Here is a 55053-nt window from a genome sequence, read left to right on the forward strand (position 1 = left end):
GGCAAGCTCCATCCGTTTCTGGTCGATATAGGTCAGATCGTCGGCATGAACGGCCTCGCGCCCCGACAGCCCCACCTCATCGAGCAGTTCCGCCACCTGCGCCTCGGCTGCGCGGCCCCAGAGGGGCGCGGGACGATAGGCAAGGGCGATGGCGATATTCTGGGCCACGGTCAGCGAGGGCAGGACGCGCACAAGCTGAAAGGTGCGCGCGACGCCGCGCCGGGCGATCAGATGCGGCGGCAGGCCCGAGACCTCTTCACCCGCCAGCAAGATACGGCCTGCGGTGGGCGAGAGCGCCCCCGAGATCATGTTCAGCACGGTCGTCTTGCCCGACCCGTTCGGCCCGAGAAGGGCCACGATCTCGCCCTCTGCCATGGCGAAGCTGACATCGCGCACGGCGGTCAGCCCGCCGAACTGCTTGCGCAGACCGCCGATCTCAAGAAGGGCGGTCATGGCTGCACCTCGGGTTTGCCTCGCAGGCGGCGCGCGCCTGCGCCCAGATCCTCGATCAGCGCCAGCACGCCGCGCGGGACCACAAAGACGATGGCGATAAAGACCAGCCCCAGAATGATCGAGTAGTGATTGGGAAAGTTCGCGCTGAGCCATTCGAACAGCAAAAACAGCGGCACCGCGCCGAACAACGGCCCCCAAAGCCGGTTTGCGCCCCCAAGCAGCGCCATGACCACGGTCAGGAATGAGATCGTCGGATTGAACACGATGGCGGGTTCGACATAGGTCCAGCGCGGGGCCTGAATCGCGCCGACAAGAGTGATGATCGTCGCGCTGACGGCGAAGAGCATCAGCTTGAGCCGGGCGATATTGATGCTCATATGCGCGGCCACCACCTCATCATCGCCAATCACCTTCAGCGCCAGCCCAAGGCGCGAGCGCCCGATCCACCAGCCGATCGCGATGGTCAGGGCCGCCAGCCCCAGAAGCTGCCAATAGATCTGCGTGGCGCTGATCGGCAGGAAGATATAGCGGCCCAGCGTGCCGGTCACATTGACCTCATACCAGGTGACAAGCTGGCGGACCAGTTCGGCCAGGCCGAAGGTGAAGATGACGAAATAGATCCCCGCCAGTCGCAGCGTGGCAAGCCCCACGACAAGGGCCAGCATCAGCCCGATCAGACCCGCAACCGCCAGCACGGCGGGGTAAGGCAGGGTTTCGCTCAGCACCGCGACGGTATAGGCGCCGATCCCGAAAAACGCGACCGTCGCCAGCGAGATATAGCGCGTCGGCCCCGAAAACAGCGCCCATGCGCTGGCCAGCGTGACATAACCGGTCATGCCCAGCAGAAGGCCCACGCCATAAGCGCCAAGCTGCGTCGGCAACCATGCCAGCGCCGCCAGCGCGAGCGCGAAGAGGGTCAGCGCAATCACGGTCCTGTTCATCGCGCCACCGCCTTTCCGAAGAGCCCCGTCGGCTTCCAGAGCAGCACGATCAGGAAGATGAGATAGGTCGCCGCAAGGGTCAGGCCGGGGTCGAGATAGGTGGCGACCAGAACCTCGATGATGCCCAAAAGCAACCCCGCCGCCAGCGCCCCCATCAGGTTGCCAAGCCCGCCCATGATGACGATGACAAGCGCCTTCATCGTGAACACCACGCCCATCGAGGCGTTGAAGGTCTGATACATCGAGATCATCACCCCGCCCGCCGCCGCCATCGCGGTGCCAAGCGCGAAGGCAAAGCGGGCGGTGCGCTGCACGTCGATGCCGACCAGAGGGGCGGCGTCGGGGGCGACCGCAATCGCGCGGATCGTCGTCCCCCAGCGGGTCCGCGTCAGCAGCAAAAACAGCGTGCCGCCGACCAGAACCGCCAGCGCGAAGGCCACAAGCCGGTTCGCCGCGATGGTCACGCCCAGCACCGGCACTCCGAAATTGAGGTAGTTATAACTGGTATAGTTTGATCCAAAGACCACCAGCATCACGCCTTGCAGCACAAATAACAGCCCGAAGGTCGCAAGGATCGAGTCGACCTCCAGCGTGCCGGTCCGGGCCGAACGCCGCACCAGAGGCTGCATCATCAACCCGTAGATCGCATATCCGGCGGCAAAGGCGGCAGGCAGCACGATGACCATGCCCAAAAGCGGGTTGATCCCCGCGCCCGAGAACAGCAGGAACGCGCCGAACGCCGCGAAGATGATGATCTCGCCATAAGCAAGGTTCATGATCCGCGAGATCCCGTATTGCAGGGTCAGCCCCATCGCAAGCAGCGCATATGAGCCGCCCAGAACAAGCCCGGACAAAAGCGCGGTGGTCAGCATTTTCGGTCTTACCTCATCAAGGTTGCAGGGATGGGCCGCCGGTCGCCCCGGCAGCCCGCGCCTGCTCAGTTGCCGGACCAGTCGGGTTTCGGCAGCCGGATCTGCGTTTCCCCCGCGCCATCGGCGGTCTGGACCGCGACGAACACGCCGTCCTGCCACTGTCCGGTCCATGGCAGGTTGCGCAACTGGTTATCCTCCAGCGCGGTTTCGCCAAGGATCGTGGTGAATGTGCCACCTGCCAGCTCTGCCGCGACCGCCTCGCGGTCCAGCCCGACCCGCGCCACCGCCTGTTCCAGCATTTGCAGCCCCGCATAGGTCATCTGCGAGGCCCAGGAATCGGGCGCCTGCCCCGTAAATGCCTCATGCCGCGCGCGGTAATCCATCAGCGCCTCATTCGAGGGGTCGATACCGCCAAGGCTCAGGATGCCCTCGGCATTGGCTCCATTCGCGGCCAGATAGGTCGGGAAAGGCGTGCCGACGCCCAGATAAAGCGCGGGCGGATTGAAGGATGCGACCTGCGCCTGCTGGGTCAGCGCAAAGGTATCGGGCGGATAGGAAAAGGCCACGAAACTATCCGCACCCGAGGATTGCGCCTCGTTAATCATCGGCGAGAAATCGGTCGTGCCGGGCGGATAGGTGCGGTCCATCACAATATTCAGCCCCGCCGCCGCAAAGCTGGTCCGCGCGGCATTCACAAGGTCGATCCCGAACCCGTCGGCGACCGAGATCACCGCCACATCGCCATTGATCTGGCCCACCTCGCGCGCCTGCCCCAGAACCTCGGCCAGCGCACCCGCATAATCAGCCCCGCCACCCAGCAGCCAGAAGCTGCGCGGCCAGCGGGCGGCAAATTCGGGCGCGCGGTCGGTCACGGCAGCCGAGGCGATCTGCGGATAGCCAAAGCGGTCAAACAGCGGCGCGGCGGCCAGATTGAACCCGGTGCCCCAGGGCGACAGCACGAAATCCACCTCATCCTGGGTCATCAGCCGCTCGACCGCGCGGACCACCTCTTCGGCGGAAGACCGGTCGTCATATTCGATCACCTCGATGGGCCGCCGCGTGCCATCGGGCAGTTCAAGCCCGCCCGCCTCGTTCACCTCATGGACCCAAAAGCGGTAATTCGGGATCGTGGTGATCCCCGCCCCGCCCGCATTCGCGCCGCTGATCGAGACGGCATAGCCGATCTTCACCGAATCGCGACCCTCGGCGGCCAAGGGCGCCGCGATGCCAAGCGCAAGGCAGGTCGATGCCGCCACCAGTTTCAGGGCGGCCCTGCGTTCAATCCGTGTCATCTTGTCCTCCTCCTGTGGTCTTCCCGAGGGAAGCAACCGGCAAGAGGTCTCCCATCCGCTTGGCCGGTTCAGCAAGGCTAGCGCAGAAGCTGTTCGATAAAGAATGGACGATTTCGGGGTATAATGGTATTTTTCCGGTGAGCGGGGGAACAATGACGAACAACGCACGGACCATCCGTCTGGCTCAGGAAATCGAGGCGATGCGCCTGCCCACCAGTCTTCAACGGCAGGACTGGAGCCTTGACGGGCAGCGCCATCGGCTTTTCCTGTTGCTGGCCGGTGGTGGCTCGGTCGAGATAGGCGGTGAGACAACCGGACTGCGTGCGCCCGCACTGAACTGGGTTCCGGCACCGCAACCGGCGCGGCTGCACCTCGCGGCAGGTGCGCGGGGTGCGCATCTGGCGATTGGTGATGCGGCGCTCGGTCAGTTGCGCCTACCGGGCCATATCGTTGAGCATCTCGACCTGCTGCGCCGCGCACCGCGGCTTGGCATCACCGCCTCGCCCGCCGACCTTGCCCGCCTGTCCGAACTGATCGGCAGTATCAGCGACGAGGCCGCCGGTCAGGCCGCCGAGGCCGAGGATGTCCTGCATCACGCGCTCGCGATCCTGCTGATCCTGCTGTCGCGCCTGACCGGCACCGCCAGCGCCCTGCCTCATTCGGGGCCGCGTATTCTGGTGGACAGTTTTATTAATCTGGTCGAGCAGCATATGCGCAGTCACTGGCGGCTTCAGGATTATGCCGCGCGCCTTAGCGTCACCCCCGACCGGCTGTCCGGCGCAGTCCTGCGCGTGACGGGCCGCACGCCGCTATCGCTGATCCATGCCAGACTTCATGCCGAGGCGCGGCAGATGCTGGAAAGCTCGGGCTTGCAGATCGCCCAGATCGCCCTGCATCTCGGCTTTGACGATCCGGCCTATTTCTCTCGCTTTTTCAAACGGGTCGGCGGAAAATCCCCCCGCCGCCACCGCGCCGACGCATTGCGCCAGCGCAACAGCACCGGCGGCTCTTTCGCCGCCTGGCCATGATGCGTCACATCGTTGACGGCAAGAACAGCGCCAGAGCCGGGATCAGGCAGACCAGCAGCAACCGGATAAGGTCCGAGACCACAAAGCGTGACGAAGAGTACCATCGTCGCGCGTGAGTTTCGGAGTCGCTTGCGCTGATGCGGGAAGAGGCAAGATATTCCTTATGCCCATACAGAAATCCGGGATTATACATGGAAACAAAGCAATATTTACTTTGGAGATCTTGTTGAGAGCATGGTGTCGGCGGTGCTATCTGTCAAAGGTTTCTGTAAATCACAAAACGAAAACACCCATAGCATAGGCGAAACGCGACCTCACATCAGCATACTGGAATGTGTAAGTAAATGCCTGAGAAAAGGCAGGTTCGTCGCTGTGTTGTCGTATGAATAGCAAAACCACCGAAGGCGGGGTTAATGCGCCTCGGCCCAGTTTGCGCCCTGACCGGCATCCACCTCCAGCGGCACCGATAGTTTGACGGCGGGCTCGGCGGCGGCTTCCATGACCTGACGGGCGGCGGCAATCAGGGCTTCGGTGGCGTCCTCGGCCACCTCGAACACCAGTTCGTCATGGACCTGCAACAGCATATTTGCGGGCAGGTCGCGGATGGCGGCGGGGATGCGCAGCATGGCGCGACGGATGATGTCGGCGGCGGCCCCCTGAATGGGGGCGTTGATGGCCGCGCGTTGGGCGCCACCTGCCGCCGGGCCTTTGCTCTCGATGCCGGGCGTGTGGATCTTGCGGCCAAACAGGGTGCGCACAAAGCCGTCGCGTTTCGCATCCGCGATGGTGCGGTCCATATAGGCGCGGATTTCCGGGAAACGCTGGAAGTAAGTGTCGATAAACGCCTGCGCCTCGCCGCGCGGAATGCGCAGGTTGCGGGCAAGGCCAAAGCCTGAAATGCCATAGATCACGCCGAAATTGATCGCCTTGGCGCGGCGGCGGATCATCGGGTCCATGCCTTCGACCGGGACGCCGAACATCTGGCTGGCGGTCAGGGCGTGAATGTCGATCCCGTCGCGGAACGCTTGTTTCAGCGCCGGAACATCCGCGACATGGGCCAGAATCCGCAACTCGATCTGGCTATAGTCGAGGCTGACCAGCCGCATCCCCGGCCCGGCGATAAAGGCTTCGCGGATACGGCGGCCTTCTTCGCTGCGCACCGGAATGTTTTGCAGGTTCGGCTCGGTCGAGGCCAACCGCCCGGTCTGCGCTCCGGCGATGGCGTAGCTGGTATGCACGCGCCCGGTTTCCGGGTTGCGATAGGTTGGCAGCGCGTCGGTATAGGTTGATTTCAGCTTGGACAGCGCCCGCCAGTCCAGCACGCGGGCGGGCAGGTCGTGGCCCTCGGCCGCAAGGTCTTCCAGCACATCGGCGCTGGTGGAATAGGCACCGGTCTTGCCCTGCTTGCCGCCCGACAACCCCATCCGCTCGAACAGGATTTCGCCAAGCTGCTTGGGGCTGCCGACGTTGAACGGTTCTCCGGCAAGAGCGTGGATTTCGGCCTCCAGCCCCGCCATTTTCTGCGCAAAGGCGTTGGACATGCGCGATAGCGCGTCCGGGTCGATGCGGATGCCGGCCATTTCCATATCGGCCAGCACCGGGATCAGCGGGCGGTCCAGCGTTTCGTAAACCGTGGTCACGGCATCGCGCGACAGGCGCGGGCGCAGGGTTTGCCACAGGCGCCATGTGACCTCGGCATCTTCGGCGGCATAGGGGGCGGCCTTGTCGATCGGCACGCGGTCAAAGGTAATCTGCGATTTTCCGCTGCCGATCAGATCCTTGATCGGGATGCAGATGTGGTTCAGGTAGCGGTCGGCCAGCTCATCCATACCATGGTTGTGCAGCCCGGCGTTCAGCGCATAGGACAACAGCAACGTATCCTCGACCGGGGTCATGCGGATGCCGTGGCGGGCGAGGATTTTCCAGTCATACTTGGCGTTTTGCAGCACTTTCAGCGTGGCCGCATCTTCCAGAACGGGCTTTAGCATGGCCAGCGCGGTGTCGCGGTCCATCTGGTCGGGGGCAAGGCTGGTGCCGCCGAACAGCCCTTCGCCCTCGCCGGTGACATGGCCCAGCGGGATATAGGCGGCGCGGTTCGGGCCAAGCGCCAGCGAGATTCCGACCAGTTCGGCCTGCATTTCGTCGAGGCTGGTGGTTTCGGTATCGATGGCGACAGCGCCCTCCTCGCGGATGGCGGCGATCCATGTCGTCAGCGTGTCCGCGTCGCGGATCACGGTTGCGGTGGTCAGGTCAATGGCAGGCCAGTCGGGACCCGTCGCTGGGGCGGTCGCCGGGCCAGTCGCCTGCGCTGCGGTGGGCTTGGGTTCGGGCAGCTCGGGCAGGTCGCGGTCAAACTTTTCCGCCACGCGGCGGGTGAGGGTGCGGAACTCCATCTGGTTCAGGAAGTCCAGCAAGATGGCGGGATCAGGTTCGCGCACCTCAAGGTCGTTCAGGGTGAAATCCAGCGGGGTGTCGCAGTCAAGTTGCACCAGACGGCGGGAAATGCGGATCAGCTCGGCATTGTCGATCAGGGTCTGGCGGCGCTTGGGCTGTTTGATCTGGTCCGCATTGGCCAGCAGGTTTTCGATGTCGCCATATTCCTCGATCAGCAGGGCGGCGGTTTTGATGCCGATGCCGGGCGCGCCGGGGACGTTATCGACCGAATCGCCGGCCAGCGCCTGAATATCCACCACCTTATCGGGACCAAGGCCGAACTTGTCGCGGACCTCATCGGGGCCGATGCGCAGGTTCTTGATCGGGTCCAGCATATCGACGCCATCCCCGACAAGCTGCATCAGATCCTTGTCGCTGCTGATGATGGTGGCGGTGCCGCCTGCGTCACGCGCCCGGCAGGCCAGTGTGGCCATGACGTCATCGGCCTCATAATCCTCAACCTCAAGGCAGGCGATGTTGAAGGCGCGGGTGGCATCGCGGGTCAGCGGGAATTGCGGGCGCAGATCCTCGGGCGGTTCGGGGCGGTTGGCTTTGTAAAGGTCATAGATCTGGTTACGAAAGGTCTTGCTGGAATAGTCGAACACCACCGCCGCATGGGTGGGCGCGTCGGAACCTTTTGCGTCCTCGATATATTTCCACAGCATGTTGCAAAAGCCTGCGACCGCGCCCACCGGCAGCCCGTCAGATTTGCGCGTCAGCGGCGGCAGCGCGTGATACGCCCGGAAAATAAAGGCCGAGCCGTCGATCAGGTGCAGGTGATGGCCTTTGCCGAATGTCATATGCGGTCCTTTCGGCAGCGGGTAAGGGGGCGCTGCCCCCTCGGGCTGACGCCCTCACCCCCGGGATATTTAGGTGAAGAAGAATTAGTGGGCGTCGTGCGCGTGGGTGCGGTCGATTTCAAAGCGTTTGCCGCAATAACCACATTCGGTCACGCCGGTATCATGCGGGATCGCCAGCCAGACGCGGGGGTGGCCAAGGCCGCGGGCCTCATCGCCCTCGCAGGCGACCTTCCATGTGGTGACGACTTCGGTTTCCGGGGCGGTGGTCATGGGCGTCTCTTGTTCTGGCGGGCGAAGCCCTGTTTAAGTCGGGGTCATTCTAGCGATCATCGCCCCGGCGGCAAGACAGCAGGAGAGGATAACCATGGCGGATGCGATCACCATTGAAGGTTTGCGCAAGGTTTATGCCGCCAGTGGCAGCGCCGCGCCGAAGGAGGCGCTGAAGGGGCTGGATCTGTCGATCCCGGCGGGCAGTATCTTTGGGCTTCTGGGGCCGAACGGGGCGGGGAAATCCACCACGATCAACATTCTGGCCGGGCTGGTGCGCAAGACGGCGGGGCGGGTGGTCATCTGGGGCTTCGATCAGGATGTGAACCCGCGCCAGTCCCGTGCCGCCATCGGGGTGATGCCGCAAGAGCTGAATATCGACCCGTTTTTTACGCCTCGGGCCAGTCTGGAAGTTCAGGCGGGGCTGTATGGCGTGCCGAAATCCGAACGCTGGACGGATGAGTTGCTGGCGTTGGTCGGGCTGACCGAGCAGGCGGAAAGCTATGCCCGCAACCTGTCGGGCGGGATGAAGCGGCGGCTGCTGCTGGCCAAGGCGCTGGTGCATCGGCCGCAAATCCTGGTGCTGGACGAGCCGACGGCCGGGGTGGATATAGGTTTGCGCGATATGTTGTGGCAGAATGTGCGCCGCCTGAACGAACAGGGCATGACCATCATCCTGACCACGCATTATCTGGAAGAAGCGCAGGAGATGTGCGACCGCATCGCCATCATCAACCACGGCGAGCTGGTGGTTTGTGAGGATACCACGACGCTGCTGGCCCGCACGGATCGCCGGACGTTGCTGGTCGATCCCGGTGGGCCGGTGGGGGCGCTGGAGCTGCCCGATGGGGTCAGCCTTGACCGGCGGGCGGATGGGCGGCTGGCGTTTTCCTATGCACCATCGGTTCTGCGGGCGGATGTGGTGCTGGATATGCTGCGGGCCGCCGGGCTGCCGATCACCGATATTGCAACCGAGCAGCCCGACCTTGAGGATGTCTTTGTCGAAATGACCCGCTGAGGCCCGGTCAAGGGCGCATCAGTCGCGGAAGTGGCGGCTTTCCTTGATCTGGTCCCATGCCCAGACGACTTCGGACAGGCGGTCCTCGTCGGAACGGTCGCCGCCGTTCATATCCGGGTGCAGCACCTTGACCAGCGCCTTGTATTGGGTGCGGATTTCGGCGCGGGTCCAGGTGTCGCGGGCCTCAAGGATTTCCAGTGCCTTGCGCTCGGTCGGGGGCAGCTTGCGGACCGGACCGGCACGGTGGGCCGGGTTGGTGCCGTTTTCGCCAAGGATTTCCAGCGGATCGGCTACACCATGCCGCGCCCACGCCTGTTCGCGGGCGGATTTCGAAAACGGCTTGGTCGGGCGTTCCCAGACGGTTGCATTGTCCAGAAACTCTTGGAACTCGGCCTCGGACTGGCCCTGAAAATAGTTCCAGTTCAGGTTATATTCGCGGACGTGATCCTTGCAGAACCAGTAATATTCATCCAGCGCCTTGGGGGATTTGGGCGCACGATACTGGCCCGGCAGGTCGCAACCCGCCTTGTCGCAGCGCCGGGTCGAGGTCTCGAACGCGCCGGACATGCCGCGACGGCCCTTGTTGCGGCGCTTTTTGTCCTTGGCCGCAGAAATGTCAAAGTTAAACGGATCGTTCGTCATGCGCTTGTCCCTTTCCGTTTCGGGACGGGCAGTCTAGGCTATTCGCAGATGGATCGTAAGGGGGTGCGGCGAATGATTGCCGATGAAATGCGCGAAAAACTGGCGGGGTTGCACGCCACGCAACTGGACATCATCGACGAAAGCGAGAACCATCGCGGCCATGCTGGCTGGCGTGAGGGCGGGCAGACGCATTTTCGCATCATTGCGCGCTCGGATGCCTTTGACGGCTTGTCGCGGGTGGCGCGTCACCGGCTGATTCACGGGCTGCTGGGGGATCTGGTGACGCGGATTCACGCGCTGGCGCTGGATCTGGATGTGCCGGACTGATCTGCTGTTAGCGCACCCAGACTTGCCCGGTCGCGGGGGTGGGCCTAGAACCTTGCACAACGCGCAAATTCAAGGATTGATCCCATGACCGCCGACTTTAACGACCGTATGTTGTCTTTGGGCCTTGCCCGTGTGTCCGAGGCGGCGGCTCATGCCTCGGCCCGGCTGATCGGACGCGGCGATGAAAAGGCCGCCGATCAGGCTGCCGTGAACGCCATGCGGGACCAGTTGAACATGCTGGACATCAAGGGCGTGGTCGTCATCGGTGAGGGCGAACGTGACGAGGCCCCGATGCTATTCATCGGTGAGGAAGTCGGTTCGGGCAGCGGTCCCGAAGTGGATATTGCGCTGGACCCGCTGGAAGGCACCACCCTGACCGCCAAGGATATGCCCAATGCGCTGACCGTAATTGCCATGGCCCCGCGCGGCACCCTGCTGCACGCGCCTGATGTCTATATGGACAAACTGGCAATCGGGCCGGGCTATGCCAAGGACGTGGTGTCGCTGGACATGACCCCGACCGAGCGGGTTCATGCGCTGGCAAAGGCGCAAGGCGTGACGCCGCATGATATTACCGTTTGTATCCTTGAGCGCCCCCGGCATGAGGACATGATTGCCGAAGTCCGCGCCACGGGGGCTGCAATCCGGCTGATTACCGACGGCGATGTGGCGGGCGTGATGCATGTGGCCGAGCCGGAGCAGACCGGGATTGATATGTATATGGGGTCTGGTGGCGCACCCGAGGGGGTGCTGGCGGCCTCGGCGCTGAAATGCATGGGTGGGCAGATGTGGGGCCGCCTGTTGTTCCGCAATGATGATGAACGCGGGCGGGCGCATAAGGCCGGGATCACCGATCTGGACCGCATCTATTCGCGTGATGAGATGGTGACGGCGGATGTGATCTTTTCAGCCACCGGCGTGACGAATGGTTCCATCGTGCGCGGGCTGAAGCGCGAGCCGCATTTCATCGAGACCGAAACGATCCTGATGCGCTCGAAAACGGGTTCGGTGCGGCGCATGATTTATCGCAACCCGATCCGTTAAGGTTAATCCGTCAGGGTCAATGCGGGGCGCTGCCCCGCGCCCCGGGATATTTAAGTGAAGAAGAAATGGGCGTGGTCGGGTTGGCTGCGCCCTGTTTCATTCAGATGCCGTCACCGACGAAGGCTTTTTCGACGACGAATTCTTTGGGGTCGCTGTTAGCCCCTTCGCGCAGGCCGAAACTTTCCAGAACGGCTTTCACATCGACGTTGAAATCAAGGCTGCCGCAGACCATTGCCCGGTCGGTTTCGGGGTTCAGCGGTGCCAGCCCGAGGTCGGTGAATACCTTGCCGGATTTCAGGTTGTCGGTGATCCGGCCCTGCTGGTGGAAGTCGTCACGGGTGGTGGTCGGGTAATAGATCAGCCGGTTGGCGAAATCCTCACCGAACATCTCCAGCAGCAGCGGGTCGTTATGAAGCCCCTCGACCAGTTGGCGACCATATTCCAGTTCAGAGGATTCGCGGCAGGTGTGCATCATAATGATGCGGTCATATCGCTCATAACATTCCGGGTCGCGCATCAGGCTGGCAAAGGGTGCAATCCCGGTGCCGGTGGCCAGAAACCACAGGTTCTTGCCCGGCAGCAGCGCGTCCAGCACCAGCGTACCAACCGGTTTCGGGCGCAGGATGATCTGATCGCCGGGCTGGATATGTTGCAGCCGCGAGGTCAGCGGCCCATCCGGCACCTTGATCGAATAGAACTCCAGCTCCTCGTCCCAGTTGGGGCTGGCGATGGAATAGGCCCGCAGGATCGGTTTGCCATTGTCGCCGGGCAGGCCGATCATCACGAACTCGCCCGAGCGGAAGCGCAGGCTGTCCGGGCGCGTCACCCGGAACGAGAACAGCCGGTCGGTCCAATGCGTGACGGCGGTTACGGTTTGTGCGTCGGGCATGGTCTTGGTGGGTTTGGTTGCGGTGTCGGTCACGGCAATGTCCAGTGTCATGGCAAGTCCTGCATCTTTTACGGCAAAGCCGTCGCGGGCGCAAAGGCCACGCGACGTTTGCGGCGTCATAACGCGGGGGCGGGGGATATGGCAGGGCCGTGCGACGGTTTGGAAAACTATCCTGCCAGGGGCGGGTTGCGGCGAATACGGGTTTTCTCGCAAGCCCTGTCCAGAGAACGGGTGCGGTGCTAGGCTGACCCCAAAACAGGAGGTTTCGATGAGCGACACGGTAATATGGCACAATCCGAAATGTGGCACCTCGCGCAATGTTCTGGCGATGATCCGCAATGCCGGGGTCGAGCTGGTGATTCGGGATTATCAGAAAGATGCGCCGGATGAGGCCGAATTGCGGGCTGCAATGGCGGCGGCGAAGCTGACCCCGCATCAGCTTGTCCGGCGCAAGGGGACGCCCTTTGCCGAACTGGGGCTGAGCGACGCGACCCCGGACGATGATCTGGTCGCCGCTATGCTGGCGCATCCGATCCTGATTGAGCGGCCTTTGGTCTTTACCCCGAAAGGTGCCGCGTTGTGTCGTCCGTCCGAGGCGGTGCTGGACCTGCTGCCGCAGCAGCAAGGGGCGTTCAGCAAAGAGGATGGCGAGCCGGTCGTCGATGCACAGGGCAACCGGGTGCGCTGATGCCGTTGCGTGACCTGCCCGACCCGGATTTCCTTCCGGCGCTGGACCGCGCCCGTCTGCGGCTTGATCTGGCGGATCAGCTTGGCCCGCAGGACCGGCCACCGCGGTTTCTGGTGCTTTATGGCTCGCTGCGGGACCGATCCTATTCCCGGCTGGTGGCGGAAGAAGCCGCCCGGCTGCTGCATCTGTTCGGGGGCGAGGTGCGGATGTTCGACCCGTCGGGCCTGCCTTTCCCCGATGGCCACCCCGAGGATCACCCCGAGGTTCAGGAATTGCGCGATCTGGCGATCTGGTCCGATGGCATGGTCTGGTCCAGCCCCGAAACCCATGGCCAGATGTCGGGGCTGCTGAAAACGCAGATCGACCATATCCCCCTGGAGATCGGGGCCGTGCATCCGACGCAGGGACGCACGCTGGCGGTGATGCAGGTCTCGGGCGGGTCGCAAAGTTTCAATGCGGTGAATGCGATGCGAATCCTTGGCCGCTGGCTGCGGATGCTGACGATCCCGAATCAGGTCTCGGTGCCGCGCACCTGGCAAGAGTTCGACGAGACCGGGCGGATGCGGGCCTCGGGCTATTACGACCGGATCGTGGATGTGATGGAGGAACTTTACCGCACCACCGTCCTGACCCGCCCGCACCGCGACCGGCTGGTGGATCGCTATTCGGAAAGGCTGCCGAATGGCGATGTTTGACGCGGGCCGGATGATCCCGGTGGGGGATGCCGCGCTGTTCGTGGCGCAGGCGGGCAACCCCGCCGGTCCGCCGGTAGTGCTGCTGCATGGCGGGCTCGGTAGCCGGGCCGATTTCGCGCGACTGGCTGCCGGGTTGCAGGATTTCCGCCTGATCGCCATTGACAGCCGGGGGCATGGGCGGTCGGATTTGGGCGCCGCGCAGATGAGCTATCGCCAGATGGCCGAGGATGTGGCCACGGTTCTGGAACGGCTGGACCTGACCGGGGCCGGGCTGATCGGCCATAGCGATGGCGGGATTGTGGCGCTGTGGCTGGCCTCTGGCTTGACCCGGCCTGCTTTTGTTGTGACGGCCGGGGCGCAGGCCAGCCTGCCCGCCGATCATCCGGCCCGTGCGATTTATGCGGATGTTACGGCGGAAGGCTGGTGTGAGATGTTTCCCGCGGAGGTCGCGGCCTATGAGGCAGAAAACCCCGCGCCGGATTTTGCGCGGCTGTTTGCGGCCACCCGAACAATGTGGCTTGGCGGCAGTTATCCGGGCGCGGCGGTGGGGCGGATCACTTGCCCGCTGCTGGTGCTGCATGGGGACGAGGACTTTCTGATCCCCCGCGCCGATGCGGTTGCGCTGGCCGGGCAGGTGCTGGGGGCGCGGCTGTTCGTGCTGCCCTTTGCCGGCCATACGCTTTTGCAGGATTGCCCCGCCGATGTTCTGCCCAGTTTGCGCCGGTTCATGGCGGAGGCCGCAAAATAAAACCCCCGCCGAAGGGGCGGAGGCTTTGGAACCAATCGGTTCGCTTCGTCTTACAGAGCGCCTTCGCGCTGTGCCTTTTTACGGGCCAGCTTGCGGGCGCGGCGCACGGCCTCGGCCTTTTCACGGGCCTTCTTGACGGACGGTTTCTCGAAATGCTGCTTCAGCTTCATTTCACGGAACACGCCTTCGCGCTGAAGTTTTTTCTTCAGGGCGCGCAACGCCTGTTCGACGTTATTGTCGCGAACGTTCACCTGCATGTGGTTGTCACCACCTTCCTAAGTTAGAGTTGCAGTTGGTTGCAGGAAGCGTTCCTATAGCGGCCAGTAAGGTGTTTGTCCAGACCAGAAGGGGGTCCGAAATGACCACGGAACAGGAAAAACTGCTGAAAGCGGCGCTGGTTCATGTGCCTTTCGATGGAATGAACGATGCCGCGCTGCGGGCGGGTGCGCGGGATCTGAACCTGTCAGAGCAAGCGATTCGCGTGCATTTTCCGCGTGGCGGGGCCGATCTGGCTGCGGCCTATCATCGGCGGGCGGATGCCGCGCTGCGGGTGGCGCTGGCGGCGAACCCGCCACAGGGGCGGTTCCGCGACAAGGTGGCCGATGCTGTCTGGCAGCGGCTGGCCCTGGTCCAGCCCGAGCTGGTTCGTGCCGGGGCGGCCACGCTGTCTTTGCCGCAGCACCAGCCGCTGGCCGCGAAGCTGGTATGGGAGACGGCGGATGCGATCTGGTCGGGGCTTGGTGATACCTCGGACGATGTGAACTGGTATAGCAAGCGCGCCACGCTGTCGGCGGTGATTGGCTCGGCGGTGCTGTATTGGCTGGGCGATGATAGCGAGGGCCACCGCGACACCCGCGCCTTCATCGACCGCCGCATCGACGGGGTGATGCAGTTTGAAAAACTGAAAGCCAGCGCACGCAAATTGCCCGGCATGGCGGTTCTGGCCGATCTGGCGACCGGCTGGATCAAGGCCCCGCTGGACCGTGTGGCACCGGGGAAAGGGGGTGACGCATGACCCCGCCGCCCGAGATGCGCGCCATCGAGATCACCGCCCCCGGAGGCCCTGACGCGCTGCGTTTGACCCATATCCCTACGCCTGCGCCGGGGCAGGGGGAAATCCTGATCCGGTTGGCCTATGCCGGGGTGAACCGCCCCGATGTGCTGCAACGCATGGGTGCTTATGCGCCGCCGCCAGACGCCAACCCGCGTCCGGGGCTGGAGGGTGCGGGCGAGGTTGCGGCCATCGGGCCGGGGGTGACGCAATGGGCGGTGGGCGATCGGGTGTGCGCGTTGCTGCCCGGTGGCGGTTACGCCGAATATGTGACCTGTGCGGCCAGCCATGCCCTGCCGGTTCCCGAGGGCATGACCCTGCGCGAAGCCGCTGGTCTGTGTGAGACTGCCTTTACCGTCTGGTCGAACATGGTCCAGCGCGGCGGGCTGCGGGCGGGGGAGCGGTTTTTGGTCCATGGTGGCACCTCGGGCATCGGCACCATGGCCATTCAGATCGCCCGTGCCCTTGGCGCCCGCGTCTGGGCCAGTGCCGGATCGGATGCGAAATGCGCCGCCATTACCGCGCTTGGCGCGACGGCGATCAATTATCGCAGCCAGGCGTTCGAGGATGTTTTGCAAGCTGAAGGCGGTGCGGACCTGATCCTTGATATGGTCGGCGGCGATTATATCAAGCGCAACCTCAAAGCGTTGGCCGAGGATGGGCGGCTGGTGTTCATCGCCTTTCTTGGCGGGCCAAAGGCGGAAATCAACTGGGCGCCAATCATGGCCCGCCGACTGACTGTCACCGGCAGCACCCTGCGTCCGCAAAGCCTGCTGGCCAAGGCGCGCATTGCTGATGCCTTGCGCGAAAATCTGTGGCCGCTGATTGCGGCGGGCAAGGTGCGTGTGCTGATCGACAGCGAATTTGCGCTGGAACAGGCGGCAGACGCGCATCGCCATATGGAAAACGGCAGTCATATCGGCAAGATCCTGCTGAAAATCGCATGAAACGCGGCATAGTTTTCGCATTGGTCATTGGTGTCGGCGTGGCGCTTGGCTGGTTCAGCCGTGCGGCGCTGGAACCTTCGCGCCCGCAAGCCATGATAGCGATGTTCCGCGAATACTGCCTGCCGTTGCGACAGGAGCAGCAGGTTAACCCGACCGGGCTGGAGGAGCTGACTCTGGCCCCCGCAGAACGCTATTGGATGGATGCAAAACGCGGCTTTGTGCTGAGCATTGATCAGCAGCATTGCGATATTACCGACCTGCTTACACCTTTGCCACAAGCTGACCTGCCGGAGTTGAACGCCAGCATTGATGCCATGATTGCGCAAGATTTTCCTGAACTGTATCAGGCTGATACAGATGCGATGTGGCATCTGTTCAGGCTTTGGGAAAGCCATAGGCCACCCGCCCCGAACCGCTGGGGGATTTCACTGATCCGCTGGAGTGCGGACCCTTTGCCAAACGGCGGTTCCACCACGACATTATCCCTGTTTCGCCCTTCATCCTGATCTTTGTCCATGTTGCACCGTCGGATGCCTCCGGCGGGGATATTTAGGGACAAAAGATAACCAGAAGCACACACGCCCGCCGCAGCACCCGTCCGGGCGGGGTGTGGCATCTTCTGTCACGGCCATCGGCGTTCCCGCCTGTTCCGCGACTCATCCATAGCGCAGCAATCCCTAAGATCAGGTTAACGCGCGCATCTTTTGTCAAAAAATATCCCCGCCGGAGGCAGCCGAGGGGTCAGTAAGGGCTGCCTTAGCGGATTTTTTCCATCAGCACCGAGCGGCGTGAGCAATCGCGGCGGGTGTCCGGGGCGCAGTCACGAGGGGTCAGGTCTTTGTTCAGGCAGATGCGGATTTCCTGTAAATCCTCGGCGCGGCAGGTCACGGTAATGCCGTCGCGGGTCATGTCAGGGTTGGCCTCGATAAAGGCGTCCTCAATCACGCTGGGCGGCACGCGCACGTCGCGGGAGAGGGTGCGGAAAACCTGCGGGATGGTGACGGCAGCCAAAGCATCCCGTGTCGCCTGATAATAGCGCCCTGCCGACAGTCCGGTGCAGCGGCCATGCTTCTGCCACTGATACCAGGCCAGCCCGCCGGAGCCCATGATGTCACCCATCGCCTGACTTTCCCGGCGCGAGGGGTCGCGTTCGGGCGTGGTGCAATTCTGCGGCCAGCCGCGTTCATGTTGCGGCCAAAGCCCATGCACGACAAAGCCCGTTTTGCGCCCGATCTGGCATTGCTCGGCCCTGCGGGCGTCGCCGGTGGCGCTGCACCATGCGGGCGACCATGACAGGGCCAGAACATAATAGTCAAAGTCGCCAGCACGATCCTGCGCCACCGCTGCCAAGGGAAACAGCGTGGCGAAAAAAGCCGATTTCCACCAGTGAATGAGTTTCGTAATTTTCGCGCGCACGAGTGCCTTACGGATCTTCGGCCCAAACCTTATAGTCAAATAATGCACCATCTTTCCGCGCATAGTCAACTTGTTCGCGGATGTAGGCTGCGGATCGGATGGGGTCGAAATGGTGCATCCAATGTTCGGTGTCGCCCTTAAATGGTTGTGGAGTCACACCGTAGCCATGATTAGGACGCACCTTTCCGCCTTTTGCACGCATAACTTCCATTCTGGAAACGCCAAAACCACGTCTGGCCATAAACTCGTTGAATTCCAGCAATTCAGCCTCGGAAATCCACTCGGTTCCTGCGCCGGTTTGGGCTTGTTCCAGCAGTTTTTCGAATCTTTCGCTCATGGTGTCTCCAAGGGTTTTATGATTGCGTCAGGGTCATTCTCGTCATGTTTGAGGGACAAGTTTCGATTGCTTGTGGCAAATATATTTCCGTCTTCGTCTATTTTCACCCAATGTCCATCATGTCCGGTCAATAATTTAATATCCTGACCCTTCAGACGACCGCGCCCCAAAATAAAACCGCTCAGATCAAGCCGTGGGTTCGCAATGATATCATCAATCTGCTCGGGTGTATGCCCCTTGAGGGTGATGTAATCCAGACCGCCGCCTTTCTTACCATGCTCCTGAATGATGTTGCCCGCGGGGGTGGTGTAGCTTTCCGGGCGGGCGGCGACGATGTTCGGGCCTGCGTTTTCCGGGATCGGGGTCGAGATGATCTGCGGCAGGTCGATCAGCGGGGCGGGCTGGCCGGTGTGGTTGGGCAGGGCAGGGGGAGCTATGGTGAAGCCTTCCTGAAAGGTTTCGGCCTGCGCGGCGGTAAAGCCGGGCAATTCCCCCAGTGCCTTTTCCCAATCGGTCAGTTCCGGGAAGATCTCGGTCCAGCCTTGTGACCAGCCGTCGGGGTTGGGGGTCAGGCGGTTTTCCGCCAGCGCCGCCAGGGCTTGCGCCCGGATCGCGGCAAGGGTCCGCATCTGGTCCTGATTGGCGGGGTTGCGGGTGGCCTCAAAGGTGGCGGGGTGGGCCAATTCATAAAGCGCATGGGCTTCGGCCGCGATTTGGGCATCCGGGCCGCGTCCTTTTGCGACGCCGGGCAGCATCCCTGTCGAGGCCCATTCCATCGTCGCCTCGTAAGCATCTGCGGCAAGCAGACCTTCGGGGGCCGTCAGGTCGAATCCCATCTTTGCCGCCGCAGCGGTGATCCGATCCTCACGCGCGGTTTCGACATGGCGTTCGGCCACGTTGCGCAGGGTTTCGGCCAAGGCCCCCAGGCCGCCACCTCTGGCGGCACCGCGAATCAGCGCCTCGGGCGGCAGGATGTCGAAAACGGTCGGCTGGCCGGGCAGGGTCGTGGCCTGCGCCAGCCGCAGGGGCGCAGCCTGCCATTGCGGATGCTGTCTGGCGAGGTGGCCTTCGGCGGCCAGTCCAGCCTGACGGGCGGTGAAATCTGCAATGCGATCAGGGACAAGCGTATCGCCCGGCCTTGAGGACAGCGCCGTTCGGGCCTGATCGGAAAGACCGCTGCGGAGCGGAAGCCCCCCTTGGTCCATGCGGTCAGATGTGCCGTTGACGTTCGGGTTATACATGTCAATCCCCATGCGGCCTTTGCCTGAGCTTGGTGGATTTGTGTGACGATTATGCAAATGCGCGCCGGGGCTTGTCCTGCTATGGCATTGCGTCGGGCGGCTGCAAATGTCACAAACCCGCGATGAATATTAAGCTGAAAGCCCTGTCTGTTCACCTTTTGACTGCCACCGGCGCGGTTTTGTCGATGCTGGCCATGCTGGCGGCGGCAGATCAGAAATGGGACCAGATGTTCTGGTGGCTGGTTGTGGCGCTGCTGGTGGATGGGATCGACGGCCCGCTGGCGCGTCGCTATGAGGTCAAGCGCAACTGGCCGACCTATGACGGCGTGTTGATGGACCTGATTATCGACTATCTGACCTATGTGTTCATTCCGGCCTATGCGCTGTTCAAATCGGGGCTGTTGCCGGGCTGGACGGGCTGGATCGCGATTATCGCCATCACCTATGGCAGCGTTGTGTATTTCGTCGATACGCGCATGAAAACACGGGATAATTCCTTTTCCGGCTTTCCGGCCTGCTGGAATATGGTTGTTCTGGTGCTGTTTGCCGCCAAGCCGGATTTCTGGATCACGCTGATTGTCGTGGTGGCGCTGGCGGTGGCGATGTTTACCAACCTGCGCTTTATCCATCCGGTGCGGACCGAGCGGTGGCGGCTGGTCTCATTGCCGGTGGCGCTGGCTTGGGTCGGCTTTGCGGTATGGGCAATTCTGGTCGATTTTCACCCGCAAAGCTGGGCGCAATGGGGGTTGATTGCGACTTCGCTGTGGCTGCTCTTGGCGGGGATCGCGCAGCAAATGACGGAACGTCCTGCGAAACAGGCTTGATTCGCGCGGGCTGCATGGCCATCTTCCCCCTCGCATTCAGCAGGGGGGATATGATGGGATGCGCAAGTTTCTGACGACCGTGGCGGTGTTGCTGGCCGCGCCCGCATGGGCCGCGCCGGATGCGGTGACGCTGGGCATGGTGCTGGAGCCGCCGAACCTTGATCCGACCGCAGGCGCTGCCGCCGCGATTGATGAAATCACCTATGCCAACATCTTTCAGGGCCTGACCCGGTTCGGCCCGGATGGCAGCATTTTGCCCGATCTGGCTCGGTCCTGGGATGTGCAGGATGATGGTCGGACCTATCTGTTCCACCTGCAAAACGGGGTAAAGTTCCACGATGGCGCGGATTTTGATGCCTCGGACGTGGTATTCAGCCTTGACCGGGCGCGGGCCGATGACAGCGTGAATGCGCAAAAGGCGCTGTTCGCCGGGATCGAGACGGTCGAGGCCGTTGACCCGCAAACCGTGCGCGTCACTCTGACGGCACCGGATGGGGGGTTTCCGTTCAAGATGGCGTGGGGCGATGCGGTGATCGTCGATCCGGCCAGTGCGGCAAATAACGCCACCTACCCTATTGGCACCGGCCCGTTCCGCTTTGACCAGTGGCGGCAGGGGGATCGTGTGGATCTGTCGGCTTTTGACGGCTATTGGGGCGAAAAGCCCCGGCTGGCGCGGGCGACGTTTCGGTTCATCAGCGATCCGACGGCCGCCTTTGCGGCAATGATGGCCGGGGATGTGGACGCTTTTCCGTTGTATCCGGCGCCTGAAACGCTGGCGCAACTGGGTGCTGATCCGCGCTTCAAGGTGATGACCGGCACGACCGAGGGCGAAACCATTATCGCCATGAACAATGCCCGCCCGCCGCTGGATGATGTTCGCGTGCGGCAGGCGATTGCCCATGCGATCAACCGTCAGGATATTATCGACGGTGCGATGTTTGGCTATGGCACACCGATTGGCACGCATTTCGCGCCGCATCACCCGGATTATGTCGATCTGACGGCGCAATCTGCTTATGACCCCGATCTGTCGCGTAAATTGTTGGCCGAGGCGGGCGTCAGCGACCTGACCCTGCGGCTGGCGCTGCCGCCGACGCCTTATGCCCGGCGTGGCGGCGAGATTGTGGCAGAGCAGCTTCGCGCGGTCGGGATCAAGACGCAGATCACCAATATGGAATGGGCGCAATGGCTGGATCAGGTGCATAAGAATGCCGATTATGACCTGTCGATCATCAGCCATGTCGAGCCGCTGGACATCGGGATTTACGGGCGCGACGGCTATTATTTCAACTATGACAGCGCGGGCTTCCGTGACCTGATGGCGCGGCTGGACCGGGCGATTGATCCGACTGAGCGGTCTGATCTGTTGCGGCAGGCTCAGAAGATGCTGGCGGATGATTACGTCAACGTGTTTCTGTTTCAGCTTGCCAAGACCGGGGTGGCCGATGCGCGGCTGGAAGGTTTGTGGGAGAATGCGCCGACGCCCGCGAATGATCTGTCGGCGGTCTCTTGGCGCGACTGACGCCTGTTAACGGATGATTCATGCCCTGCTGCTATGAAAGGGGCAGGGCATGATTCGGTTCGGATAAACAGGGGGATCAGTTGCGCAGAACGATACAGCGGGCGCCGATATTTTGCAGGCGCGCACAGAAACGCGCGGCCTCGGCGCGGGATTGATAGCCGACTTGCGCCGTGTAAAGCATCCGGGGATTGCCGGCGATCTTGCGGCGGACATAGGCGACCTGCTGACCATCCAGAGCCGGGCGGATGCGGCTGGCCATGCGCTGCGCCCCGGCACGGGTGGGGTGCGATGCGATGATGACCCCCCAAGGGCTGGCGCGACGCTCGGTCTTGAACTCGCGCAGGGTGCGGTTCCCGGCCAGTTTCACGCAGGCATCATGGAAGGGCAGGTCAGGGTCCAGCACCAGATTCAGCTTGTCCGGGCCGGGCGGGTTGTCGCGCCATGCCCAGGCATTATGGCCGGTGATGGCCTCGACATAATCCTGCGTTTCATAGGGCAGAACCTGACTGCCGCCCTGAAAGCGTGCGGCGCGGTTCTCTCCACCGTTATAGGCGACGGCGGCAAGGCCGATATTACCGAAACCGTCGGTCAGCGATTTCAGATAGCGGGCCGAGGTCAGAATCGCCTTGGCAGGGTTGAACGGGTCGTCCAGCCCGACGATCTTGGCGGTTTCCGGCATGAATTGCGCGATACCCTGCGCACCTGCCGGGCTGATAGCGCCGGGTTCGAACAGCGATTCCTTCCACAGCAGCCGGGCGAGGAAGTTCGGGTCCAGCCCGTTTTCGGTCGAGGCCCGCTCGATCACGCGGCAGACATCGGGGACATAGGTTTCCAACCCGATACAGGTCGCGCCGTCATCGGTGCAGCGGCGGTCATCGGATTGCCGCACCGGGGCAAGGCCAAGCCGGGCGTCCACGGCCTCATGCGCAAGGGTGGGTTGCGCGGGAACGGCCAGCGCCAGCAGGCCAGCCAACAGCCGGCCAGACCAGCGCGAGGCATGTTGCCGGATGACGGATTGGCGGTGCGGACGGCAAACGGGCGCAAAGCGCAAAAGGACGGGAAAGCGGCGCATATGGGGGCTTTGGTTAATAAGTCTGCCGCGCTTGTAGCAGGTCCGGGGGCAAAGGAAAACGCCCCGAACCACAGGTCCGGGGCGTCTGTTCGGTCAGGTTGGCCGCTTATTGTGCGGCATAGGCAACTTGCCCGGCGGGAACCAGATAGCCCTGCGGATCTTGCACCAGATCACCTTCCAGCGCCCGGCTCTGCGCGGCGGTGCGCACGACGACCGGGGCGTTGCGGTCAACCTCTTGATACAGGTCCAGAATGTCCTGGTTGAACATACGGATACAGCCAGCCGAGGTTGCCTTGCCGATCGACGACGGGTCCATGGTGCCGTGGATGCGATACATGGTATCGACATTGCCCTTATACAGATACAGCGCGCGTGCGCCCAGCGGGTTGTGCAACCCGCCCGACAGGCCGTTCTTCAGCGGGCCATACAGATCCGGCTGGGTGGCAACCATATTCGCGGTCGGGGTCCAGCTTGGCCATGCTGCCTTGCGGGCGATGTTGCCCGTGCCGGCAAAGCCCTGACCGGCCTTGCCAACCGAGACGCCATAGCGCATCGCCTGACCGCCCGAGCGGACATGATAGACAAAGCGGGCATAGGGGTCCACGACGATGGTGCCGGGCGCTTCCGAGCCATTGTAATTGACCAGTTGGCGGCGGTTGCGGTCGTTCAGATAGGCCGGGTTGACGGCCACAATGTCGATCGGCTCGCCATTCGGGCCTTTGTCAACGCGGGCCTGATATTCCTGCGGCACCATGTTCATGGTGGCGATGGGGGCCTGATTTGCGGTCGGAGCCGGGGCGGGGGCGCAGGCGGCCACGCCAAGCGCGACAGCCAAAGCGATGGGCGTAAAACGCATCAGAAACATTCCTTCGTTACGGCTGGCAACACCGCTGGCAGGCGGTGCTGCCATAGCAGCGGTTGCATGTCTTGCTTCGATCCCAGGCTACAGCAGATGGCGGCAGGCAAGAGGACCGAAATCCACAGGCCAAAATCGTTTCTATAGAGGAATCGTCAAGCCAGAGTAAAAGCGATGCTGCGGTATGTGTTGCGTTTCGGCAAATATCAATCCCTTATCGGAACCCTTGGCTTGCTGGATCGTTACCCTATTGTGAAGCGCCGTGAGGCCCTCCGGTGCATGCTGTGAATGGGGAATATGTTATTATGTTCAGTGCTGTAGGCCTTCTGACGGCTCTTATCATCGGTGCCATTGCCGGGTGGCTGGCGGGGCAATTGGTCAAAGGTCACGGTCAAGGGATCGTGATGAACATTGTCATCGGTATTCTGGGCGCGGTGCTTGCATCGTTCCTGTTTCCGGCGATTGGTCTGTCCATCGGCGGCGCGGGTTCGCTGATCGGTGCGATCATCTATTCAACGCTTGGTGCGGTGATCTTGCTGCTGCTGATCCGTCTGGTGAACCGCGCCAGCTAAGGACCAGCCAACCAGAACCAGACTGCGGCGCGACATGGACTCGCCCGCAGAATGTGCGGCCCCCGTTGCGATGCAGCGGGGGCCTGTTTTCTTAACCAACCACGTTGAAATCCGGGCCATAGGGGTAATGGGTGATGTCCTCGGCCCCGTCCTCGGTGATAATCAGGATGTCATGTTCCCGGTATCCGCCCGCGCCGGGGCTGCCTTCGGGGATGGTCAGCATCGGTTCCATGCTGATAACCATGCCGGGTTCCAGAACGGTGTCGATGTCCTCGCGCAGCTCCAGCCCGGCCTCGCGGCCATAGTAATGCGACAGGATGCCAAAGCTGTGGCCATAGCCAAAGGTGCGGTATTGCAGCAACTCGCGTTCCGCCAGCCAGTCGTTGATTTTTGCCGTGACCTCGGCACAAGAGGCACCGGGGCGCAACAGGCTCATCCCGTATTCATGCGCGCCGATATTGGCCTGCCAATAGCGCAGGCTGGCCGCATCGACCTCGCCCACGAACATGGTGCGTTCCAGCGCGGTGTAATAGCCGGAAATCATCGGAAAGGCGTTCAGCGACAAGATGTCACCGCACTGCATCGCCCGTGCCGTGACCGGGTTATGGGCGCCGTCGGTGTTCAGGCCGGATTGAAACCAGACCCATGTATCGCGGTATTCGGCGTCGGGAAAGCGGCGGGCGATTTCCAGTTCCATCGCGTCGCGGCCCGCCATTGCGACGTCCAGTTCACGCGCGCCCTCGGTCACGGCGTCGCGCATGGCATAGCCGCCCACATCCGCGACATTCGCGCCGTGCCGGATCAGCACCAGCTCGGCCGGGGATTTGCGCATCCGCTGTTGCATGGTGGCGGGGGCGATGTCGATGCGGGCCGCGGGCGCAAGGAACGCGTCCAGCCGCGCCGATTGCGCCAGTGTCAGGTGGTCGGCCTCGAACCCGATGGTGCGGCCGGTGCCTGCGACATGGGCCACCGCCCGCCAGTAATTGTCCCGCGCCCAATCGGTATAGGTCAGGTTGTCGCCGTGACAGCGCCGCCACGGCTGGCCTGCGTCGATTCCGGCGCTGATCGTCACGCTGGTTTCCGGCGTCACCACCAGCGCATAGGGGCGACCAAAGCTGCAATAAAGAAACCCCGAATAATAGGCGATATTCTGCATCGAGGTCAGCACGGTCGCCTGCACCCCAAGGTCCGCCATGGCGGCCCGCAGCCCGGTCAGGCGGGCATCATATTCGGCGGCGGAAAAGGGCAGGGTGGCCTTGGTGCCGTTGTGAAAGGCGTAGGTCTCGGGTCGGTTCATGGGTATCCCCTCTGGATCGCGCGGTTGCGCGGCGTTCCTGGCGTGCCGGAGGATCGGGCCGGTTGCAGCGGCGACGCCATCGCCGCGGCCCTTGACCTGACGATTGCCGGAACCGCAGGCCCGCGCAACAGTTTTCGCAAGCATCTTGCGGCGGATCGTCGCGCTGCCTAACCTGACAGCAGATCAAGGAAAGCCTGCCGTGCCATCCCGCCCTTCGCCTCTTGCGCCGCTGAAACACCCGCAATTCCGTATGTTGTGGTCGGCCATGCTGGTGTCCAATTTCGGCGGCATGGTGCAGGCGGTCGGTGCGGCCTGGCTGATGACGCAACTGACCGATTCGGCGACGCTGATTGCGCTGGTGCAGGCGTCGAACACGCTGCCGGTGATGATCTTTGCGCTGGCCGCCGGGGCGCTGGCCGATATTTTCGACCGTCGCCGTTTGATCCTGATTGCGCAGTCCGGCATGGCGCTGGTGTCGGTTCTGCTGGCGGTGGCGGCTTTTGCGGGCTGGCTGAACCCGTTTCTGCTGCTGGGGTTCACCTTTCTGATCGGGCTGGGGCAGGCGATGAACAACCCGCCCTGGCAGGCGAGTATGCGCGACATCGTTCCGCGTCAGGACTTGCCGGCGGCCATCACGCTGAACTCGGTCGGGTTCAACATGATGCGCAGCGTTGGCCCGGCGATTGGCGGGATCATCACGGCGTTGTTCGGGGCAGCGGTGGCCTTTGCGGTGAATGCGGTCAGCTATCTGCCGCTGATCGGTGCGATCCTGCGCTGGCGGCCGCAGTATGAGCCGCCCACGACCAGCCCTGAACCCTTTGGCCCTGCCGTTGCTGCCGGGCTGCGCTATGTGGCGCTGTCGCCCAATCTGGTGCGGGTTCTGGCGCGGGGGGCGCTGTTCGGGTTTGCCTCAATCGTGGTGCTGTCGCTGCTGCCGCTTGTGGCGAAATCCCACCCCGAGGGCGGCTCGCTGTTCTTTGGCATCCTGATGGGCTGCTATGGTATCGGCGCGATCATCGGCGCGGGGCTGAACCCGCTGATCCGCGAGAGGTTCAGCAATGAAACCATCGTGCAGCTTGCCTTTACCGGCTTTGCGCTGGCTGCCGGGGTGCTGGCGCTGACGGGCAGCATGTGGCTGCACGCGCTGGCGATTGTTCCGGCAGGGATCAGTTGGGTGCTGGCGCTGTCGCTGTTCAACGTGACGGTGCAGCTTTCGACGCCGCGCTGGGTGGTGGCGCGGGCGCTGGCGCTGTATCAGACGGCGGTGTTTGGCGGTATGGCGGCGGGGTCTTGGGTTTGGGGCGCGGTCGCCAGCGCCTATGGCTGGCAGGCGGCGCTTGGCGCGGCGGCGCTGGTGCTGCTGGCGGGGGCGCTGATCGGCTTCTGGTTCCGCCAGCCCGAGTTCTCATCGCTGGATCTGGACCCGGTGAACCGCTTCAAGGCGCCCGCGCTTGGGCTGGACCTGCAAGGTCGCTCGGGGCCGATTTTCGTGATGGTGGATTATCAGATTGACCCGGCCGACGTGCCGCAGTTTCTGGCGCTGATGCAGCGCCGCCGCGCGATCCGCCGCCGGGACGGCGCCCGGAACTGGGCCTTGCTGCGCGATCTTGAGCATCCGCAGATGTGGTCAGAAAGCTATCACATCGCCACCTGGGATGAATACATCCGCCACAACCTGCGCCGCACCAAATCCGATGCGGGCGTGACCGAGGCCCTGCGCGCCCTGCACCGGGGCGAAGGCCCGCCGCTGGTGCATCGCATGATCGAACGTCACAACGTCACCCCGCAGGATGACGTGCCGCTGGTGGGCAAGATGAATGTTTAACCCGCTGCGGCGATGGCCTTGGGCAGCGCCTCGGCCAGCGCGTCAAGCTCTGCCTGTGGGCCGGTGCTGATCCGCAGGCAGCGATCCATCGGCGCGACAAAGGGCATCCGGACGAAAATATCCCGTGCAGTCAGCTCCGCCAGAACGCGCCGGGCATGGTCGCCGTCGCGGCCCATGTCGATACAGACGAAATTGGTGGCGGATGGCAGCGCCTTCAGTCCGTTTTCCGCCGCGATTGCAGCAATCCGGTCGCGGGTGGTGGTCACGCTGGCGATGATATGGGTCAGCCAGTCCTGATCCTGCAAAGCCGCCAGCGCGCCCACCTGCGCAATGCGATTCACGCCGAAATGGTTGCGGATACGATCAAAGCCCGCAATCAGGTCGGGGTGGCCGATGGCATAGCCGATCCGTGCGCCTGCCATGCCGTAAGCCTTTGAAAAAGTGCGGAACCGGATTGTGCGAGGGTCATCGGCGGCGATGCGGGCCTGCGCCTGATGCGGAGCGAATTCGGCATAGGCTTCGTCCAGCACCAGCAGCCCGCTTTCCGGCAGATGGTCCAGGATCGCCTCGATCTCGGTGCCGGGGACAAAGCTGCCCATCGGGTTGTCCGGGTTCGCCAGATAGGTCAGCCGCGCCCCCACCTGACGGGCGCGTTCGGCCAGCGCCTGCGGGTCTTCGTGATCGTCGCGGTAAGGCACCTTATGCAGCACCCCGCCAAAGCCTGCGACGTGATAGTTGAACGTCGGGTAAGCCCCGTCCGAGGTCACGACCGCATCGCCCGGCGCAATCATCAGCCGCACCAGCAGGCCAAGCAGCCCGTCGATGCCTTCGCCCACCATCACCGATTCCGGCGTGACCCGGTGATGCGCGGCCAGCGCGTGCCGCAGGTCGTGATTATCCGGGTCGCCGTATTTCCAGACCTCGGCCGCCGCCTGCGCCATCGCTGCGACCGCACGGGGCGAGGGGCCAAAGCCCAGCTCATTCGCGCCAAGCCGGGCGCGGAACGGGGCGCCCCGGCGGCGCTCCAGCGTTTCGGGGCCGGTGAAGGGGACGGTTGCGGGCAGGCCCGACGGGATCGGGGCGAAATCAGGGATGCGGGTCATGTGTCTGTCAGAAGGTTTTGAAGGTGATCGTCGTCAAGGTGCGCGCGATGCCGGGGATGCCGAACAGCGCCCCATTCAGAAACAGCCCGGTATCCTGATCTTCGGGGATATAGACCTTGGCCAGCAGGTCGTAATCACCCGATGTCGAATAGAGTTCCGAGACGACCTCGCGGCTATAGATTTCTTCGGCCACGGCATAGGTCTGGCCGGGCTGGCAGCGGATCTGGACAAAGACGGGGCGCATGGCGGGCCTTTCAACGGGGCGTTTGCGCCGTCAGGTTAGCCCGCCTGTCGTGGCGGGGTCCAGTCCCCCCGCGCCCACCCGCGCCAGAACCGGCGCAGCAGCAGGACGGCGGCGATAATCAACCCCACCAGCAGCCCCATCCATAACCCTTGCGGGCCAAAGCCAAAGGTAAAGGCGAACAGATAGCCCGCAGGCAGGCCAATGATCCAATAGGCAATGCTGGCGATCATCATGGGCACCGCCGTATCCTGCACGCCCCGCAACAAGCCCATGGCCGCAACCTGCGTGCCATCGGCAAGCTGGAACAGACCGGCCCAAAACATCAGGATCACCGCCGTTGAAATAATCACCGGGGTTTGCGGGTTGGTGCTATCCAGATACAACGCGATGATCGGGCCGGGCGTCAGGATGAACACCGCCGCCGTCAGTGCCGAAAAAGCGACCGCCAGCCAGATCACGGTGCGGGCGGCCTCGGCCATGCCCTGCTTGTCGCCAAGCCCCTGCATCTGGCCGATGCGAATGGTGGCGGCATTGCCAAGTCCAAGCGGCACCATGAAGGTCAGTGAGGCGACTTGCAGCGCGATCCCATGCGCGGCCAGCTCGATCTTGCCGATCCAGCCCATCATAATGTTGGTGCCGGTGAACATCCCCGCCTCGGCCAGCATCGCCAGCCCGACCGGCAGACCCAGCATGAACACCTGGCGCATGGCCAGCCAGTCTGGTTTCCAGAATCGCACCAGCAGCGCGTATTTCCGTGCCGCAGGCAGCCAGACAGCATAGCCGACCATAATCGCAAGTTGCGCCCATTGGGTGATCAGGCTGGCGATGGCCGCGCCCTGCACGCCCATTTCCGGCGCACCAAGATTGCCAAAGATCAGCACCCAGTTCAGGAACACGTTGACGGGCAGTCCCGCCACCGTCAGCCACAGTACGAATTGCGTCCGCCCAAGCGCCGCCAGATAGCTGGTCAGCGTCGCCCCGCCCAAGGCGGCGAACAGGGCGATGGCAATGATGCGGTTATAGTCCTGCGCCAGCGCCGCCAGTTCCGGGTTCTGACCAAAAGCAACCAGAATCGGCCCGGACCACCACATGAATGGCAGGCACAAGGTCGAATGGATGATCGACAGCCACAGTGCCATGCGGGTGGCACGGCGGACCTCGACCTCATCATCACGGGCAATGGCGGCGGCAATCACGCCCATGACGCTGAAGCCGTAGCCCGCACCCAACAGGAAAAAGATGAAATAGACCGAGTTGGCCAGCACCAGCGCGGCCAGTTCGTCCACGCCATACCAGCCGATCATAATTGTATCGGCCACGCCAATCAGCATCCGTGCGATATGACTGCCGATCAGCGGCAGGCCAATCGACAGGGTTGCGATCAGGTGAGGGCGATAGCGTTGCATATCCATGCGCCGCCCATAGCCCGGCAAGGTGGCGGGCGGCAAGGCTCTTGTGGCGAGGCTGCGCCGGCGGCGCGGGCAGGAGCCTCCGGCGGGGATATTTGGGGACAAAAGATGGTGCGGGCGTCAGTCCTGACCGAACAAACCTTTCAGCCCGCGTGACAGCAGGTTGCCGACCTTGGGCCGGGGTTGCTGGATAAAGGGCAGCGGGCGGCAGACCTCCATCGCGGCGATGCCGACGCGGGCGGTCAGGGCGCCATTGACTACGCCTTCACCAAAGCGGCGGCTGATCTTGGCCAGCGCCCCGCCGCCGGCGATGGTGTGGATCAGGTCGTCGCCTGCGGCTACGGCGCCGGTGGCGATCAGGTGGGTCATCACGGTTCGGGCCAGCCGCCAGCCGCCGACAGCACCGGCGCGGCCGCCGTAGATTTCCGCGATGCGGCGGATCATCCGCAGGTTTGCTGCCAGCGCCGCCAGCACATCGGCCAGCGCCAGCGGGATCAGTGCCGTTGCGGCGGCGACGGTGCGGGCGGCGGCCTCAATCTCGCGCCGGGCGGCCTGGTCCAGCGGAGTCAGCAGGTCGGCTTCTGCCGCCGACAACAGGCTGTGGGCGTCGTAGCTGCTGGTCAGATGTTCGGCCAGCCGGGCGCGGCCCCAGTCCATTTCCGGGCGTTTGTGGTAAAGCCGGTCCAGATCCTGCACGACGGATTTTGCGGCCTGCGCATTATCATCGGCCAGCGCCGTGCCTGCCTTGCGTTGCAGCCGGTCCAACTGGCCAAATCGCGCCCAAGCCCGGTATTCGCGCCACGCCATCGCCAGCGCCGCCAGCGCGAAACCGGCGAACAGTGCGACCCCGATCCAGCCAAGCAGCGGATAGCGGGTCAGCAGATTATTGATGAACTCCAGCGCGGCGACGGAGAGCAGAAAGGTCAGCAGCGCCGCGCCGGTGTTCAGGAAGAACCGCGTCAGCCGTGAGGGCGGGCGCGACACCAGCCGGGCGACCATTTCCATGGTGCGCGGGCGGGGCAGGGCGTCCGGGGCGTCCTCGACCGGGGGCGCATCGGCGGGCGAGGGTGCATCGCCACTCAGGTCGTGCCGGGGTTGTGGGCGGCTGGTGGTGGCCGGGGCGTCCAGCTCGATCAGGACAGGGCGGCGCATATTTGGGGTATCGTCGGTCACAGGCGGTCTCCGATCAGGAACTCGGCGGCGCGATCAAGGCGGATATGGGGCGGGCCGTCGCCGGGTTTCAGCGTCGAAGGTGCGGGGGCAAAGGACATGATCGAATAATCGCCGTCCAGCCAGCGGGTCGCGCCGCGCCGTGCCGGGGCCAGCAATTCCGCCGGGTCGGCGGGCAACTCGCCGGGGTAAAGCGCCGCCTGCCGCCCGTCCATCAGCCGTCCGCGCACGGCGGGCAGGTCGTGGCCGTCCTGCTGGATCATGTCCTCGGTCGTGGTGCGCAGGGCGGCGATGGCGATGGCCTCGGTCCGGGCGCCGGAAAAATCGGCGCGGTCACGGGCTTCACGCAGCAGGGCTGTCAGAATCGCCGTCAGGCGCGGGTGCTGGATATGGTGCAGGTGGTCGGCCTTGGTCGCGGCGAACAGGATGCGTTCGACCCGGCGGGTGCCGAGAAGCTGCGCCAGCCAGCCCGCCCGGCCGGGGCGGAAAGCGGTCAGGATGTCAGCCATGGCGCGGCGCATATCCTCGACCGCCTGCGGGCCGTTGTGGATCGCGCCCAACACGTCCATCAGCACCACCTGACGGTCGATGCGGGCGAAATGGTCACGAAAGAACGGGCGCACCACGTGGGATTTATAGGCATCAAAGCGGCGCGACATCTCGCGGTAGAATGGGGTTTTCGCGGCGGGCATCGGGGCGAAGGTCAGCGCGGGCGAACCGTCCATCTCTCCCGGCAGCAAGAACCGGCCGGGGGTGCAGTCGGACCAGCCCGCATCGCGGGCGGCGTGCAGATGCGCGGTATAGGCGGCGGTCAGCGCCTGCGCGGCGGGTTCCGCAAAAGCATCGGGTGCGGCAGCCAGCGCGGCCATGAACGCATCTGCGCCGGGGCGGCCCTGCATCCGGGTCAGCACCTCGTCAGACCATTCGGCATAGGTCTTGTCCATCAGCCGCAGGTCCAGCAGCCATTCGCCCGGATAATCGACAATATCCAGATGCACCGTGCGCGGCCCGGTCAGCCCGAACCAGCCGCGTGGTTGCAGGCGCAGGGACAGGCGCAACTGGCTGACGTGACGGGTGCCTTCGGGCCAGAAGGGTTCCGGCCCGGTCATCGCGGCCAGATGGTTTTCAAAGTCGAACCGTGGCACGGTATCGTCGGGCTGCGGTTGCAGATAGGCCGCCGTCAGCGTGCCATCCGCCGCCGCGCGCAGCGCGTGCATCCGGCCCCGGTCCAGCAGATTGGCCACCAGCGAGGTGATGAACACCGTCTTTCCCGCCCGGCTGAGGCCGGTCACACCCAGCCGGATCACCGGATCGCCAAGCCCGATGGCCGAGATCGCGCCTTCGGTCAAATCGCTAAGCCGCATTTCTGCCCCTTTCACTTCGCCTGCAAGATAGGCGTGACCGCGCCCGTTGTGTAGGGGCGGGGCCTGCGCCATAACCTGCGCATGTCTAACGCTTTACCCATTGATCCGGTTCTGCCCGAACTTGTCGCCGCGCTGGTGGCGCAGGGGCGTGCGGTGCTGGTCGCGCCGCCGGGGGCGGGCAAGACCACGCGGGTGCCGTTGGCGCTGCTGGATACGGTGCCGGGCAAAATCGTGATGCTGGAGCCGCGCCGCCTTGCCGCCCGCGCCGCAGCCGAGCGGCTGGCCGAGGCCTTGGGCGAGGCCCCTGGTGCGCGTGTCGGTTATCGGATGCGCGGCGAATCCGTGGCGGGCAGCCGGATTGAGGTCGTGACCGAGGGCATCCTGACCCGGATGATCCAATCCGCGCCCGACCTGCCCGGCGTCGGCTGCGTGATCTTTGACGAGTTCCACGAGCGCAGTCTGAACGCCGACCTTGGCCTGGCCCTGCTGATCGAAGCCCGTGCCGCCTTGCGTCCCGATCTGGCGCTGTTGGTGATGTCGGCCACGCTGGACGCCGCCCCGGTTGCGGCGCTGCTGGATGATGCGCCGGTGCTGGTCAGCGAGGGCCGCGCCTTTCCGGTGGAAACCCGCTGGCTGGACCGCCCCTTGCCCGCACAGGCCCGGCTGGAACCGGAAATGGCGCGGCTGATTGCTCAGGCTTTTGCGGAAACCGAAGGCACGATTCTGGCCTTTTTGCCGGGTGAGGGCGAGATCCGCCGTGTGGCGGCCGCGCTGGATCTGGATGCCGATGTGTTGCCGCTGTTTGGCGCGATGGACATTCGGGCGCAACGGGCGGCGCTGGCCCCTGCCGGGGTGCGGCGGCGGGTTGTGCTTGCGACCTCGATCGCGGAAACCTCGCTGACCATTCCGGGGGTGCGGGTGGTGGTGGATGCCGGACGGGCGCGGCGGGCGCGGTTCGATCCGGCCTCGGGCATGTCGCGGCTGGTGACGGAACGCGCCAGCAGGGCCGAGGCCGAACAGCGCCGTGGCCGCGCAGGCCGGGTCGCGCCGGGGGTGTGCTATCGCCTGTGGGCGCGGGCCGAGGAAGGCGCGATGCCCGCATTTGCCCCGCCCGAAATTGCCAGCGCGGATCTGACCGGGCTGGCGCTGGAGCTGGCGCAATGGGGGGCGGATGCCGCTGATTTGGCCTTTCTGACGCCGCCGCCCGAAGCCGCGCTGGCCGAGGCCCGCGCCCTGCTGGCCGACCTTGGGGCGCTGGATGCTGTGGGGCGGATCACCGACCATGGGCGGGTTCTGGCGGGGTTCCCGACGCACCCACGGCTGGCGCATATGCTGGCCGTGGCGGGGCGGGGTGCGGCGGATCTGGCGGCGCTGCTGGCGGATCGTGACCCTTTGCGCGGTGACAGTGACCTGATGCGGCGGCTGCGGGCCTTGCGCCAACCGCCTGCCGATGCCAACCGCGCCACGATTGAGCGTATCCGGGCCGAAGCCAAACGCCTGCGGGCGCTTGCGGATAATGGCCCCGACCTGTCGCCGGGCGCAATGGCGGCCTTGGCCTATCCCGACCGGATTGGCCAGCGCCGCACTGGTGATGCGCCGCGCTATCTGCTGTCAGGCGGGCGTGGAGGGATTTTGCCCGAAGGTGAGGTCGGCGCGCCCTTTATCGTGGCGACCGACCTTGACGGCGCGGGGCGCGAGGCGCGGATCAGGCTGGCCTTGCCCGTGACCGAGGCCGAGCTGCGCGACCTGTTCCCCGACCGTATCGCCGCGCAAACCGTCTGCGCATGGTCCCGGCGCGAAGGCCGGGTGCTGACCCGGCGGCAGGAACGGCTTGGGGCGCTGATCCTGTCCGACCGTCACGATGAAGGTGCCGACCCCGACGCGCTGGCCCGCGCCGCCTTTGACGGCTTGCGCGATATCGGCCTGCCCTGGACACCGGCAGCGGCCCGGCTGCGGGCGCGGATTGCGCTGTTCCCCGATGATCTGCCGCCGGTGGATGACGCCAGCCTGCTGGCCGACCCGGAATGGTTACTGCCGTGGTTGACCAAAGCCCGGACCCGCGCCGATCTGCGCGGTCTGGACCTGACCGAGCCGCTGAAAGCCCTGATCGGCTGGGAGGGGCAGCAGATGCTGGACCGGCTGGCGCCTGCGCATTTCACCAGCCCGCTGGGGCGCCGGGTGCCGATCGACTATGCAGGCGAGGCCCCCGCCATCGAAATCCGCCTGCAAGAGATGTTCGGCACCACCTCGCATCCGGTGGTGGGCAGCCGCCGTGTGCCGCTGCGGGTCACGCTGCTGTCGCCGGGGCAAAAGCCGGTGCAGGTGACGACCGATATTCCGGGGTTTTGGGATACGTCCTATGCCGATGTGCGCAAGGACATGCGCGGCCGTTACCCGCGCCACCCATGGCCCGACGATCCCCGGCAGGCGGACCCGACCTTGCGCACAAAGCCCCGAAGTTAGGTGCCTGTGGCGGGCGCTGTATGGATATTTACAGACAAAAGATGCCTAGCGCCGCGCCATTTTCTGTGACTTTGCGACCAGCATCTTGCGTCGCAAAGGGGTCAGGTGATCGACATACATCCTGCCATTCAGGTGGTCGATCTGGTGCTGGACGCTGGTTGCCCAAATGCCGACGAAATCGCGGTCCTCGACCTCGCCCATCTCGTTCAGAAAGCGGATGGTGACGGCGCGGGGCCGTTCGATCCGGGCAAAGACGCCGGGCAGATTGGGGCTGGCCTCGTCATGGGCGCGCAGTTTGACCGAGGCGTGCAGGATTTCCGGGTTCGCCATGCGTACCGCCTGTCCGCGCTTATCGCTGGCATCGACGACCGCCAGCCGCTGCATGATCCCGATTTGCGGCGCGGCAAGGCCGACGCCGGGCATCGCTTCCATCGTGTCGATCATGTCGTCCCAAATCATCCGGGTGACATCCGTGACCTCGGCCACCGGGTCAGCCGGGATATGCAGGCGGCGGTCCGTATAGGGGAGGAAGGCGCGAATGGTCATCGTCAGTATCCAGCGGGTCAGGCCAGCGCACGGTCGCGTTTCAGCTTGACCATCTTGCGGGTAATCATCTGGCGTTTCAGCGCCGACAGGTGGTCGATGAACAGCACCCCGTTCAGGTGGTCCATCTCATGCTGGGCGCAGGTGGCCCAGAGGCCGTCGAAGTCTTCCTCATGCGTCTTGCCGTCCAGCCCGGTCCAGCGCATCCGCACCTGTTTCGGGCGCGTCACCGGGGCGTATTGGTCGGGGATCGACAGGCAGCCTTCCTCATAAGTGTTGGGTTCGTCGCTGGTCCAGGTGATTTCCGGGTCAATCAGCACCATCGGGCGGCGTTCGGCATCCGGGTCGCGCTGCGCGTCCATCACGAACATGCGGATGGTCTGGCCGACCTGTGGTGCGGCAAGGCCGACGCCCGGCGCGTCATACATGGTCGCCAGCATGTCGCGGGCCAGCGTGTCGATATCGTCGGTCACGCGGCCGATGGGGTCGCAGACCTTCTTCAGGCGGGGATCGGGGTGGATCAGGATTGGGCGCAATGTCATGCCCGTGATCTAGGCGATTGCCGGGTTTTGCGCAACGGGTGCTTGCAGCCCCGCCCGCGCTGGGGCATCCCTGATGGCAAAGGAGACCCGCATGACCCCTGATTTTGACGAAATCATCGACCGCCGCGGCACCCGTTGCAACAAATGGGACGACATGCAGGCCGCCTATGGTGTCAGTCCCGATGACGGGATCAGCATGTGGGTGGCGGATATGGACTTTCGCCCGCCTGCGGCGGTGCAGGCGGCGCTGCAATCGCTGCTGGATCATGGGGTTTACGGTTATCCGGGCCGCAATGACGCCTATCTGGACGCGATCTGCTGGTGGCAGCAGAACCGCCACGGCTGGCAGATCGGGCACGGCGATATTCTGACCGTTCACGGGCTGGTCAATGGCACCGCGCTGGCGGTTGCGGCCTATACCCGGCCCGGCGACGGGGTTTGCGTCATGTCGCCGGTCTATCATGCCTTTGGCCGCGTGATCCGCGCCGCCGGGCGTGAACTGGTCGAACTGCCGATGCAGATTGAGGACGGTCTTTACCATTTCGACGCAGCCGCATGGGACGCCCGCATGACCGGGCATGAACGCGCCTTTATCCTCTGTTCGCCGCATAATCCTGGCGGGCGCGTCTGGTCAGAGGACGAATTGCGGGCGATTGCGGATTTCTGCATCCGGCACGATCTGGTGCTGATCTCGGACGAGATTCATCAGGACATCATCATGCCCGGCGCGCCGCGTCATATTCCCACCGCGCTGGCGGCACCGCAGGTCATGGACCGGCTGGTGGTGCTGTCCTCGGCCACCAAGACCTTTAACATTGCGGGCGCCCATATCGGCCATGCGATCATTCCTGACCCGGCGCTGCGCAAGGCGTATCAGGACCAGATGGCCGCGCTTGGCCTGTCGCCGGGGCTGTTCGGCCTGCCGATGGTAACGGCGGCCTATTCGCCCGAGGGGGCGGAATGGGTTGATGCGCTTTGCACCTATCTGGATGGCAACCGGCGGCTGTTTGACGATGCGGTGAATGCGATTCCGGGGCTGCAATCCATGCCACTTCAGGCGACCTATCTGGCGTGGGTCGATTTCGCCGGCACCGGCATGGACCGGACCGAGTTCACCGCACGGGTCGAACGCGACGCCCGCATCGCCGCCAACCATGGCCCGACCTTCGGCGCGGGCGGCGACAGCTTCATGCGGTTCAACCTTGCCACCCCGCGCGCCCGTGTGCGTGAGGCGGCCGCGCGTCTGCAAGCTGCCTTTACCGATCTGCAATGAGGCGTATCAAGCGGTTGATCTGGCTGATCCTGCTGGTGATGGCGGGGCTGTGGTGGATTGGCCAGCAAACGCCGCAGGCCCCGCGCCCCTCGGATCGCAGCGAAGTTCCGGCCCGACCGGCACCGCGCCCTGAACCTATCGGGCGGGCGCTGACCGGCCCGGTGGATCGCATCCTGATCGAGAAATCCGCCCGCCGGATGAGCGTGTTCCGCGATGGGCAGCGGCTGAAATCCTATAATGTCGCGCTGGGTTTCGCGCCGCAGGGGCATAAGCAGCAGCAGGGCGATGGGCGCACGCCCGAAGGCTTTTACCGCATCGACCGCAAGAACGACCGCAGCGCCTTTCACCTGTCGCTTGGCATCGACTATCCCCGCCGCGCTGACCGGCAGGCGGCGGCAGCACTTGGGGTCAGTCCCGGCGGTGACATCATGATTCACGGCCAGCCGAACCAGTTGGATATTGCCGATAACATGCGCATCAACGGCGACTGGACCGCCGGTTGCATTGCCGTCAGTAATGGCGAGATGCAGGAATTATTCCGCGCCATCCCGATCGGCACCGAGGTCGAGATCAGGCCCTGATCGGGGCCTGATCCCATGGTTTCAGCGCAGCGCCGCCGCCATTGCTTCGGCCAGCGGCGTGGTCGGGCGGCCAATCAGCGTAGCCAGATCGCCGCTATCCCCGAACAGCCCGCCATCGGCTGCTGCGGCATCGGATTGCGCCAGCACTTCGGCAAAACCCTGCGGAATACCGGCCCCGGCCAGCGCGGCGGCGTAATCGGCCTGCGTCATGTTCACATAGGGGATTTGTCGCCCGGTCTGGCGGGACAACTCTGCCGCAAAATCGGCCAGCGTATAGGCGCTGTCGCCTGACAGCTCATAGGTTTTGCCCGCCTGATCGGGCCGGGTCAGCACTGCTGCGGCCGCCGCCGCGTAATCCGCCCGCGTGGCCGAGGCGATGCGCCCCTGACCGGCCGCACCGATCAGCGCGCCATGTTCCAGCGCCGCCGGGAGACCGGCCAGATAGTTCTCCGTATACCAGCCATTGCGCAGCAGCACATACGGCAGGCCGGACGCGGCCAGTTCGGCTTCGGTCGTGCGGTGTTCCTCGGCCAGCAGCAGGGCCGAGCGATCCGCGTGCAGCAGCGAGGTATAGGCCAGCAGCCCCACCCCTGCCGCCTTGGCTGCCGCGATCACGTTGCGATGTTGCGCCGCCCGCTGGCCAACCTCGCTGGAGGAAATCAACAGCAGCTTATCGGCCCCCTGAAAGGCAGCCTCCAGCGCCGGTTGGTCGCTGTAATCGGCACGGCGGACCTGCACCCCCTGCGCGGCCAGATCGGCTACGCTGTCAGGGTTGCGCACCACGGCGATAATCTGATCCGCAGGCTGGCTGTCCAGCAGCGCGGCGATGACGAGGCGGCCAAGCTGGCCCGAGGCTCCGGTAATAGCAATCATGGCAGTGTCCTTTCGGTTGATCTGGACTTTATATAGCATGATAGCTAACTAAAAGTAAGAACGCACAAAAAGGTAAGCTAAAATGCCCGCTGATGCCCCTGTTTCCCAGCAATTGCGTGGTGATTTGTTTGCTGCGGCCTGCCCCTCGCGGCAGGTGTTGAAGCATGTGACAAGCCGTTGGGGGGTGCTGATTCTGATTGCGCTGCAAACCGGCACGCATCGGTTCAGCCAGTTGCGCGACCGGATTGGCGGGGTCAGCGAAAAGATGCTGGCGCAGACGTTGCAGGCGCTGGAAACTGACGGGTTCATCCTGCGCGTGGCGCATCCGGTGATTCCGCCGCATGTCGATTACAGCCTGACCCCGCTGGGCCATCAGGTCGCGGAACGGGTGCGTGAACTGGCCGACTGGATCGAGGTCACGATGCCCGAAATCACCCGCGCCCAATCACGCCACGCCGGGGGGTGATGCACCCGCTCAGGCGGCCTCGACCTTGGGGCTGATCCCCAGGCGACGACAGATTTCGGCGGTCATTTCCGGGCGGTTCAGCGTATAGAAATGCAGGTGATTCACGCCGCCATCAATCAGCTTGCGGCACAGGTCGGTGGCCAGATCAAGGGCCAGCGCGTGCTGGTCGGTGCTGGTCTCGAACGCCTGTTCAACCGATGCGGGAACACTGGTGCCGCAGCGGGCGGCAAGGTTTTTCGCCCCCTTCCAGCTTTGGATCGGCAGGATGCCGGGCAGGATCGGGGCCTTGATCCCGGCTGCCGCGCAGGCGTCACGAAAGCGGAAAAACGTCTCTGGTTCAAAAAAGAACTGGGTGATGGCACTGGTCGCACCTGCGTCCACCTTGCGCTTTAACCAGGCCACATCGGCGGCGGTGTCGGGGCTGTCCGGGTGCGGTTCGGGATAAGCGCCGCAGCGGATTTCAAAATCACCACGGGCGGCAATGGCCTCGATCAGTTCGACGGCGCTGGCAAAACCCTCCGGGTGGGGGGTGAAGCGGTCCTGCCCCTGCGGCGCATCTCCGCGCAGGGCGACGATCTGGCGAATCCCGGCCTGCGCATAGGTGTCCACGATCTCCAGCGTCTCGGTGCGGGTGGCCTCGACACAGGTCAGATGCGCGGCGACGGGGATGCCGTAGTTCTTTTGAAGCGTTACCACCGCTTCATGCGTCAACTGCCGCGTGGTGCCGCCAGCGCCATAGGTCACAGACACGAAATCCGGGGCCAGCGGTGCCAGCGCATTGGCGGTTTCCCACAGCCGGAAGGACGCATCCAGCGTCTTGGGGGGAAAGAACTCAAGGCTGATCTTGGGGCTGATTTTAGGCGCGGACATGGTGATTCCTTTCGTTGCGGGCCTTGTGCCATGCGCAACTGCGTGAGACAATTTCATAATATGCAATATCAACATGAGGTGGTCTCATGTATCTTGAGCTGCGCCATCTGCGCACCTTACGGGCGATTCATGAGCAGGGCGGGCTGGCCCGTGCGGCGGACCGGCTGCATATCACCCAATCGGCGCTGTCGCATCAGATCAAGGCGCTGGAGGATCAGGCCGGGGTGGAACTGTTCGTGCGCCGTGCCAAGCCGATGCGCCTGTCTGCCGCCGGGATGCGCCTTTTACGATTGGCCGAACAAGTCCTGCCGCTGGTCGAGGCCGCCGAGGCCGAGTTTCGCGCTGTCGAGGCGGGCCATACCGGGCGGCTGCATGTGGCGCTGGAATGTCACCATTGTTTCGACTGGCTGCTGCCGGTGCTGGATCAGTTCCGCCGTGCATGGCCCGATGTGGATATGGACATCCGGTCCAGCCTGTCGCTGAACGCGCTGACGGCCCTTGCGCGCGAGGAGGTGGATGCGGTGATCTCATCCGACCCCGAGGATCTCGCCGGGCTGCGGTTCCAGCCGTTGTTCGATTACGCGCCGATGCTGGTGCTGCCTGCGGGGCATCCGCTGGTGGCCAAGGGCTATGCCGATCCGGCCGATCTGGCCGGGGAAACGCTGATAACCTATCCGATGGACCGCGCCCGGCTGGATGTGTTTTCGCATTTCCTTGATCCGGCAGGGGTCGAGCCTGCGCATATCCGGCGGGTCGAGCAGACTCAGGTCGCTCTGATGCTGGTCGCCAGCGGGCATGGGGTGGCGGTCATGCCGGATTGGGTCTTGCGGCAGGCGGCGGGAAACCCGGAACTGGCGCTGCTGCCGCTGGGGCCGCGCGGTGTGCTGCGCCGCCTTTACGCCGCCGTGCGCGACGATGATCTGGCGCTGCCGTTCATGGCGCATTTCCTTCGGCTGGCGCGGACGGAACCGCTGCGGCTGATGAAGGGCGCAGCGTAACGGGCGGCTTCACAATCGCCGCCAAAACCCCTAAACGGGCGGCAACCCCCGAAAGGAATACACATGGCCAGCGCCAATCTGAACATTATGATAAAGGCCGCCCGTAAGGCAGGTCGCAGTCTCGTCAAGGACTTCCGCGAGGTCGAGAACCTTCAGGTCTCGGTCAAGGGGGCGGGCGATTTCGTCAGCCGTGCCGACCGCGAGGCCGAGCGGATCATCAAGGAAGAACTGCGCGGCGCCCGCCCGAATTATGGCTGGCTGGGCGAGGAAACCGGCGAAGATGCGGGCGAAGACCCGACGCGCCGCTGGATCGTGGACCCGCTGGACGGCACCACCAACTTTCTGCACGGGCTGCCGCATTGGGCGGTCAGCATCGCGCTGGAACATAAGGGCGAGGTCGTCGCCGCAGTCGTATTCGACGCCGCCAAGGACGAAATGTTCGTGGCCGAAAAGGGTGGCGGGGCGTTTATGAATGACACCCGGATTCGCGTTTCGGCGCGGCGGCAGATGATCGAATCAATCTTTGCCACCGGGGTGCCTTTTGGTGGGCGCGGGACGTTGCCCGCGACGCTGAAGGATCTGGCACGGCTGATGCCGGAAACCGCAGGCGTGCGCCGCTGGGGTGCTGCCGCGCTGGATCTGGCCTATGTCGCGGCGGGGCGCGTTGATGGCTATTGGGAACGCGGGATCAACGCCTGGGACGTGGCCGCCGGGGTGCTGCTGGTGCGCGAGGCGGGCGGCTTTGTCGAGGCGATCCGCGAGGGCGAAAGCCCGGTCGAATCGGGCAATATCGTCGCCGGTAACGCGCAACTGTTTGAACGGTTCGCCAAAATCATTCGCACGCGCGACTGAGGCGTCGGGGAGAGGGGCGCTGCCCCTCTTGGCCTGACGGCCAATTCACCCCGGGATATTTTTATGAAGAAGAAAACCGGGGCGGTGGGGTGATGAGGTTCTGATGACCGACCAAAAGCCCGCCGCCCCGTTGAATGCCCCGCTGGCGCGACCGCCTGCAGTGCCGCCGCCTTTGGCGCAGCCGCTTGGGGCCGGGAATGAGCGGGCAGCCATCGGGTTGATGGTGCTGGTCTGTGCAATCTTCGCGGCACAGGACGCCTTGTCGCGGCATCTTGGCGGGGCTTATCCGCCGGTTTTTGTGGTCATGCTGCGCTATTGGTTTCTGGCGGTGTTCTGCACGGTCATGGTGATGCGCCAGCCGGGCGGGCTGCGCCGGGCGATACGGTCGAAGCGGCCGGTTTTACAGGTGGTCCGGGGGCTGTTGCTGGTGGCCGAGATAATCCTGATGGTCGAGGCTTTCGTGCGGCTTGGGCTGGTCAATACCCATGCCGTCTTTACCGTCTATCCGCTGCTGGTGGTGGCGCTGTCGGGGCCGATCCTTGGCGAAAAGGTCGGCTGGCGGCGCTGGACGGCGGTGGCGGTCGGGTTTTGCGGCATCCTGATCGTGTTACGTCCCGGCAGCGGGGTGTTCTCGGCCGATGCGCTGCTGCCTTTGGGGGCGGCCTTCATGTTTGCGGTTTACGGGTTGCTGACGCGGCTGGTGGCGCGGGATGATCCGGCTCCGGTCAGCTTTTTCTGGACCGGGATTTCCGGTGCGATTGCGGTGACGGCTATCGGGGTCTGGCATATGCAGCCGCTGGCCCCGCGCGATTGGGTCTGGATGGCGTGCCTGTGTCTGGCGGCAACGGTGGCGCATTTCCTGTTGATCCGGGCTTATGAGATGGCCGAGGCATCCGTGATCCAGCCCTTTGCCTATACGCAGCTTGTGTTCGTCAGCGTGATTGGGGTGGCCGTGTTTGGCGATTATCTGGCACCGAATGTGGTGATCGGCGGGCTGATCGCAGTCGGCGCGGGCATGTTCACCCTGTTCAGGGTGCGGGCGAAGGCGCAGGGTTAGCGTCATCGAAAGCCGCAGCTTCGGGCGACAGCGGGTCGCCATCGCGGGGCGGCTTGCGTGAGGTTTTCAGGGTTTCCGGCAGGGTTTGACGGGCGCGGGGTGGCGGTGGAATAATACCGTCGCCGGTCAGGTCCAGCGTCAGCCGGATTGGCACCGGCTGGCCCTTGATGCGGGCGCGATAGGGGCCAAGCGCCTCGGCCACGCGCATCACATAGTTGCGGGTTTCGTCAAAGGGGATCAGCTCGACCCAATCCACCGGGTCGGCATCGCGGCGGATGTCGCCCAAATCGCCAAGCCAGCGGTTTGAGCGCCCCGGCCCGGCGTTATACCCCACCGCCACCAGCGCGACCGAGGGGCCAAAGCGGTTGCGCAGCCCTTGCAGATAGCTGGCCCCAAGCACAGCATTATAGCCGGGGTCAGAGCCAAGCCGGGCGGCGTCATATTCCATCCCCAACTGGCCAGCGACCTGCTGCGCGGTGGCGGGCATCAGTTGCATCAGCCCCTGTGCGCCGACATGGCTGCCCGCCCTTGGGTTGAACTCGGATTCCTGGCGCGAGATTGCCATGACCAGTTCTGGCGGCACACCAAGGTCCACCTGCTCCAGCCCGGTCAGGGGGATATAGGCGGCGGGGTGGATCGCGCCCTTCATCGCCGCCGCCTTTGCCAGCCGCAGCGCGTGATGGGTCTGGTGCAGTTCCAGCATCAGCCGGGACATGCGGGCGGTGTCCTCGGGCGTGGCGGTTTCCGCGATATGGGAAAAGAACCGCTGCGCCTCGTCGGGTTGACCGGCGGCAGCCAGCCAGACGGCGGCCTGCCAGCGCGGATCGGATCGCAGGGCGCTGCCGCGCCAGTCGGGCAGGCTGGGGGCATTGGTGTCAGGGATCAGCGCCGGGTCCATCGGCAGGCCAAGCCGTTCGGCGGCAAGCTGGCCGTAATAGGCGGATTGATGTGCGGCGGCGGCGGTAAAGGCGGCGGTGGCCTGCTCGGCGCGGCCTGCGGCCTCATGTGCGCGGGCCTGCCAATACAGGGCGCGGCTGGTGCTGATCGGGCTGGCGACCACGGTTTCCAGATGGCGGAAATGGTCCAGCGCCCGGTCGGGCTGGCCGCCCCGCAGCGCGGCGTAACCGGCCAACCATTCCAGATCGGAATAGCGGCGATGATCGGGCGGCAGATAGTGGTTCGCGGCCAGCCGCTCGGCCAGTGTCCAGTCACCGGCCCGCAGCGCCGCGCGGGCGTAATCGGCGCGTTGGCTGGCCCAAGCCTCGGGGCGGCCCAAAGCCTCGGCCGAGGTCGAGCGTTCCAGCATCAGATCCCGCGCCGGATCATGCAGTCGCGCCGCCACGCGCCAGCGGAAGCGGTCCACCGCCAGCCCGGCGTCATTGCGCTGTGCGGGCGGCAGGGCGCGGATCAGATCATCCACGCCCTCGCGCCGGGCCTGCAAGGCGACGCGGGCGGCAATCAGCGGGCGGTCGGCCTGTGGAACCATGGACTGCATCCGCTCGGCGGCCTGCCAGTCGCCCTGATCCAGCAGGAACAGCGCACGCGGCAAATGGTCGGGGATCAGTTGCGGGCCGTAATCGGCCAGAAAGGCCAGCTCATCCGCTGCGCTCAGCGGGGTTTCGCGCCAAAACCGGCTGATTTCAGGACCAGCGGCAGGCGGGTTCGACCCTTGCAGCGCCGCCAGATAGGCGCGTTCCGCCACCAGCGAGGCGGGCTTGCGGGTGCTGAACCAGCGCAGGATCGCCTCGGGCGGCAGGCCGTCGCGCAGGGTCTCATCCCCCCGGCGGCGCAGCAGGTCCAGACCGGGCCAGTCAGGATGTGCGGTCAGAAAGGCTTCGTATTCGGTAAAGCTGCCCTGACCAGCCCGCAGCCTGCGCCAGTCCAGCAACGCCTGTGCCAGCGGGCCGCTCTGACCTGCCGCAAGCGCCGCCCCGGCCCAGTCGCTTTGATCCGCCGCCGCCCATGCCTGACGCAAGGCGTCCGCATTTTCAGACCAAGCGGGCAGGGGCGCGGCCAACAGCAGCGCCAGCCCCAAAGCGTGCAGCCTGTGCCGGAACGGATACATCATGCCGCCTTTGTGGCGGGGCTTCGCGCGGGGTGCAACTCACATCCTTGGCAAATGCGCAGGCAGCGGCTAGAGATTCAGCAAACGTAACAGGAGCGTGTCATGTTCAAAGGGTCCATTCCCGCCTTGGTCACGCCGTTCACCACGGACGGCGAACTCGATCTGGACACGCTGAAAAAGCTGGTCGAGTGGCATATCGAACAGGGCAGCCACGGCATTGTCCCGGTCGGCACCACCGGCGAAAGCCCGACCCTGACCCATGACGAACACCGGCTGGTGGTGGAAACCGTGGTGAATGTGGTGGCCGGGCGCATCCCGGTGATCGCGGGCGCCGGGTCGAACAGCACCCGCGAGGGCGTTGGCCTGATCCGGCACGCGCAGGATGTTGGGGCCGATGCGGCGCTGGTCGTCACGCCCTATTACAACAAGCCCACGCAGGCGGGGATGATTGCGCATTACACCGCATTGCATGATGCCAGCGACCTGCCGATCGTCATTTACAATATTCCGGGCCGCTCGGTCGTGGATATGTCGCCGGAAACCATGGGTGAGCTGGCGCGGTTGCCGCGCATCGTCGGGGTCAAGGACGCTACCGGCAAGCTGGAGCGCGTGCCGCTGCAACGCATGACCTGCGGCAAGGACTTCATCCAGCTTTCGGGCGAGGACGCAACCGCGCTTGGTTTCAACGTGCATGGCGGCGTCGGCTGCATCAGCGTGACCGCCAATGTCGCGCCCGCGCTGTGTGCGCAGTTCCAGAACGCCACCTTGTCGGGCGATTGGGACAAGGCGCTGGAATTGCAGGACCGGCTGATGCCCCTGCATGTGGCGATTTTCCTGGAACCCGGTGTGGCAGGGGCGAAATACGCCATGTCGCGGTTGGGTCTGTGCGAAAACCGTGTGCGGCTGCCGTTGCTGCCTGCCACGCCTGCGACCTGTGCGCAGATCGACGCGGCGTTGGAACATGCCGGGCTGCTATAAGGCTCGGCACGTTCGGCTTGGTTAATAAGACCGCGTGGGCCGGTCAAAGACCTTGCGCCCGAACAGGCTGCCGACCAGATCGACCATCAGCTTGGCGGTGCGGCCGCGTTCGTCCAGAAACGGGTTCAGCTCGACCAGATCCAGGCTGGTCATCAGCCCCGATTCATGCAGCATTTCGCAGACCAGATGCGCCTCGCGGAAGGTGGTGCCGCCGGGAACGGTGGTGCCGACGGCGGGTGCGATGGATGGGTCCAGGAAATCCACGTCCAACGATACATGCAGCATCCCGCCCGCTGCGCGCACCCGATCCAGAAACCGGCGCAAGGGCGCAACGATGCCCTGTTCGTCCAGCACGCGCATGTCGTTGACCTCGATTTCCGTGTCGTTCAGCGCGGCATGTTCGGCAGGGTCAACGCTGCGGATGCCGAACATGCAGATGTTCCCGCCCGGCACCGGCGCGGGGAAGGGCGGAAAGGCGTCGAACCCCTCACGCCCCGCGATATAGGCCATCGGGGTGCCGTGCAGATTGCCCGAAGTCGTCGTCTGAACCGTGTGGAAATCGGTATGCGCATCCAGCCAGATCACGAACAGCGGCCGCCCCTGTGCCTGCGCATATTCCGCCACACCCGCGACCGAGCCGAGCGACAGCGAATGGTCCCCGCCCATGAAAATCGGCAACCCACCATCCTGCATCGCCGCCAGCCCCGCCGCCCGCAGCGCCTTGGTCCAGCCGAGCGTTTCAGGCAGGTGATGCACCGCCGGATTGTCGGCTTCCGCCAGAATCGGGATCATGCTGACATTGCCGCGATCCTCGACACCATGGCCCAGTTCGGCCAGCACCTCGGCCAGCCGCGCCACGCGATAGGCCGCCGGTCCCATCAGGCAACCGGGGCGGCGCTGGCCTTCGTCAACCGGCGCACCGATCAGGATGCAGTTGCTCATGGGGTTCCCTTTCTGGTTTGGCGGATAACGCGCGGCGGCGGGTTTGGTTCGTCAGATCATCCGGGCAATTGCGGTGGCGATCAGCGCCACGCCGTTCAGAAACAGCAGCGCCAGTGCTGCCCGGCGCAGGGTCAGCGGGGCCAGCGGCGGCGGAAAACGCTGTGCCAGCCATGTGCCAAGCACCACCGCCGGAATTGCGCCTGCTGCGGCAATCAGGGTCGGAACGGCAATGCCGGTCGTCGCCCCTGCCAGCACCAGCCGCCATGCCTGTGTGACGAAAAAGAACGCCACCAGCGTGACCCGCACCGTATGTTGCGCGATCGGCTGGCGGTAAAGCTGCCAGATCACCGGCGGCCCGGCGGTGGCAAACATCCCGCCCATGATACCGCCCGCACCACCGCTCAGCAAAAAGCCCAGCGGGCCGGACCGCGCAGCCAAGGGTTCCGGCCTGCGCACCAGTTGCAGCGCCGCTCCGGCGATCAGCAGCCCAAGCAACAGCCGCAGCATATCCAGTGATTCGCCCGACAGGTATTCCATGACGGCATAACCCAGTACGCTGCCCGGAATCGCCGCAGTCAGCAGCAATCGCAGCGCCGGGCGGTCCGTATGCCGCCAATCACGCGACAGGATCATCACCGCGTTAAAGATCACCAGTATGGACGTAACCTGCGCGGCCAGCGCCACCGGCATCAGCCCGAACAGCGTGACTGCCCCCATCAGGAACAGCCCCAGCGCGAACCCTGCCAATACCTGCACCCAAGCGCCAAAGGCGACCACGGCCCAGACGGCCAGAAGGGTGGGCAGATCGGTCAATCCCGCGTGCCGCTGAACCGCTGCGCCCATTCCTCGCGCTGCTCATCGGTGATCTTGATGAACAGGTTATCCGGCACGGTGAAGGCGTGGTCCGCCGGCAGGGCCGTCAGGGCGCTGGCGATATCGGCGGGCCAGTCGGCGGGGGCGTTCATCGCCTGTCGCATCACCTCCGCCGCAAAGGGGATGAAGGGTTGCGACAGCGTGGCGTAAAGCGCGATCAGGTTCAGCCCGGTGCGCACCTGCATGGCGGCCTGTTCCGGGTCGTCCTTGAACGTCGCCCAAGGGGCCGCGCTTTGCAGATATTCGTTCCCCAGCACCCAGATGGCGCGCAATTCACCGGCGGCCTTGCGGACCTCCATCGTGTCCATGAAGCCTTCATAAGCCGTCAGTCGGGTTTGCAAAGCCTGCGCCAGCGCCGATTCAGCCTCGCCCGGCTGGCCGCCTGCGGGCACGGTTTCGCCAAACTTGCTGCGGCAGAACTTGGTGATGCGGCTGACGAAATTGCCCAGCACATCGGCAAGATCCTTGTTTACGGAAGCTTGGAAATTGTCCCATGTGAACTCGCTGTCGCCCGATTCCGGGGCGTGGGACAGCAGCCACCAGCGCCAGTAATCGGCGGGCAGGATCGACAGCGCCTGATCCATGAACACCCCGCGCCCCTGCGAGGTCGAGAACTGGCCGCCGTCATAATTCAGGTAATTGAACGACTTGATGTAATCGACCAGCTTCCACGGCTCGCCCGAGCCGATGATGGTCGCCGGAAAGGACAGCGTGTGGAAAGGCACGTTATCCTTGCCCATGAACTGCGTATAGGTCACGTCACCCGCGCCCTTGTCGGTGCGCCACCAGCGTTCCCAGTCGCCGCCGGTCTTGTCGGCCCATTCGGCGGTCGCGGCGATATATTCGATGGGGGCGTCGAACCAGACATAGAAAACCTTGCCCTCCATCCCCGGCCAGGGCTGGTCGCCCTTTTTGACCGGGATGCCCCAGTGCAGGTCACGGGTGATGCCGCGATCCTGCAAGCCGTCGCCGTCGTTCAGCCATTTTTTCGCAATCGAGGTCGTCAGCACCGGCCAGTCGGTCTTGCTGTCGATCCATGCCGCGATCTGGTCCTTCAGGGCGGACTGGCGCAGGTAAAGGTGGGTTGTCTCGCGCACCTCAAGGTCGGTCGAGCCGCTGATCGCGCTGCGCGGGTTAATCAGGTCGGTGGGGTCAAGCTGCTTGGTGCAATTCTCGCACTGGTCGCCGCGGGCCTTGTCATAGCCGCAATTCGGGCAGGTGCCTTCGATATAGCGGTCGGGCAGGAACCGCTGGTCGGCATTGGAATAGACCTGCCGCTCGCTGACCTCGCGGATCAGCCCGGCATCGGCCAGTCGGCCGGCGAAATGCTGGGTCAGGATGTGGTTCCGCTCGCTGGATGAACGCCCGAAATGGTCGAAGGACAGCCCGAAGCCCTGCGCGATTTCGGTCTGAACGGCGTGCATCCGGGCGCAATAGACCTCGACCGGCTCACCCGCCTTTTTCGCGGCCAGTTCCGCCGGGGTTCCGTGTTCGTCGGTGGCGCAGATGAACATGACCTCATGGCCGCGCGCGCGCTGATAGCGGGCGTAAAGATCGGCGGGCAACTGGCTGCCGACAAGGTTCCCAAGGTGCTTGATCCCGTTGATATAGGGAATGGCAGAGGTAATCAGGTGGCGAGCCATTGGTTTCCTTTCGCCGCATCATCGGTTCGGCACGGTTTTGTCGCCGTTCCGGCGCTGTATTGGGTGCCGTCCGGGCATGGTCTTGATTATGTCGTGACCCTGATATTGGGCCGGTCAGAGGCGGAACCGTTGGCACGGCCCCGCCTTGCGATGGTCAACGCCGCCGGTCGCGCCGCGCGCTGGCGGGTTGGAAGGCCACCGCGACATGGGTTTCGCAATAGGGCTTGCCCGGCGCCGAAGGCAGCCCGCAGAACCAGAACTTATCCGTTGCAGGGTCGCCAATCGGCCATTTGCAGGTGCGCTCGGTCAGTTCCATCAGCGACAGTTTACGGGCTTTTTTCTCGACCTCGCGGGCGGTGGCCAGCGTTTCCTCGGGGATTTCATTGGCCGAGGGCTGCGGTGGCAGCGGCTGACCCGCCGGAATGATGTTGCGGCGTGGGTTGAAGGCCGGGACCGGAGGGGTCGGCTCGGGTTCGGCTTGTTCGACCTCGGGTTCCGGGGCAGGGGTCGGTTCCGGCGCAGGCTGCGGCGCAGCTTTCGCCTTGGTCTTCGGCTTTTCGGCCTTGGCGGGTGCAGGTGCGGGTTCCGACACCGGAGCAGGAGCTGGTTCGGGCTTGGTTTCCGCTTCGTCATTGCGATTGGACAGGCCAAGGCGATGCACCTTGCCGATTACCGCGTTGCGGGTGACGCCGCCAAGCTCTTTGGCGATCTGGCTGGCGGACTGGCCCTCGGACCACATCCGCTTGAGCGTTTCCACACGTTCATCCGTCCAGGACATGGCTGCCTTTCCGCAGGGTCATCCCCGCATCTTGAAACTGTCGCGCGATCCGGCCACAACCGGGATGCCGAGAAATACCCCCACCAGCGAAGCATTTCAAGGACTGCTATGCCCGCAAGCCAACCTTCCCGCCTTGTTTCCGAGGCATCCGTATCCGAAATGCCCATATCGGAAATGGGCGTCCGCCGTTTTGGCCGCTTTAACTGGCTGGGGCTTGCCACGCTGGCCCGGCGAGAGATCATGCGGTTCATGTCGGTCTGGCAACAGACGATTTTTGCGCCGCTGATGACTGCGGGGCTGTTCGTGATCGTATTTGCGCTGGCTTTGGGCAGTAACCGGGGCGAGGTCATGGGCCTGCCCTATCTGGCGTTTCTGGGGCCGGGCATCCTGATGATGACGGTGATTCAGAATGCTTTTGCCAATACGTCCAGCAGCATCATCAGCGCCAAAATGCAGGGCAATATCGTCGATACGCTGATGCCGCCACTGTCCCCGGCCGAGATTCTGGCGGGCTATCTGATCGGCGCCATCGCCCGCGCCATGCTGGTGGCGGTTGTGATTGCAACAGGGATGGCGCTGGTTCTGGGGCAGGGGCTTGCACATCCGGTCTGGGCCGTGGTGTTTGTCCTGCTGGGGGCCACGATTATGGGGGCGCTGGGGATGCTGGCTGCGATCATCGCGCAGAAATACGATCAGATGGCGGCGATCAGCAATTTCATCGTTACGCCTTTGTCTTTTCTGTCTGGCACGTTTTATTCGGTCGAGGCGCTGCCCAAACCATTCGATATGCTGGCCCATATCAACCCGATTTTCTATCTGATCGACGGCGCACGCTTTGGGTTTACCGGGGTCAGCGATGCCTCTCCCTGGGTTGGTCTGTTGGTGTGTGGGGCAACGATGGCAGCCATTCTGTCGCTGGTCTGGTCGTGGCTGCGGTCCGGTTTCAGAATGAAGCCGTGACGAGGGCAGGCACAGCCGAATCAGATTGTGCAACACAAATACCAAGGCCGTGATGGCAAAATAATCCAAATGTTTGCACAATGTTCTCATGCGTTGACCCTGCCTGCTGCCTGCGATTCGTTCAATCCTTTTCTGCAATCGTGGTTACTGCTGCGTTAACCTGATTTTTCCCTTGCACCACAGGCCGTTCACGCGCATCTTCCCATTTATGAGCAAAACCCGTGCCTGCATTTTCCGACGCTGAGGCCGCCCTTTCGGGAACCGGCTTCCCACGCTTTTGCCATTTCGCACCCCAAAAATCAGAGGACTCCCATGACTTCGCACGTCCTGCCGACCTATAATCGCGCCCCTATCGCCTTTGAACGCGGCGAAGGCGCTTGGGCTATTGCGACGGACGGCACCCGATATCTGGACTTGGGTGCCGGAATCGCGGTTAACGTGCTGGGGCACGCCAATCCTGAGCTGACGGCGACGCTGACCGAGCAGGCGGGCAAAATCTGGCATGTGTCGAACCTCTATCGCATCCCCGAACAGGAAAAACTGGCTGATCTGCTGTGCGAAAACAGCTTTGCCGACACGGTATTCTTTACCAATTCGGGCACTGAAGCGGCTGAGCTTGCGATCAAAATGGCCCGCAAATACTGGTATGAGGCCGGCGACCCTGATCGGATCGAGATTCTGACGCTGGAGGGGGCTTTCCACGGTCGTTCCACCGGGGCGATTGCGGCCGCTGGTTCGGAAAAGATGGTTAAGGGGTTCGGCCCGCTGATGCCGGGGTTTCGTTCGGTGCCTTTTGCAGACCTCGAAACCCTTCCGAAACTGGTTAACGACCGCACCGCCGCTGTCTTGCTGGAACCTGTGCAGGGGGAAGGCGGCATCCGGCCGATTCCTGATCACGTCCTGAAGGCTTTGCGCGCCGCTTGTGATGCGACCGGCACCCTGCTGATCTTTGACGAGGTGCAATGTGGTATGGGGCGGACCGGCAAGCTGTTTGCCTATGAATGGGCCGGGACCGCGCCGGATATTATGATGGTCGCCAAGGGCATTGGCGGCGGGTTCCCTCTTGGTGCGGTGCTGGCGACGGCAAAGGCGGCGTCGGGTATGGTCGCGGGGACGCATGGATCGACGTATGGCGGCAACCCTCTGGCCTGCGCAATTGGTTGTAAAGTCATGGAAATCGTGGCTAATCCCGATTTTCTGGCAGAGGTCTCGCGCAAAGCCGCACTGTTCCGGCAGGGGTTGGAAGCCGTGGTCGCCAGCCACCCCGACATTTTCGAAACTGTCCGTGGCGAAGGGCTGATGCTGGGGCTGAAATGCCGCGTCGCACCGTCGGAAATGGTTAACGCAGCCTATGCCGAGCATTTGCTGACGGTTGCTGCCGCTGATAATGTTCTGCGCCTGCTGCCGCCGTTGAATATCCCTGATGCAGACATCACCGAGGCATTGGCGCGGCTTGACCGCGCCGCAAACCGCCTTGGCTGAGATCTTTTGTCCTCAAATATCCTGGGGGTGAGGGTCGGAACGACCCGAGGGGGCAAAGCCCCCTTGACCCCGCCGCCGCAGCCGGGCTTGCTGTCCGGATCAGCCGAAAGACCCATAAATGAAGCATTTTCTTGATATCCACACCACCGATGCCGCCGAATTGCGCGGGATCATCGACAGCGCCAAGGCGATGAAGCAGGCCCGGAATGGCCGCCCGAAAGGCGCGGCGGATGATGAACAGCCGCTGGCCGGGCGCATGGTTGCGCTGATTTTTGAAAAACCCTCGACCCGCACCCGCGTCAGCTTTGACGTTGGTGTGCGCCAGATGGGCGGGCAGACGATGGTGCTGTCGGGCAGCGAAATGCAGCTTGGCCATGGCGAAACCATTGCGGATACAGCGCGGGTGCTGTCGCGCTATGTCGATCTGATTATGATTCGCACCTTTGAGGAGGCCACCCTGCAAGAGATGGCCGAATATGCCAGCGTGCCGGTTATTAACGGTCTGACCAACCGCACTCATCCCTGTCAGATCATGGCCGATATTATGACCTATGAAGAACATCGTGGTCCGATCAAGGGCCGCAAGGTGGTCTGGTCCGGCGATGGCAACAATGTCTGCGCCAGTTTCCTGCACGCGGCGGGGCAGTTCGGTTTCGATTTCACCTTTACCGGCCCGATGCCGCTGGACCCGGAGCCGGAATGGATGGGCTTCGCGCGCTCCAAAGGTGTCGAGGCCAGGATCGAGCGTGACCCGATGAAGGCCGTCGAAGGCGCCGATCTGGTCGTCACCGATACCTGGGTGTCCATGCACGATCCGCAATCGGCGCGGGAACGCCGCCACAACCAGTTGCGCGGCTATCAGGTCAATGCGGCGCTGATGGCGCGGGCGAAGCCGGATGCATTGTTCATGCATTGCCTGCCCGCGCATCGGGATGACGAGGCAACGTCCGAGGTCATGGACGGCCCGCATTCGGTGATTTTTGATGAGGCCGAGAACCGCCTGCACGCGCAAAAGGCGGTCATGCGCTGGTGTCTGGACGTCTGAACCACGTCGAGAAAAGGGCCACGCGGTAATGCGCGGCCCTATTCATCAGCTTTCCCGGAAAGCGCGGGCGAAATAATCGGTAAAGGGTTTCAGAAGATAGGTCATCGGGCTTCGGTGGCCAGTCTGGATGTAAACTTCGGCGGGCATACCTGGCAGCAGGGTCAGCCCACCCAGCTTGCTGATTTCCTCGGGCGGGATCGTCACCTCGGCGCGATAATAGGTCATCTGCGTTGCCTGATCGGTCAGCGCATCGGCCGAGACCCGTGCCACCACGCCGTCGATTTCCGGCGTTGTCCGGCTGGAGAAGGACGAGAACCGCAGCACCACCGCCTGCCCCGCGCTGACCTCATCAATGTTGATGGGCGAAACGCGGGCGGCAATCACCAGCGGGCGATCCTGAGGGATCAGATACATCACCGGCTCAGCCGCACGAATCACCGATTTCGGGGTCGTCACCGCCAGCTCGTGAACGATGCCGGATACCGGCGCGCGAATGTCCAGCCGCGAGATCTGTTCCCGCAGCGAGCGGCGGCGTTCGGCCAGTTCCATTTCGCGGTAGCCCATGTCGCGCAGTTCGGTTTCCGCTGATTCGCGGCGATCCGAAGTCTGTCGCAACTGCTCGATGCTCAATTCGATCAGCCGGGTTTCTGATTCGGCGCGGGCGGCGGTCATGGCGCCGATCTGGCCGTCAAGCTGCGCCGCCTGCCGTTGCAGGGCCAGCACCCGCGACGCTTGCGCCAGACCCTTGGCCAGCAGGCTTTCCTGATCGACCAGTTCCTTGCCGATCAACTCACGTTGCAGGGTCAATGCCTGTGACTGGGCGTCGATGCCGTCGATCTGTGCTTGGACCTGCTCTGCCTGTTTTTGCAACTGTTCCTGTGATTGTTGCAGGCTGGTGCGGCGGGCCAGAAACAGGCTGCTTTGCCCGTCCATCAGCGCCCGAAGGTCGGTCGAATCGGCTGTCGCCTCGATCAACGCTGCGGGGAAGCTGATCGTGGCTTCATCCGCGCGCTCGGCCTCCAGCCGGCCACGGCGGGCGAGGATTTCGTAATATTGCCCCTCGACAATAGCCAGTTCGGTGCGGAGCAGCGCACCGTCCAGTCGGATCAGAACATCCCCGGCCTGAACCTGCTGGCCTTCGCGGATCAGGATGTCATCGACCACGCCGCCATCGGGGTGCTGCACGATCTGGCGGTGCTGCTGCACCTCGACCTGACCCTGCGCGACCACGGCCCCGGCGATGCGCGAGACGACAGACCAGAGGCCAAAACCACCGACCAGCAGCACCAGCGCAATCAGTCCGACCAGCAGCGGCAGCCGGGCGTTCAGGCTGCGCTTGGGCTGAGTGGGTTGCGGTTTCTGGCTCATGTCACACCTCCCGC

56 protein-coding genes (1 of these 56 only partly in view) are annotated in these 55053 nt (G+C 64.0%); 25 read left to right on the plus strand and 31 right to left on the minus strand.

What is annotated here, in order from left to right; translation table 11 throughout:
- The 4 genes from Q4G24_RS11625 to Q4G24_RS11640 form a co-directional block, all read right to left on the minus strand.
- A partial coding sequence (locus Q4G24_RS11625; RefSeq protein WP_303366700.1) for an ATP-binding cassette domain-containing protein occupies positions 1 to 453 on the minus strand: 453 nt, incomplete at its 3' end.
- Positions 450 to 1394 (minus strand): branched-chain amino acid ABC transporter permease, encoded by a 945-nt coding sequence (locus Q4G24_RS11630; RefSeq protein ID WP_303366701.1) that lies wholly within the window; start codon positions 1392 to 1394, stop codon positions 450 to 452. The genes Q4G24_RS11625 and Q4G24_RS11630, both read right to left, overlap by 4 nt.
- Entirely contained in the window at positions 1391 to 2266 is an 876-nt protein-coding gene (locus Q4G24_RS11635) for a branched-chain amino acid ABC transporter permease (RefSeq protein ID WP_303366702.1), read from the minus strand. The genes Q4G24_RS11630 and Q4G24_RS11635 overlap by 4 nt, the downstream gene beginning before the upstream one ends.
- A 65-nt stretch (positions 2267 to 2331) precedes the next feature.
- Entirely contained in the window at positions 2332 to 3558 is a 1227-nt protein-coding gene (locus Q4G24_RS11640) for an amino acid ABC transporter substrate-binding protein (protein ID WP_303366703.1), read from the minus strand.
- A 152-nt stretch (positions 3559 to 3710) separates the two neighbouring features.
- On the opposite strand from Q4G24_RS11640, the gene Q4G24_RS11645 reads away from it, so the two are divergent.
- Positions 3711 to 4586, plus strand: coding sequence for a helix-turn-helix domain-containing protein (locus Q4G24_RS11645; RefSeq protein ID WP_303366704.1), 876 nt, complete (start codon positions 3711 to 3713; stop codon positions 4584 to 4586).
- Positions 4587 to 4996: 410 nt separating this feature from the next.
- Here Q4G24_RS11645 and polA read toward each other — a convergent pair whose 3' ends face one another.
- Positions 4997 to 7819 carry a DNA polymerase I gene (polA, locus tag Q4G24_RS11650; protein WP_303366705.1) on the minus strand — a complete coding sequence of 941 codons (2823 nt, stop codon included), beginning with the start codon at positions 7817 to 7819 and terminating at the stop codon, positions 4997 to 4999.
- Positions 7820 to 7903: 84 nt separating this feature from the next.
- A complete protein-coding gene (locus Q4G24_RS11655) occupies positions 7904 to 8089 on the minus strand; it encodes a zinc-finger domain-containing protein (protein ID WP_303366706.1) in 186 nt (61 codons plus the stop codon).
- A gap of 94 nt (positions 8090 to 8183) precedes the next feature.
- Between Q4G24_RS11655 and Q4G24_RS11660 the strand changes: the two genes are divergently transcribed.
- Positions 8184 to 9104 (plus strand): ABC transporter ATP-binding protein, encoded by a 921-nt coding sequence (locus tag Q4G24_RS11660; protein WP_303366707.1) that lies wholly within the window; start codon positions 8184 to 8186, stop codon positions 9102 to 9104.
- A gap of 18 nt (positions 9105 to 9122) precedes the next feature.
- Here the strand turns inward: Q4G24_RS11660 and Q4G24_RS11665 are convergent, their stop codons facing one another.
- A complete protein-coding gene (locus tag Q4G24_RS11665) occupies positions 9123 to 9746 on the minus strand; it encodes a J domain-containing protein (RefSeq protein ID WP_303366708.1) in 624 nt (207 codons plus the stop codon).
- Between the two features lie 72 nt (positions 9747 to 9818).
- Between Q4G24_RS11665 and Q4G24_RS11670 the strand changes: the two genes are divergently transcribed.
- Positions 9819 to 10073, plus strand: a complete 255-nt coding sequence (locus tag Q4G24_RS11670; protein WP_303366709.1) for a BolA family transcriptional regulator — start codon at positions 9819 to 9821, stop codon at positions 10071 to 10073.
- An 84-nt stretch (positions 10074 to 10157) separates the two neighbouring features.
- Entirely contained in the window at positions 10158 to 11117 is a 960-nt protein-coding gene (gene glpX, locus Q4G24_RS11675) for a class II fructose-bisphosphatase (RefSeq protein ID WP_303366710.1), read from the plus strand.
- Between the two features lie 100 nt (positions 11118 to 11217).
- Here the strand turns inward: glpX and Q4G24_RS11680 are convergent, their stop codons facing one another.
- On the minus strand, positions 11218 to 12057 hold the full coding sequence (locus tag Q4G24_RS11680) for a ferredoxin--NADP reductase (RefSeq protein ID WP_303366711.1): 840 nt from the start codon (positions 12055 to 12057) through the stop codon (positions 11218 to 11220).
- Positions 12058 to 12274: 217 nt separating this feature from the next.
- On the opposite strand from Q4G24_RS11680, the gene arsC reads away from it, so the two are divergent.
- Genes arsC through Q4G24_RS11695 form a run of 3 tightly spaced genes read left to right on the plus strand, consistent with a single transcriptional unit; the run spans position 12275 to position 14137 of the window.
- Positions 12275 to 12694, plus strand: a complete 420-nt coding sequence (arsC, locus tag Q4G24_RS11685) for an arsenate reductase (glutaredoxin) (RefSeq protein ID WP_303366712.1) — start codon at positions 12275 to 12277, stop codon at positions 12692 to 12694.
- A complete protein-coding gene (gene arsH, locus Q4G24_RS11690; protein ID WP_303366713.1) occupies positions 12694 to 13389 on the plus strand; it encodes an arsenical resistance protein ArsH in 696 nt (231 codons plus the stop codon). Before arsC ends, arsH begins: the two co-directional genes overlap by 1 nt.
- Positions 13376 to 14137, plus strand: coding sequence for an alpha/beta fold hydrolase (locus Q4G24_RS11695; RefSeq protein WP_303366714.1), 762 nt, complete (start codon positions 13376 to 13378; stop codon positions 14135 to 14137). The genes arsH and Q4G24_RS11695 overlap by 14 nt, the downstream gene beginning before the upstream one ends.
- A 50-nt stretch (positions 14138 to 14187) precedes the next feature.
- On the opposite strand, the gene rpsU is transcribed toward Q4G24_RS11695, so the two are convergent.
- Positions 14188 to 14394: a 30S ribosomal protein S21 gene (rpsU, locus tag Q4G24_RS11700; RefSeq protein WP_081994671.1), complete on the minus strand. Its 207-nt coding sequence runs from the start codon at positions 14392 to 14394 to the stop codon at positions 14188 to 14190.
- 101 nt (positions 14395 to 14495) lie between these two features.
- Here rpsU and Q4G24_RS11705 point away from each other — a divergent pair, with 101 nt between their 5' ends.
- The 3 genes from Q4G24_RS11705 to Q4G24_RS11715 are packed head-to-tail and all read left to right on the plus strand — an operon-like array spanning position 14496 to position 16641.
- Entirely contained in the window at positions 14496 to 15152 is a 657-nt protein-coding gene (locus Q4G24_RS11705; protein WP_303366715.1) for a COQ9 family protein, read from the plus strand.
- Positions 15149 to 16135 (plus strand): NAD(P)H-quinone oxidoreductase, encoded by a 987-nt coding sequence (locus Q4G24_RS11710; protein WP_303366716.1) that lies wholly within the window; start codon positions 15149 to 15151, stop codon positions 16133 to 16135. Before Q4G24_RS11705 ends, Q4G24_RS11710 begins: the two co-directional genes overlap by 4 nt.
- Positions 16132 to 16641, plus strand: coding sequence for a hypothetical protein (locus Q4G24_RS11715; protein WP_303366717.1), 510 nt, complete (start codon positions 16132 to 16134; stop codon positions 16639 to 16641). Before Q4G24_RS11710 ends, Q4G24_RS11715 begins: the two co-directional genes overlap by 4 nt.
- A 250-nt stretch (positions 16642 to 16891) precedes the next feature.
- Here Q4G24_RS11715 and Q4G24_RS11720 read toward each other — a convergent pair whose 3' ends face one another.
- The 3 genes from Q4G24_RS11720 to Q4G24_RS11730 are packed head-to-tail and all read right to left on the minus strand — an operon-like array spanning position 16892 to position 19141.
- Positions 16892 to 17551 carry a ribonuclease T2 gene (locus tag Q4G24_RS11720; protein ID WP_303366718.1) on the minus strand — a complete coding sequence of 220 codons (660 nt, stop codon included), beginning with the start codon at positions 17549 to 17551 and terminating at the stop codon, positions 16892 to 16894.
- Positions 17552 to 17558: 7 nt separating this feature from the next.
- Positions 17559 to 17888 carry a hypothetical protein gene (locus Q4G24_RS11725; protein ID WP_303366719.1) on the minus strand — a complete coding sequence of 110 codons (330 nt, stop codon included), beginning with the start codon at positions 17886 to 17888 and terminating at the stop codon, positions 17559 to 17561.
- On the minus strand, positions 17885 to 19141 hold the full coding sequence (locus Q4G24_RS11730; protein ID WP_303366720.1) for a hypothetical protein: 1257 nt from the start codon (positions 19139 to 19141) through the stop codon (positions 17885 to 17887). The genes Q4G24_RS11725 and Q4G24_RS11730 overlap by 4 nt, the downstream gene beginning before the upstream one ends.
- A gap of 110 nt (positions 19142 to 19251) precedes the next feature.
- Here Q4G24_RS11730 and Q4G24_RS11735 point away from each other — a divergent pair, with 110 nt between their 5' ends.
- Together Q4G24_RS11735 and Q4G24_RS11740 are read left to right on the plus strand one after the other, a co-directional pair.
- Positions 19252 to 19953 (plus strand): phosphatidylcholine/phosphatidylserine synthase, encoded by a 702-nt coding sequence (locus Q4G24_RS11735; RefSeq protein WP_303366721.1) that lies wholly within the window; start codon positions 19252 to 19254, stop codon positions 19951 to 19953.
- A gap of 58 nt (positions 19954 to 20011) precedes the next feature.
- Positions 20012 to 21475, plus strand: coding sequence for an ABC transporter substrate-binding protein (locus Q4G24_RS11740; RefSeq protein ID WP_303366722.1), 1464 nt, complete (start codon positions 20012 to 20014; stop codon positions 21473 to 21475).
- A gap of 76 nt (positions 21476 to 21551) precedes the next feature.
- On the opposite strand, the gene Q4G24_RS11745 is transcribed toward Q4G24_RS11740, so the two are convergent.
- Both Q4G24_RS11745 and Q4G24_RS11750 read right to left on the minus strand, forming a co-directional pair.
- Entirely contained in the window at positions 21552 to 22547 is a 996-nt protein-coding gene (locus tag Q4G24_RS11745; protein ID WP_303366723.1) for a lytic transglycosylase domain-containing protein, read from the minus strand.
- Positions 22548 to 22653: 106 nt separating this feature from the next.
- Complete coding sequence (locus tag Q4G24_RS11750) at positions 22654 to 23403, minus strand: L,D-transpeptidase (protein WP_303366724.1); 750 nt, start codon at positions 23401 to 23403, stop codon at positions 22654 to 22656.
- Positions 23404 to 23807: 404 nt separating this feature from the next.
- On the opposite strand from Q4G24_RS11750, the gene Q4G24_RS16635 reads away from it, so the two are divergent.
- A complete protein-coding gene (locus tag Q4G24_RS16635) occupies positions 23808 to 23975 on the plus strand; it encodes a GlsB/YeaQ/YmgE family stress response membrane protein (protein ID WP_368660940.1) in 168 nt (55 codons plus the stop codon).
- A 91-nt stretch (positions 23976 to 24066) separates the two neighbouring features.
- Here the strand turns inward: Q4G24_RS16635 and Q4G24_RS11760 are convergent, their stop codons facing one another.
- Positions 24067 to 25272 carry an aminopeptidase P family protein gene (locus Q4G24_RS11760; protein WP_303366726.1) on the minus strand — a complete coding sequence of 402 codons (1206 nt, stop codon included), beginning with the start codon at positions 25270 to 25272 and terminating at the stop codon, positions 24067 to 24069.
- A gap of 199 nt (positions 25273 to 25471) precedes the next feature.
- On the opposite strand from Q4G24_RS11760, the gene Q4G24_RS11765 reads away from it, so the two are divergent.
- A complete protein-coding gene (locus Q4G24_RS11765) occupies positions 25472 to 27097 on the plus strand; it encodes an MFS transporter (protein ID WP_303366727.1) in 1626 nt (541 codons plus the stop codon).
- Here the strand turns inward: Q4G24_RS11765 and Q4G24_RS11770 are convergent.
- The 5 genes from Q4G24_RS11770 to Q4G24_RS11790 all read right to left on the minus strand — a co-directional run bounded on the left by Q4G24_RS11770 (position 27094) and on the right by Q4G24_RS11790 (position 32387).
- A complete protein-coding gene (locus Q4G24_RS11770) occupies positions 27094 to 28200 on the minus strand; it encodes a pyridoxal phosphate-dependent aminotransferase (RefSeq protein ID WP_303366728.1) in 1107 nt (368 codons plus the stop codon). The genes Q4G24_RS11765 and Q4G24_RS11770 overlap by 4 nt on opposite strands.
- A 7-nt stretch (positions 28201 to 28207) precedes the next feature.
- A complete protein-coding gene (locus Q4G24_RS11775) occupies positions 28208 to 28444 on the minus strand; it encodes an Lrp/AsnC ligand binding domain-containing protein (protein ID WP_303366729.1) in 237 nt (78 codons plus the stop codon).
- A gap of 35 nt (positions 28445 to 28479) precedes the next feature.
- Entirely contained in the window at positions 28480 to 29856 is a 1377-nt protein-coding gene (locus Q4G24_RS11780; RefSeq protein ID WP_303366730.1) for an MATE family efflux transporter, read from the minus strand.
- 117 nt (positions 29857 to 29973) lie between these two features.
- The gene (locus tag Q4G24_RS11785) at positions 29974 to 31026 is read right to left on the minus strand and encodes a YcjF family protein (protein ID WP_303366731.1); all 1053 of its coding nucleotides are present in this window, start codon (positions 31024 to 31026) and stop codon (positions 29974 to 29976) included.
- Positions 31023 to 32387 (minus strand): YcjX family protein, encoded by a 1365-nt coding sequence (locus tag Q4G24_RS11790; RefSeq protein WP_303366732.1) that lies wholly within the window; start codon positions 32385 to 32387, stop codon positions 31023 to 31025. The genes Q4G24_RS11785 and Q4G24_RS11790 overlap by 4 nt, the downstream gene beginning before the upstream one ends.
- Before the next feature lie 81 nt (positions 32388 to 32468).
- Between Q4G24_RS11790 and hrpB the strand changes: the two genes are divergently transcribed.
- Positions 32469 to 34850: an ATP-dependent helicase HrpB gene (gene hrpB / locus Q4G24_RS11795; protein ID WP_303366733.1), complete on the plus strand. Its 2382-nt coding sequence runs from the start codon at positions 32469 to 32471 to the stop codon at positions 34848 to 34850.
- Between the two features lie 45 nt (positions 34851 to 34895).
- Here the strand turns inward: hrpB and def (Q4G24_RS11800) are convergent, their stop codons facing one another.
- Both def (Q4G24_RS11800) and def (Q4G24_RS11805) read right to left on the minus strand, forming a co-directional pair.
- Positions 34896 to 35396: a peptide deformylase gene (gene def / locus Q4G24_RS11800; RefSeq protein ID WP_303366734.1), complete on the minus strand. Its 501-nt coding sequence runs from the start codon at positions 35394 to 35396 to the stop codon at positions 34896 to 34898.
- A 17-nt stretch (positions 35397 to 35413) separates the two neighbouring features.
- Positions 35414 to 35935: a peptide deformylase gene (gene def / locus Q4G24_RS11805; protein ID WP_303366735.1), complete on the minus strand. Its 522-nt coding sequence runs from the start codon at positions 35933 to 35935 to the stop codon at positions 35414 to 35416.
- A 91-nt stretch (positions 35936 to 36026) separates the two neighbouring features.
- On the opposite strand from def (Q4G24_RS11805), the gene Q4G24_RS11810 reads away from it, so the two are divergent.
- The gene (locus tag Q4G24_RS11810; RefSeq protein ID WP_303366736.1) at positions 36027 to 37208 is read left to right on the plus strand and encodes a MalY/PatB family protein; all 1182 of its coding nucleotides are present in this window, start codon (positions 36027 to 36029) and stop codon (positions 37206 to 37208) included.
- Positions 37205 to 37789 carry a murein L,D-transpeptidase family protein gene (locus Q4G24_RS11815; protein WP_303366737.1) on the plus strand — a complete coding sequence of 195 codons (585 nt, stop codon included), beginning with the start codon at positions 37205 to 37207 and terminating at the stop codon, positions 37787 to 37789. The genes Q4G24_RS11810 and Q4G24_RS11815 overlap by 4 nt, the downstream gene beginning before the upstream one ends.
- Before the next feature lie 21 nt (positions 37790 to 37810).
- Here the strand turns inward: Q4G24_RS11815 and Q4G24_RS11820 are convergent, their stop codons facing one another.
- On the minus strand, positions 37811 to 38662 hold the full coding sequence (locus tag Q4G24_RS11820) for an SDR family oxidoreductase (RefSeq protein WP_303366738.1): 852 nt from the start codon (positions 38660 to 38662) through the stop codon (positions 37811 to 37813).
- Between the two features lie 82 nt (positions 38663 to 38744).
- Between Q4G24_RS11820 and Q4G24_RS11825 the strand changes: the two genes are divergently transcribed.
- Positions 38745 to 39128 (plus strand): helix-turn-helix domain-containing protein, encoded by a 384-nt coding sequence (locus Q4G24_RS11825; RefSeq protein WP_303366739.1) that lies wholly within the window; start codon positions 38745 to 38747, stop codon positions 39126 to 39128.
- A gap of 9 nt (positions 39129 to 39137) precedes the next feature.
- Here Q4G24_RS11825 and metF read toward each other — a convergent pair whose 3' ends face one another.
- Positions 39138 to 39998, minus strand: a complete 861-nt coding sequence (metF, locus tag Q4G24_RS11830; protein WP_303366740.1) for a methylenetetrahydrofolate reductase [NAD(P)H] — start codon at positions 39996 to 39998, stop codon at positions 39138 to 39140.
- A gap of 86 nt (positions 39999 to 40084) precedes the next feature.
- Between metF and Q4G24_RS11835 the strand changes: the two genes are divergently transcribed.
- From Q4G24_RS11835 to Q4G24_RS11845, 3 genes are all read left to right on the plus strand, one after another.
- Positions 40085 to 40996: a LysR family transcriptional regulator gene (locus Q4G24_RS11835; RefSeq protein WP_303366741.1), complete on the plus strand. Its 912-nt coding sequence runs from the start codon at positions 40085 to 40087 to the stop codon at positions 40994 to 40996.
- A 63-nt stretch (positions 40997 to 41059) separates the two neighbouring features.
- Positions 41060 to 41848 (plus strand): inositol monophosphatase family protein, encoded by a 789-nt coding sequence (locus tag Q4G24_RS11840; RefSeq protein WP_303366742.1) that lies wholly within the window; start codon positions 41060 to 41062, stop codon positions 41846 to 41848.
- A gap of 103 nt (positions 41849 to 41951) precedes the next feature.
- Positions 41952 to 42905: a DMT family transporter gene (locus Q4G24_RS11845; RefSeq protein ID WP_303366743.1), complete on the plus strand. Its 954-nt coding sequence runs from the start codon at positions 41952 to 41954 to the stop codon at positions 42903 to 42905.
- On the opposite strand, the gene Q4G24_RS11850 is transcribed toward Q4G24_RS11845, so the two are convergent.
- Positions 42877 to 44973, minus strand: a complete 2097-nt coding sequence (locus Q4G24_RS11850) for a transglycosylase SLT domain-containing protein (protein ID WP_303366744.1) — start codon at positions 44971 to 44973, stop codon at positions 42877 to 42879. The two genes, Q4G24_RS11845 and Q4G24_RS11850, sit on opposite strands and share 29 nt — an antisense overlap.
- Before the next feature lie 99 nt (positions 44974 to 45072).
- Here Q4G24_RS11850 and dapA point away from each other — a divergent pair, with 99 nt between their 5' ends.
- The gene (dapA, locus tag Q4G24_RS11855) at positions 45073 to 45948 is read left to right on the plus strand and encodes a 4-hydroxy-tetrahydrodipicolinate synthase (protein WP_303366745.1); all 876 of its coding nucleotides are present in this window, start codon (positions 45073 to 45075) and stop codon (positions 45946 to 45948) included.
- 21 nt (positions 45949 to 45969) lie between these two features.
- On the opposite strand, the gene rocF is transcribed toward dapA, so the two are convergent.
- The 4 genes from rocF to Q4G24_RS11875 form a co-directional block, all read right to left on the minus strand.
- Positions 45970 to 46890, minus strand: a complete 921-nt coding sequence (rocF, locus tag Q4G24_RS11860) for an arginase (RefSeq protein ID WP_303366746.1) — start codon at positions 46888 to 46890, stop codon at positions 45970 to 45972.
- 51 nt (positions 46891 to 46941) lie between these two features.
- Entirely contained in the window at positions 46942 to 47703 is a 762-nt protein-coding gene (locus tag Q4G24_RS11865; protein ID WP_303366747.1) for a TSUP family transporter, read from the minus strand.
- The gene (gene metG, locus Q4G24_RS11870; RefSeq protein WP_303366748.1) at positions 47700 to 49406 is read right to left on the minus strand and encodes a methionine--tRNA ligase; all 1707 of its coding nucleotides are present in this window, start codon (positions 49404 to 49406) and stop codon (positions 47700 to 47702) included. Before metG ends, Q4G24_RS11865 begins: the two co-directional genes overlap by 4 nt.
- Before the next feature lie 154 nt (positions 49407 to 49560).
- Positions 49561 to 50184: a GcrA family cell cycle regulator gene (locus Q4G24_RS11875; protein ID WP_303366749.1), complete on the minus strand. Its 624-nt coding sequence runs from the start codon at positions 50182 to 50184 to the stop codon at positions 49561 to 49563.
- A gap of 174 nt (positions 50185 to 50358) precedes the next feature.
- Between Q4G24_RS11875 and Q4G24_RS11880 the strand changes: the two genes are divergently transcribed.
- The 3 genes from Q4G24_RS11880 (at position 50359) to argF (ending at position 53671) form a co-directional block, all read left to right on the plus strand.
- Positions 50359 to 51144, plus strand: coding sequence for an ABC transporter permease (locus Q4G24_RS11880; RefSeq protein ID WP_303366765.1), 786 nt, complete (start codon positions 50359 to 50361; stop codon positions 51142 to 51144).
- A gap of 312 nt (positions 51145 to 51456) precedes the next feature.
- Positions 51457 to 52626, plus strand: a complete 1170-nt coding sequence (locus tag Q4G24_RS11885) for an aspartate aminotransferase family protein (protein WP_303366750.1) — start codon at positions 51457 to 51459, stop codon at positions 52624 to 52626.
- Positions 52627 to 52744: 118 nt separating this feature from the next.
- Positions 52745 to 53671, plus strand: a complete 927-nt coding sequence (gene argF / locus Q4G24_RS11890) for an ornithine carbamoyltransferase (protein ID WP_303366751.1) — start codon at positions 52745 to 52747, stop codon at positions 53669 to 53671.
- Positions 53672 to 53716: 45 nt separating this feature from the next.
- On the opposite strand, the gene Q4G24_RS11895 is transcribed toward argF, so the two are convergent.
- Positions 53717 to 55039, minus strand: a complete 1323-nt coding sequence (locus tag Q4G24_RS11895) for an HlyD family type I secretion periplasmic adaptor subunit (RefSeq protein ID WP_303366752.1) — start codon at positions 55037 to 55039, stop codon at positions 53717 to 53719.
- On the minus strand, positions 55036 to 55053 hold the 3' portion of the coding sequence (locus Q4G24_RS11900; protein WP_303366766.1) for a type I secretion system permease/ATPase. It continues 1701 nt past the right edge of the window; only the last 18 of its 1719 coding nucleotides appear in the window; its start codon lies off the right edge, out of view; the stop codon is at positions 55036 to 55038. The genes Q4G24_RS11895 and Q4G24_RS11900 overlap by 4 nt, the downstream gene beginning before the upstream one ends.

It is taken from the genome of Paracoccus sp. (in: a-proteobacteria), from assembly GCF_030538695.1.
Classification (GTDB): Bacteria; Pseudomonadota; Alphaproteobacteria; order Rhodobacterales; family Rhodobacteraceae; genus Paracoccus.

Excerpts from the sequence above, each read along its gene's own strand:
- Q4G24_RS11630 (WP_303366701.1), bottom strand. The coding sequence starts at position 1,394 with ATGAACAGGACCGTGATTGCGCTGACCCTCTTCGCGCTCGCGCTGGCG.
- Q4G24_RS11635 (WP_303366702.1), bottom strand. The coding sequence starts at position 2,266 with ATGCTGACCACCGCGCTTTTGTCCGGGCTTGTTCTGGGCGGCTCATAT.
- Q4G24_RS11640 (WP_303366703.1), bottom strand. The coding sequence starts at position 3,558 with ATGACACGGATTGAACGCAGGGCCGCCCTGAAACTGGTGGCGGCATCG.
- Q4G24_RS11645 (WP_303366704.1), top strand. The coding sequence starts at position 3,711 with ATGACGAACAACGCACGGACCATCCGTCTGGCTCAGGAAATCGAGGCG.
- polA (WP_303366705.1), bottom strand. The coding sequence starts at position 7,819 with ATGACATTCGGCAAAGGCCATCACCTGCACCTGATCGACGGCTCGGCC.
- Q4G24_RS11655 (WP_303366706.1), bottom strand. The coding sequence starts at position 8,089 with ATGACCACCGCCCCGGAAACCGAAGTCGTCACCACATGGAAGGTCGCC.
- Q4G24_RS11660 (WP_303366707.1), top strand. The coding sequence starts at position 8,184 with ATGGCGGATGCGATCACCATTGAAGGTTTGCGCAAGGTTTATGCCGCC.
- Q4G24_RS11665 (WP_303366708.1), bottom strand. The coding sequence starts at position 9,746 with ATGACGAACGATCCGTTTAACTTTGACATTTCTGCGGCCAAGGACAAA.
- Q4G24_RS11670 (WP_303366709.1), top strand. The coding sequence starts at position 9,819 with ATGATTGCCGATGAAATGCGCGAAAAACTGGCGGGGTTGCACGCCACG.
- glpX (WP_303366710.1), top strand. The coding sequence starts at position 10,158 with ATGACCGCCGACTTTAACGACCGTATGTTGTCTTTGGGCCTTGCCCGT.
- Q4G24_RS11680 (WP_303366711.1), bottom strand. The coding sequence starts at position 12,057 with ATGACACTGGACATTGCCGTGACCGACACCGCAACCAAACCCACCAAG.
- arsC (WP_303366712.1), top strand. The coding sequence starts at position 12,275 with ATGAGCGACACGGTAATATGGCACAATCCGAAATGTGGCACCTCGCGC.
- arsH (WP_303366713.1), top strand. The coding sequence starts at position 12,694 with ATGCCGTTGCGTGACCTGCCCGACCCGGATTTCCTTCCGGCGCTGGAC.
- Q4G24_RS11695 (WP_303366714.1), top strand. The coding sequence starts at position 13,376 with ATGGCGATGTTTGACGCGGGCCGGATGATCCCGGTGGGGGATGCCGCG.
- rpsU (WP_081994671.1), bottom strand. The coding sequence starts at position 14,394 with ATGCAGGTGAACGTTCGCGACAATAACGTCGAACAGGCGTTGCGCGCC.
- Q4G24_RS11705 (WP_303366715.1), top strand. The coding sequence starts at position 14,496 with ATGACCACGGAACAGGAAAAACTGCTGAAAGCGGCGCTGGTTCATGTG.
- Q4G24_RS11710 (WP_303366716.1), top strand. The coding sequence starts at position 15,149 with ATGACCCCGCCGCCCGAGATGCGCGCCATCGAGATCACCGCCCCCGGA.
- Q4G24_RS11715 (WP_303366717.1), top strand. The coding sequence starts at position 16,132 with ATGAAACGCGGCATAGTTTTCGCATTGGTCATTGGTGTCGGCGTGGCG.
- Q4G24_RS11725 (WP_303366719.1), bottom strand. The coding sequence starts at position 17,888 with ATGAGCGAAAGATTCGAAAAACTGCTGGAACAAGCCCAAACCGGCGCA.
- Q4G24_RS11730 (WP_303366720.1), bottom strand. The coding sequence starts at position 19,141 with ATGGGGATTGACATGTATAACCCGAACGTCAACGGCACATCTGACCGC.
- Q4G24_RS11735 (WP_303366721.1), top strand. The coding sequence starts at position 19,252 with ATGAATATTAAGCTGAAAGCCCTGTCTGTTCACCTTTTGACTGCCACC.
- Q4G24_RS11740 (WP_303366722.1), top strand. The coding sequence starts at position 20,012 with ATGCGCAAGTTTCTGACGACCGTGGCGGTGTTGCTGGCCGCGCCCGCA.
- Q4G24_RS11745 (WP_303366723.1), bottom strand. The coding sequence starts at position 22,547 with ATGCGCCGCTTTCCCGTCCTTTTGCGCTTTGCGCCCGTTTGCCGTCCG.
- Q4G24_RS11750 (WP_303366724.1), bottom strand. The coding sequence starts at position 23,403 with ATGCGTTTTACGCCCATCGCTTTGGCTGTCGCGCTTGGCGTGGCCGCC.
- Q4G24_RS16635 (WP_368660940.1), top strand. The coding sequence starts at position 23,808 with ATGAACATTGTCATCGGTATTCTGGGCGCGGTGCTTGCATCGTTCCTG.
- Q4G24_RS11760 (WP_303366726.1), bottom strand. The coding sequence starts at position 25,272 with ATGAACCGACCCGAGACCTACGCCTTTCACAACGGCACCAAGGCCACC.
- Q4G24_RS11770 (WP_303366728.1), bottom strand. The coding sequence starts at position 28,200 with ATGACCCGCATCCCTGATTTCGCCCCGATCCCGTCGGGCCTGCCCGCA.
- Q4G24_RS11775 (WP_303366729.1), bottom strand. The coding sequence starts at position 28,444 with ATGCGCCCCGTCTTTGTCCAGATCCGCTGCCAGCCCGGCCAGACCTAT.
- Q4G24_RS11780 (WP_303366730.1), bottom strand. The coding sequence starts at position 29,856 with ATGGATATGCAACGCTATCGCCCTCACCTGATCGCAACCCTGTCGATT.
- Q4G24_RS11790 (WP_303366732.1), bottom strand. The coding sequence starts at position 32,387 with ATGCGGCTTAGCGATTTGACCGAAGGCGCGATCTCGGCCATCGGGCTT.
- hrpB (WP_303366733.1), top strand. The coding sequence starts at position 32,469 with ATGTCTAACGCTTTACCCATTGATCCGGTTCTGCCCGAACTTGTCGCC.
- def (WP_303366734.1), bottom strand. The coding sequence starts at position 35,396 with ATGACCATTCGCGCCTTCCTCCCCTATACGGACCGCCGCCTGCATATC.
- def (WP_303366735.1), bottom strand. The coding sequence starts at position 35,935 with ATGACATTGCGCCCAATCCTGATCCACCCCGATCCCCGCCTGAAGAAG.
- Q4G24_RS11810 (WP_303366736.1), top strand. The coding sequence starts at position 36,027 with ATGACCCCTGATTTTGACGAAATCATCGACCGCCGCGGCACCCGTTGC.
- Q4G24_RS11815 (WP_303366737.1), top strand. The coding sequence starts at position 37,205 with ATGAGGCGTATCAAGCGGTTGATCTGGCTGATCCTGCTGGTGATGGCG.
- Q4G24_RS11820 (WP_303366738.1), bottom strand. The coding sequence starts at position 38,662 with ATGATTGCTATTACCGGAGCCTCGGGCCAGCTTGGCCGCCTCGTCATC.
- Q4G24_RS11825 (WP_303366739.1), top strand. The coding sequence starts at position 38,745 with ATGCCCGCTGATGCCCCTGTTTCCCAGCAATTGCGTGGTGATTTGTTT.
- metF (WP_303366740.1), bottom strand. The coding sequence starts at position 39,998 with ATGTCCGCGCCTAAAATCAGCCCCAAGATCAGCCTTGAGTTCTTTCCC.
- Q4G24_RS11835 (WP_303366741.1), top strand. The coding sequence starts at position 40,085 with ATGTATCTTGAGCTGCGCCATCTGCGCACCTTACGGGCGATTCATGAG.
- Q4G24_RS11840 (WP_303366742.1), top strand. The coding sequence starts at position 41,060 with ATGGCCAGCGCCAATCTGAACATTATGATAAAGGCCGCCCGTAAGGCA.
- Q4G24_RS11845 (WP_303366743.1), top strand. The coding sequence starts at position 41,952 with ATGACCGACCAAAAGCCCGCCGCCCCGTTGAATGCCCCGCTGGCGCGA.
- Q4G24_RS11850 (WP_303366744.1), bottom strand. The coding sequence starts at position 44,973 with ATGATGTATCCGTTCCGGCACAGGCTGCACGCTTTGGGGCTGGCGCTG.
- dapA (WP_303366745.1), top strand. The coding sequence starts at position 45,073 with ATGTTCAAAGGGTCCATTCCCGCCTTGGTCACGCCGTTCACCACGGAC.
- rocF (WP_303366746.1), bottom strand. The coding sequence starts at position 46,890 with ATGAGCAACTGCATCCTGATCGGTGCGCCGGTTGACGAAGGCCAGCGC.
- metG (WP_303366748.1), bottom strand. The coding sequence starts at position 49,406 with ATGGCTCGCCACCTGATTACCTCTGCCATTCCCTATATCAACGGGATC.
- Q4G24_RS11875 (WP_303366749.1), bottom strand. The coding sequence starts at position 50,184 with ATGTCCTGGACGGATGAACGTGTGGAAACGCTCAAGCGGATGTGGTCC.
- Q4G24_RS11880 (WP_303366765.1), top strand. The coding sequence starts at position 50,359 with ATGGGCGTCCGCCGTTTTGGCCGCTTTAACTGGCTGGGGCTTGCCACG.
- Q4G24_RS11885 (WP_303366750.1), top strand. The coding sequence starts at position 51,457 with ATGACTTCGCACGTCCTGCCGACCTATAATCGCGCCCCTATCGCCTTT.
- argF (WP_303366751.1), top strand. The coding sequence starts at position 52,745 with ATGAAGCATTTTCTTGATATCCACACCACCGATGCCGCCGAATTGCGC.
- Q4G24_RS11895 (WP_303366752.1), bottom strand. The coding sequence starts at position 55,039 with ATGAGCCAGAAACCGCAACCCACTCAGCCCAAGCGCAGCCTGAACGCC.